The 42,802-nt window shown below is 70.3% G+C and carries 40 protein-coding genes and 1 riboswitch; of the genes, 19 read left to right on the top strand and 21 right to left on the bottom strand.

What is annotated here, in order from left to right; translation table 11 throughout:
- Positions 1-1,145 (bottom strand): hypothetical protein (locus tag VGH85_03405; protein ID HEY2172839.1); only part of this gene is annotated, 1,145 nt, incomplete at its 3' end.
- Positions 1,146-1,233: 88 nt separating this feature from the next.
- Entirely contained in the window at positions 1,234-2,052 is an 819-nt protein-coding gene (locus VGH85_03400; protein ID HEY2172838.1) for a tetrahydrofolate dehydrogenase/cyclohydrolase catalytic domain-containing protein, read from the bottom strand.
- A 37-nt stretch (positions 2,053-2,089) separates the two neighbouring features.
- Positions 2,090-2,169, bottom strand: a riboswitch (ZMP/ZTP riboswitch).
- Positions 2,170-2,269: 100 nt separating this feature from the next.
- Between VGH85_03400 and VGH85_03395 the strand changes: the two genes are divergently transcribed.
- The 3 genes from VGH85_03395 (at position 2,270) to otsB (ending at position 6,777) form a co-directional block, all read left to right on the top strand.
- Entirely contained in the window at positions 2,270-4,837 is a 2,568-nt protein-coding gene (locus VGH85_03395; protein ID HEY2172837.1) for a M14 family zinc carboxypeptidase, read from the top strand.
- A 23-nt stretch (positions 4,838-4,860) separates the two neighbouring features.
- On the top strand, positions 4,861-5,877 hold the full coding sequence (locus VGH85_03390; GenBank protein ID HEY2172836.1) for an arabinan endo-1,5-alpha-L-arabinosidase: 1,017 nt from the start codon (positions 4,861-4,863) through the stop codon (positions 5,875-5,877).
- 90 nt (positions 5,878-5,967) lie between these two features.
- On the top strand, positions 5,968-6,777 hold the full coding sequence (otsB, locus tag VGH85_03385; protein ID HEY2172835.1) for a trehalose-phosphatase: 810 nt from the start codon (positions 5,968-5,970) through the stop codon (positions 6,775-6,777).
- A gap of 4 nt (positions 6,778-6,781) precedes the next feature.
- Here otsB and VGH85_03380 read toward each other — a convergent pair whose 3' ends face one another.
- A complete protein-coding gene (locus VGH85_03380; protein HEY2172834.1) occupies positions 6,782-8,233 on the bottom strand; it encodes a trehalose-6-phosphate synthase in 1,452 nt (483 codons plus the stop codon).
- 245 nt (positions 8,234-8,478) lie between these two features.
- Between VGH85_03380 and VGH85_03375 the strand changes: the two genes are divergently transcribed.
- From VGH85_03375 to npdG, 3 genes are all read left to right on the top strand, one after another.
- Complete coding sequence (locus VGH85_03375; GenBank protein HEY2172833.1) at positions 8,479-8,637, top strand: hypothetical protein; 159 nt, start codon at positions 8,479-8,481, stop codon at positions 8,635-8,637.
- Between the two features lie 89 nt (positions 8,638-8,726).
- On the top strand, positions 8,727-9,383 hold the full coding sequence (locus VGH85_03370) for a histone H1-like repetitive region-containing protein (protein ID HEY2172832.1): 657 nt from the start codon (positions 8,727-8,729) through the stop codon (positions 9,381-9,383).
- A gap of 42 nt (positions 9,384-9,425) precedes the next feature.
- A complete protein-coding gene (gene npdG / locus VGH85_03365) occupies positions 9,426-10,118 on the top strand; it encodes an NADPH-dependent F420 reductase (protein HEY2172831.1) in 693 nt (230 codons plus the stop codon).
- A gap of 383 nt (positions 10,119-10,501) precedes the next feature.
- Here the strand turns inward: npdG and panB are convergent, their stop codons facing one another.
- Both panB and VGH85_03355 read right to left on the bottom strand, forming a co-directional pair.
- On the bottom strand, positions 10,502-11,353 hold the full coding sequence (panB, locus tag VGH85_03360) for a 3-methyl-2-oxobutanoate hydroxymethyltransferase (GenBank protein ID HEY2172830.1): 852 nt from the start codon (positions 11,351-11,353) through the stop codon (positions 10,502-10,504).
- Between the two features lie 56 nt (positions 11,354-11,409).
- Positions 11,410-13,137: an NAD+ synthase gene (locus tag VGH85_03355; protein HEY2172829.1), complete on the bottom strand. Its 1,728-nt coding sequence runs from the start codon at positions 13,135-13,137 to the stop codon at positions 11,410-11,412.
- 217 nt (positions 13,138-13,354) lie between these two features.
- Between VGH85_03355 and VGH85_03350 the strand changes: the two genes are divergently transcribed.
- The 5 genes from VGH85_03350 to VGH85_03330 all read left to right on the top strand — a co-directional run bounded on the left by VGH85_03350 (position 13,355) and on the right by VGH85_03330 (position 21,152).
- Complete coding sequence (locus tag VGH85_03350) at positions 13,355-14,581, top strand: Ig-like domain-containing protein (protein ID HEY2172828.1); 1,227 nt, start codon at positions 13,355-13,357, stop codon at positions 14,579-14,581.
- Positions 14,582-14,662: 81 nt separating this feature from the next.
- Positions 14,663-16,021: a glutamine synthetase family protein gene (locus VGH85_03345; protein HEY2172827.1), complete on the top strand. Its 1,359-nt coding sequence runs from the start codon at positions 14,663-14,665 to the stop codon at positions 16,019-16,021.
- 8 nt (positions 16,022-16,029) lie between these two features.
- On the top strand, positions 16,030-16,749 hold the full coding sequence (locus tag VGH85_03340) for a type 1 glutamine amidotransferase (GenBank protein ID HEY2172826.1): 720 nt from the start codon (positions 16,030-16,032) through the stop codon (positions 16,747-16,749).
- 4 nt (positions 16,750-16,753) lie between these two features.
- Entirely contained in the window at positions 16,754-19,750 is a 2,997-nt protein-coding gene (locus tag VGH85_03335; GenBank protein HEY2172825.1) for a bifunctional [glutamine synthetase] adenylyltransferase/[glutamine synthetase]-adenylyl-L-tyrosine phosphorylase, read from the top strand.
- 58 nt (positions 19,751-19,808) lie between these two features.
- Positions 19,809-21,152, top strand: a complete 1,344-nt coding sequence (locus VGH85_03330; GenBank protein ID HEY2172824.1) for a glycoside hydrolase family 3 N-terminal domain-containing protein — start codon at positions 19,809-19,811, stop codon at positions 21,150-21,152.
- A gap of 21 nt (positions 21,153-21,173) precedes the next feature.
- Here the strand turns inward: VGH85_03330 and VGH85_03325 are convergent, their stop codons facing one another.
- The 7 genes from VGH85_03325 to VGH85_03295 all read right to left on the bottom strand — a co-directional run bounded on the left by VGH85_03325 (position 21,174) and on the right by VGH85_03295 (position 26,886).
- Positions 21,174-21,422, bottom strand: coding sequence for a PspC domain-containing protein (locus VGH85_03325; GenBank protein ID HEY2172823.1), 249 nt, complete (start codon positions 21,420-21,422; stop codon positions 21,174-21,176).
- Between the two features lie 68 nt (positions 21,423-21,490).
- A complete protein-coding gene (locus tag VGH85_03320) occupies positions 21,491-22,756 on the bottom strand; it encodes a GGDEF domain-containing protein (GenBank protein HEY2172822.1) in 1,266 nt (421 codons plus the stop codon).
- A 409-nt stretch (positions 22,757-23,165) separates the two neighbouring features.
- A complete protein-coding gene (locus VGH85_03315; GenBank protein HEY2172821.1) occupies positions 23,166-23,495 on the bottom strand; it encodes an STAS domain-containing protein in 330 nt (109 codons plus the stop codon).
- Positions 23,492-25,111, bottom strand: a complete 1,620-nt coding sequence (locus VGH85_03310; GenBank protein ID HEY2172820.1) for a SpoIIE family protein phosphatase — start codon at positions 25,109-25,111, stop codon at positions 23,492-23,494. Before VGH85_03310 ends, VGH85_03315 begins: the two co-directional genes overlap by 4 nt.
- 79 nt (positions 25,112-25,190) lie before the next feature.
- Positions 25,191-25,406, bottom strand: coding sequence for a hypothetical protein (locus tag VGH85_03305; GenBank protein ID HEY2172819.1), 216 nt, complete (start codon positions 25,404-25,406; stop codon positions 25,191-25,193).
- Complete coding sequence (locus tag VGH85_03300) at positions 25,403-25,531, bottom strand: hypothetical protein (protein ID HEY2172818.1); 129 nt, start codon at positions 25,529-25,531, stop codon at positions 25,403-25,405. Before VGH85_03300 ends, VGH85_03305 begins: the two co-directional genes overlap by 4 nt.
- A 101-nt stretch (positions 25,532-25,632) precedes the next feature.
- A complete protein-coding gene (locus VGH85_03295) occupies positions 25,633-26,886 on the bottom strand; it encodes an anion permease (GenBank protein ID HEY2172817.1) in 1,254 nt (417 codons plus the stop codon).
- Between the two features lie 228 nt (positions 26,887-27,114).
- Here VGH85_03295 and VGH85_03290 point away from each other — a divergent pair, with 228 nt between their 5' ends.
- Entirely contained in the window at positions 27,115-28,062 is a 948-nt protein-coding gene (locus tag VGH85_03290) for a TauD/TfdA family dioxygenase (protein ID HEY2172816.1), read from the top strand.
- Here the strand turns inward: VGH85_03290 and VGH85_03285 are convergent.
- The gene (locus VGH85_03285) at positions 28,041-28,640 is read right to left on the bottom strand and encodes a hypothetical protein (protein HEY2172815.1); all 600 of its coding nucleotides are present in this window, start codon (positions 28,638-28,640) and stop codon (positions 28,041-28,043) included. The genes VGH85_03290 and VGH85_03285 overlap by 22 nt on opposite strands.
- Positions 28,641-28,883: 243 nt before the next feature.
- Between VGH85_03285 and VGH85_03280 the strand changes: the two genes are divergently transcribed.
- Entirely contained in the window at positions 28,884-29,786 is a 903-nt protein-coding gene (locus VGH85_03280) for a polysaccharide deacetylase (GenBank protein ID HEY2172814.1), read from the top strand.
- Positions 29,783-30,949: a M20 family metallopeptidase gene (locus VGH85_03275; protein ID HEY2172813.1), complete on the top strand. Its 1,167-nt coding sequence runs from the start codon at positions 29,783-29,785 to the stop codon at positions 30,947-30,949. Before VGH85_03280 ends, VGH85_03275 begins: the two co-directional genes overlap by 4 nt.
- Before the next feature lies 1 nt (position 30,950).
- On the opposite strand, the gene VGH85_03270 is transcribed toward VGH85_03275, so the two are convergent.
- Complete coding sequence (locus VGH85_03270; GenBank protein HEY2172812.1) at positions 30,951-31,760, bottom strand: trypsin-like peptidase domain-containing protein; 810 nt, start codon at positions 31,758-31,760, stop codon at positions 30,951-30,953.
- A 392-nt stretch (positions 31,761-32,152) separates the two neighbouring features.
- On the opposite strand from VGH85_03270, the gene VGH85_03265 reads away from it, so the two are divergent.
- Positions 32,153-32,434 carry a dihydrofolate reductase family protein gene (locus tag VGH85_03265; protein ID HEY2172811.1) on the top strand — a complete coding sequence of 94 codons (282 nt, stop codon included), beginning with the start codon at positions 32,153-32,155 and terminating at the stop codon, positions 32,432-32,434.
- Between the two features lie 13 nt (positions 32,435-32,447).
- Here the strand turns inward: VGH85_03265 and glnA are convergent, their stop codons facing one another.
- Entirely contained in the window at positions 32,448-33,872 is a 1,425-nt protein-coding gene (gene glnA, locus VGH85_03260) for a type I glutamate--ammonia ligase (GenBank protein ID HEY2172810.1), read from the bottom strand.
- Positions 33,873-33,999: 127 nt separating this feature from the next.
- Between glnA and VGH85_03255 the strand changes: the two genes are divergently transcribed.
- Positions 34,000-34,410, top strand: a complete 411-nt coding sequence (locus tag VGH85_03255) for an RDD family protein (protein ID HEY2172809.1) — start codon at positions 34,000-34,002, stop codon at positions 34,408-34,410.
- Between the two features lie 4 nt (positions 34,411-34,414).
- Here the strand turns inward: VGH85_03255 and VGH85_03250 are convergent, their stop codons facing one another.
- The 3 genes from VGH85_03250 to VGH85_03240 form a co-directional block, all read right to left on the bottom strand.
- Positions 34,415-35,182 (bottom strand): DUF4191 domain-containing protein, encoded by a 768-nt coding sequence (locus VGH85_03250; GenBank protein HEY2172808.1) that lies wholly within the window; start codon positions 35,180-35,182, stop codon positions 34,415-34,417.
- Between the two features lie 89 nt (positions 35,183-35,271).
- Positions 35,272-35,889 (bottom strand): hypothetical protein, encoded by a 618-nt coding sequence (locus tag VGH85_03245; GenBank protein HEY2172807.1) that lies wholly within the window; start codon positions 35,887-35,889, stop codon positions 35,272-35,274.
- A gap of 73 nt (positions 35,890-35,962) precedes the next feature.
- Positions 35,963-36,454, bottom strand: coding sequence for a MarR family transcriptional regulator (locus tag VGH85_03240; GenBank protein ID HEY2172806.1), 492 nt, complete (start codon positions 36,452-36,454; stop codon positions 35,963-35,965).
- A 63-nt stretch (positions 36,455-36,517) separates the two neighbouring features.
- On the opposite strand from VGH85_03240, the gene VGH85_03235 reads away from it, so the two are divergent.
- Both VGH85_03235 and VGH85_03230 read left to right on the top strand, forming a co-directional pair.
- Positions 36,518-37,408 carry an ABC transporter ATP-binding protein gene (locus VGH85_03235; protein HEY2172805.1) on the top strand — a complete coding sequence of 297 codons (891 nt, stop codon included), beginning with the start codon at positions 36,518-36,520 and terminating at the stop codon, positions 37,406-37,408.
- Positions 37,405-38,997 carry an ABC transporter permease gene (locus tag VGH85_03230; protein HEY2172804.1) on the top strand — a complete coding sequence of 531 codons (1,593 nt, stop codon included), beginning with the start codon at positions 37,405-37,407 and terminating at the stop codon, positions 38,995-38,997. The genes VGH85_03235 and VGH85_03230 overlap by 4 nt, the downstream gene beginning before the upstream one ends.
- Positions 38,998-39,015: 18 nt before the next feature.
- On the opposite strand, the gene lipA is transcribed toward VGH85_03230, so the two are convergent.
- Both lipA and VGH85_03220 read right to left on the bottom strand, forming a co-directional pair.
- Entirely contained in the window at positions 39,016-39,930 is a 915-nt protein-coding gene (gene lipA / locus VGH85_03225; protein HEY2172803.1) for a lipoyl synthase, read from the bottom strand.
- Positions 39,931-39,981: 51 nt separating this feature from the next.
- The gene (locus VGH85_03220) at positions 39,982-41,352 is read right to left on the bottom strand and encodes a TrpB-like pyridoxal phosphate-dependent enzyme (protein HEY2172802.1); all 1,371 of its coding nucleotides are present in this window, start codon (positions 41,350-41,352) and stop codon (positions 39,982-39,984) included.
- Positions 41,353-41,553: 201 nt separating this feature from the next.
- On the opposite strand from VGH85_03220, the gene VGH85_03215 reads away from it, so the two are divergent.
- Entirely contained in the window at positions 41,554-42,453 is a 900-nt protein-coding gene (locus VGH85_03215; GenBank protein ID HEY2172801.1) for a DUF559 domain-containing protein, read from the top strand.
- On the opposite strand, the gene VGH85_03210 is transcribed toward VGH85_03215, so the two are convergent.
- Positions 42,454-42,802: hypothetical protein (locus VGH85_03210; GenBank protein HEY2172800.1), on the bottom strand; the 349-nt coding region annotated here is incomplete at its 5' end.

The raw sequence follows: 42,802 nt of genomic DNA, 5'->3' as shown, positions 1-42,802 counted from the left end.
GGCGTGCCGAGCCCGGTCGGACCGTCCCAGCCCTTCGCCGACGTGCACCACACGGCGGGGGAGCAGGTGCCGTTGCGGCCGCTCGTCACGTCGTTGAGGCCGCCGGGGTGTGCCCAGGTGTAGGACGCCGGGAAGGACGGCAGGTGGCTCGACATCGCATAGACACTGGCGATGATCGGTGACGAGGCACTGGTGCCGCCGAAGACCAGCCATCCGCTGACGCCCTGGAAGGCGAAGGAGTCGTAGACCGCGACGCCGGTGTTCGGGTCGGCGACGGCCGACACGTCGGCACTCGCCTTGCCGCTGCACTTCGTCGCGGCGGTCTGCCAGGTCGGCTTCGCGTTGAGCGTCGAGCAGCCCGAGCCGGCGCCGTTCCACGCCGTCTCGTGCCAACCGCGTGCGGACGAGTCGCGGCGCAGCGACGTGCCGCCGACCGCGATGACGGAGTCGAAGGAGGCCGGACTCTGTACGCCGAAGCCGGCGTCGCCGGTCGACGCGGTGATGGCGATATTCGGGTGCCGATACGCCGCGACCTGGCGGCTGTCGCTGCCGCCGTAGCTGTTGCTGACCGCCTTCACCCCGGCGAGGCCCGCCGCGGTGTTCTCGGCCTTGCCCAGGTCGCTGAACGACGCGCTGGTGCCCTCCACCAGCCGGATCTTGCAGGCGGGGCAGGCCGCGCTGACCATGTCGAGGTCGAGCGAGATCTCCTGCGCCCAGCCGCCGTCCGCGGGCGGGCGGGTCGTCCCGCCGCTCTGGTTGAGCTTCTTGAAGCAGCCGTTGGCGGTGGTGCACGCCGGCAGGCCGAACTGCTTGCGGTAGACGCCGAGGTCGGCCTCCGCCTTCGGGTCGTCGAACGCGTCGACGATCGCCACCGTGCCCGACTTGGCGGCGCCGAGCCCATAGGCGGAGCGGATCGCCGGCGGGCCGTAACCGGCCGGTGTGGCATGGGAGACCGCGTCTCCGTGGGCGGTCACCGAGTCATGACGGATCGCGAGGCAGCCGGCGGAGCCGGGTGCCGGGCGGTCACAGACGTGGGTGTTGCGTACGGTGCCGGCCTGCGTGGACGGGCTGGCGCCCGCGACGGCCGAGACCGACAGCGCCAGCGCGAGTGCGGCGGGCAGGGCTAACAGGACTTGACGACGCACAGGGTCCTCCCCCAAAAGATCGGCCGCATCCCGCCGAACGACCGGGCTACGTGCGCCAGATGGTCCACCAGCGCGCGCTCGATGTCCACTATCCGGTTGCGGCATCCACCGTCTGGGCGAGGAGTACGGCGATGGTCATCGGTCCCACGCCGCCTGGGACCGGGGTGATCAGCGAGGCCCGGTCGGCCGCGGTCTCGAACTCGACGTCGCCGACGTTGCCGGGGTTGTAGCCGGCATCGATCACCACGGCGCCCGGCTTGATCCAGGCACCCTTGACGAGCTCGGGCCGCCCCACGGCGGCGACGACGACATCACCCTCCGCCACCAGCCCGGGCAGGTCGACCGTGCGCGAGTGGCAGTAGGTGACCGTCGCATTGCGGCCGAGCAGGAGCATCCCGAGCGGCTTGCCGAGGATCGGGCTCCGGCCCACGACGACCGCATGCTTGCCGGAGAGCGGGACGTCGTAGGCGTCGAGCAGCCGCATGATCCCGCCGGGCGTGGCCGAGGCGAATCCCGGCTCGCCGAACGCCATCTTCGCGAACGACGTCCGGGTGACGCCGTCGACGTCCTTCGCCGGGGCGATGGCCTCGAACGCGGCGCGTTCGTCGATCTGGGCGGGCACCGGGTGCTGCAGGAGGATCCCGTCGACGCCGTCGTCGGCGGAGAGCGCGTCGATCGCCGCGACGAGTTCGTCGGTCGTCGTCGTCTCGTCCAACTCGATCGGCCGGGACTCGAGGCCGACGCTCTGGCTCCGCCTGGCCTTCATCCGCACGTAGGTGCGCGACGCCGGGTCGTCACCGACCAGAACCGCCGCCAGACACGGTCGGCGGCCGTGCTCGCTGAGGTATTTCGCGGCCCGCTCGGCGGTGTCGGCCAGCAGCGCGTCGGCGGTCGCCTTGCCGTCCATGATGGTCGCGGTCACGGCATCTCCTCACTCGAGTGGTGAGGAGCACCCAGGCGTACGACGCTCCCGAACCCAGCACTCCCCGGTGGTGACCCACCTACGCCAGTCGTGTGCGGCTCAGGTTATCGCAGCCGGCGTCGATCTCTTGACGGGCTCACGCCGGGGGAGTACCTACCAATGATCACTTTTCGGAAGTTTCGAGTGCCGCGGAGGTTGCCTCATGTGGGGACGTCGGATCGGTGCCGCTCTGGTCGCCGGAGCACTACTCGCCGCCGGCAGCGCGACCGCGGCCGCGGGTACTCCCGCGGCTCCGGCCGCAGCCGCGGGCGCGTGCAGCCCGACGACGACGACGCCGACCTTCCGCGGGACCACCCCAACCGCGCAGCACGTCCTCGGCTTCACGCTCGGCAGCCGCGAGGCGACCGACGAACAACTCAACCGCTACCTCGGTGCGGTCGACCGCTCGAGCGACCAGGTCACCAGCGGCACCTTCGCCCGCACCGTGACGGGACGGCCGCTGAAGTACGCCCTGGTGAGTGCCGCCGGCAACCTCAGCCCGGCCAAGCTCGCGCAGATCCGTGGCGACGCGGCGAAGCTCCGCCGGCCGGATCTCCCGGCCGGGCAGGCGTCGGCGATCGAACGCCGGATGCCGACGATCCTGTGGCTCTCGGCCAACGTGCACGGCAATGAGGCGGCCGGCGGGGACGCCAGCCTGCGGATCCTCTACGAGCTCGCCGACCGGACCGACTGCGTGGCCCGGGCCATCCTGTCCCACGCACTCGTCGGGATCATCCCGACGCAGAACCCCGACGGCCGGGCGGACGACGTACGCACCAACGCCTACAACTTCGACATGAACCGCGACTGGTTCGCCCGCACGCAGCCGGAGACGTCCGGCAAGCTCGACCTGCTGGCGCAGTACCCGCCGCAGCTCTACATGGACGAGCACGGCATGGGCGGCTCCAGCTACTTCTTCCCGCCCAACTCCGACCCGATCTACCACGAGACCAGCGACCAGTCGGTCGACTGGATCAACAACCTCTACGGCGCGGACAACGGCGCGGCGTTCACGGCCAAGCAGCTGTCCTTCGAGACCTACCAGTCCGGCTACGACCTCTTCTACCAGGGTTACGGCGACAGCGTCCCGACCAGCGATTTCGGTGCCGCCGGCATGACCTACGAGGTCGGTCAGGACGCGTCGTACCCGGACCAGACCTACAAGCACTACCTGTCGGCGATCACCTCGCTGTACGCCGGCGCGACCCACCGGCAGTCGATCCTGACCGGCTGGCACCAGAGCTTCGTGACCGCGGCGAGAGAGGGCCGGCAGTGCACCCTGCAGCCCAACAGGGTCTACAACCCCGGTCACACCGTGCAGTTCCAGGTCCCCGACATCCGGGTTTGTGGCTACTTCCTGCGCGGCAGCGGCGCCAAGGCCCGCGATCTGGCGGCGGTGGTCCGCCGGCTGCAGCAGGCCGACGTCTCGGTCTACCGTCTGAGCAAGCCGCTCTACGTCCCGGACTACACGGCGTACGGCCGCCAGCCCACGCCGACCACGATGCCGGCCGGCACCTACTGGATCCCCATGGCGCAGGCGCAGAAGCACTGGATCCAGGCGATGCTCAACGAGGACACCTACGTGCCGTTCCCGTACTTCTACGACGTCAGCGGCTGGAGCATGCCGCTGCTGAACAACCTCGACGGCGGATACACCGGCACGAGCCTGCACCCGGCCGCCACGACGCTGCCGCTGCAGCGGGTGCCGGCGATGAAGCTGCCCTCGGCGCTGCCCCGGATCGGGATCCTGAGCTACACCTCGAGCCCGTTCCGCCCGTCCGAGAGCACCGGCTGGCTGCGCTGGCGGCTGGCGAAGGACTGGCACGTCGCCGCGTCCGTCCTGACGCCGGACCAGGTCAACGCCTCCACCCTGAACAACATCGACGTGCTGCTCACCCCCGACCTCGACGCGGCGACGGTGGCGAAGATTCTCGGCGACACCGGCAAGACCGCGCTCACCCAGTGGGTGAACGGCGGCGGCCGCTACGTCGGGTGGCAGGGCGGCACCGACCTCGCCACCCGGCTCGGGCTGTCCACGGTCACCCTCACCAACCCGACGTCGCAGGTGCCGGGGACCCTGTTCCGGGTCGACACCGCCGCGCACAACCCGCTCACGGCCGGCGTCGGTCCGACCGACTGGGTGATGTACGCCGGCGACCCCGTCATGCGCGCGAATGACCCGGCCGACGTCGTCGCGTCATATCCGTCCGCGACCTCGCCGGACTGGTTCACCTCGGGCTATCAGAAGGGCGCCGAGGAACTCGGCACCACCGCCGCCGAGGTCGACCAGCGGGCCGGGACCGGTCACGTCACGGTGTTCTCCGTCGAGCCCAACTTCCGGGCCTTCACCGACGGCAGCGCCCGCCTGCTCTACGACGCCATCGTCGACTCGCGGAATGCGACGACCGTGCGGCCGGCGACCCCGGCGCCCCGGATCGGCTCGGCGGCGCGGTTGCCGGCCGAGCAGCGGGCGCGGCTCGCCGCGACCAAGATCGTGCAACCGCTCGGCGCCGATCTCATCGTGACCGCCCGCACCGCTGATGCCGCCACCACCGCACGAGTGCTGCGGGCGCACGGGGTCACCTACCGGACGTCGCGCGCATCGATGTCGGTGTCGTACTTCGTCGACTTCGGTCGGCGCGCCGCGAGCGACCCGGCGCCCTGGGTACGCACCCTGCCGGACGAGCTCACCCGCGACGGCGCGACGCCGCTGTTCGTCTCCGCGCAGTGACGACCGGATACGGAGGACCCGACATGGCCCGGACGAGAGGTGTGTGGCGGCGGCTGCGGGCCGCGGCGGTCCTGCTGGGGTGCGCGGCCGTCACCCTGCTGACCGCGGTGCCCTCGGGCGCCGCAGGAGGCGCCGCGGCGAGTTATCCCAACCCGGAGCCGGTGCTCGGCGGGGCGTCGGCCCACGACCCGTCGATGATCCGGGTCGCCGACGGCAGCTACTACGTCTTCTCCACCCACAACGGCATCGAGATCCGCCACTCGCCGGACCGGGTGCACTACACGTTCGTCGGCGAGGTGCTGCCCGGCGGAGCGACCTGGGCATCGGCGTACCAGCCGGACGGCGCGAAGGACCTGTGGGCGCCGGACGTGTCCTACCACCACGGGACCTACTGGCTCTATTACGCGGTCTCGTCGTTCGGGTCCAACCACTCGGCCATCGGGCTGGCGACCAGCCGGACCGCGCGGCCGGGGAGCTGGCGGGACCAGGGTCTGGTCTACGCGTCGTCGGCGACTGACGATTTCAATGCGATCGACCCGGGGTTGACGGTCGACGCGTCCGGTCAATGGTGGCTGTCGTTCGGATCATTCTGGAGCGGCATCAAGATGATCGCGCTGGATCCCCGCACCGGGAAGCCGACCAGCCCGGACACACCCCGCTACAACCTCGCGCAGCGGCCCGCGCCGGACGCGATCGAGGGCGCCTACATCTACCGGCACGGTGGCTTCTACTACCTCTTCGCGTCGTACGACTTCTGCTGCCAGGGGCTCAGCAGCACCTACAACATCCGGGTCGGCAGGTCCCGCGCCATCACCGGCCCGTACGTCGACCAATCCGGCACCCCGCTGCTCGACGACGGCGGCACGACAATCCTCGCCACGCACGGTTACGTGATCGGGCCGGGCGGGCAGACCGTGCTGCGGGACCGGGGGCAGGACCTGCTCGTCTACCACTACTACAACGGCCGGGACGCGGGCACCCCGCGGCTCGCCATCAACCGGCTCGCCTGGCCGAACGGATGGCCGGTCGTCCGGCCGTGACCGTGATCTCGCGCCTCACGTCTGCGGCGGGACGGGGGACCAGGTCAGTAGGCTGACCCGATCCACGCCCGACGTCGATGAGGACAGCGCATGTCACTGCCGGAGCCGCGCACCGACGGGGGACGAGCCGGGTTGGCGGCGTTGCGCGCCGCGCCGGCTGAGGCCCTCGTCGCCCTCGACTTCGACGGCACCCTCGCCCCGATCGTGTCCGACCCGGCATCCAGTCGACTGGCCGACGGTGCCGCCGACGCGCTGCGGGTCCTCGCCGGACGGGTCGGTCTGCTGGCGATCGTGACCGGCCGGGCCGCTCGTGTCGCCGTTGAGTTGGGCGGTTTGGAGTCGGTGCCCGGCATCGTCGTCCTGGGGCAGTACGGCGCCGAGCAATGGCAGGACGGAGCGCTGGCCGCACCCGATCCCGCGCCCGGCCTGGCGCCGATGCGCGCCGCGCTGCCCGGCGTGCTCGACGGCACCGATCCGCAGGTATGGATCGAGGACAAGACGCTCGGGCTGGTCGTGCACACCCGCCGTAGTCCCGATCCCGACGGCGAGCTCGAGGCGCTCGCCCCCCGGGTGATCGCGCTCGCCGAGGAGCACGGGCTCGAGGCGAGCGCGGGCCGGGCCGTCGTCGAGGTGCGCTCGTCCGGCGTCGACAAGGGTGGTGCGATCCGGCGGCTCGTCGCCGAGCACCGGCCGTCGGCGGTCCTCTTCGGCGGCGACGACCTCGGCGATCTTCCGGCGTACGACGCGGTCGAGGCCCTGCGCGGCGAGGGGACCCCCGGGCTGACGGTGTGCAGCGCGTCCGCCGAGGTGCCCGAGGTGGCCGCCCGCGCCGACGTGGTCGTCGAGGGCCCGGCCGGCATGGTCGGCTTCCTCACCGACCTCGCCGACGCGATCAACTGACTGGTCAGCTGGCGGCGCGGACCGCGTCGAGCTGTTCGGCGAACCAGTCGGCCGGGGGCAGCGCGGTGGCCGCCTGCACCAGCCGCTGCGCCTTCTCCCGCCGCTCCTCCTGGGGCATCAGCAACGCCTGGTGGAGGGCGTCGGCGGTGCCGGTCACGTCGAACGGGTTGACCAGCAGGGCGTCGTTCCCGAGCAGGTCGACGGCTCCGGCCTCGCGGGACAGGACGAGCGCCGCGTCGTGCTCGGACAGGATGCAGCCCTCCTGCGCGACCAGGTTCATGCCGTCGCGGACCGGGTTGATGAGCAGGACGTCGCTCGCGCGGAGCGCGGCGAGCGAGCCCGGGTAGTCGTGCCCCACCTCGAGCACCAGTGGGGTCCAGTCGTCGGTGGTGAACTCGTCCTCGATCTCGCGGCCGAGGCGCTGCACCACCGCCGTGTACTCCCGGTACTCAGGCAGGTCGTGCCGCGACGGGTAGGTATAGGCGACGTGTACGACGCGACCGTGCCATTCGGGCCGGGTCCGCAGCAGTTCGCGATAGGCCTGCAGGCCGCGCACGATGTTCTTTGACAGCTCGGTGCGGTCGACCCGGCCGATGACCTTGCGGTCGCCGATGATGTCGCGCAGGTCGTCGAGGCTGCGCTCGACGTCGCGCCGGTGCGCCCGCTCCCGCAGTTCGTCACCGTCGGTGCCCAGTGCGTGCACCCCGACCCGGGTCACCCGGCCGTCGTGGGTGACCGTGCCGGCGGACTCGTCCACATCGGCGCCGAGCACCGCCTGACAGCACCGGAGGAACGCCTTCGCCCACCGGTCGCAGTGGAATCCGAGGTGGTCCGCGCCGAGAAGCCCGGTGAGCACCGATGCCGCGACATCGTCCGGAAGCATCGTGTAATAGTCCGGCGGAGCCCACGGGGTATGGGTGAAATGGCCGATCTGCAGGTCCGGACGCCGCTCCCGCAGCATCTGCGGGGTCAAAAAGAGGTGGTAGTCCTGCACCATGACGGTCGCGCCCTCGGCGGCATCCTCGGCCAGTGCGCCGGCGAACATCGCGTTGTACCGCTCGTAGGACGCCCACTGGCGTCGCCATGCGTAGTCGAAGACCGGCTTGAACGGTGCGTCGTAAAGCAGATGGTTGATGAACCACAGGGTCGAGTTGGCGATCCCGTTGTAGGCCCGCCCGAAGGTCGCGACGTCGATCGGCAGCATCCGGACGTCGAGATCGCCGACGTCGATACCGGCGTCGGCGAGCCGTCCGCCCGGCGCCCGGCGGGCCACCATTCGCTCCCGTTCACTCATCGCACTGCACACCCACAGGCCGTCGCCGGCCGACAGTGCGGACTGCATTGCACTGACCAAACCGCCTCCGCCGCGCTCGGCGCGCACGTCTCCGTGCTCGTCTGCGACAAGAGATATCGGCCCGCGATTGGACGCGGCGAGTAGCGTTCGGGTGCCTGACATACCTAAGAGGCTATCGGGTGCGTGAAGGCGGGATTGCCTGCCCCTACTGGATAATTGCGCTTCGTCATCAACACAGGTCCGCTATTCGACGACTACTGCGACTCGTCGTCGACGCACATCGCCGCTCTGGCACTATTTAGTTCTTGCTGGCATTTACGCGACACGGAGCAACATTCGTGGCACTCTGACTGTCAACATTCGGGGTAACGGGGAGGTTTGGAGTGGAACGGGGTTGGTGGTGGTGCTTGAAGCACAACGTCGTCGAGGAAGACGACGGGTGCTCCAATGCCGATCGACTCGGGCCATTCAGTTCTCCGGATGAGGCCGCGCGTGCGCTGGAAATTGTGCGCGAACGCAATGAGAAGTGGGATGCCGAGGATGAAGCATGGAACAGCGGCGGCTAAGTTCTCGGTACTTGCGCGGCGTGGCGGGTTGACGGTATAGGGCTCGCACTCTTCAGTGATCTACAACCGCTGTTGTCAAGGAGGCAGACATGCCGACAAGGGCCACGACCAGTAGGGCCGCGAAGTCCGTGCGTAGGACCTCCGCGGCGAAGAAGAGCCCGACCACCCGTCGGGCCACCACGGCGAGGAAGTCATCCGCAGCCAAGAAGACCACCGCGCGCAAGTCGCCGGCGGCGAAGCGGACGACCACCCGCAAGGCCACCGGCGCCCGCAAGACCACCGGTGCCCGCAAGACCACCGCTCGTAAGACAGCTGCCCGCAAGGCACCTGCCCGCAAGACGACCGGTGCGCGCAAGACCACGGCCCGTAAGACCACGGCCCGCAAGACCACCGGTGCCCGCAAGGCTGCCAAGCGCACGCCGGCGGCGCGTAAGAGCGCGGCGAAGAAGACCACCGCCCGCAAGGCTCCTGCGCGCAAGTCGACCGCCCGCAAGACGACGGCGCGCAAGACCACCGCGCGCAAGAGTCCTGCTCGCAAGACCACCGGCGCCCGCAAGACGACGGCGCGCAAGACGACCGGGGCCCGTAAGGCGACGGCCCGCAAGGTGGGCGGTGCCCGCAAGGCAACCGCCCGCAAGGTGAGTGGCGCCCGCAAGACGACGGCCCGCAAGGTGAGCGGTGCCCGCAAGACCATCACCCGCAGGTCGCCCGCCCGCAAGACGAGCGGTCGTCGTACCACCCGCTGAACCGCAATCTTCGCAGCTGATGCCTCCTGCGAAGATGACGCCATGGACGACAACCACGGCGTAGCCGATCTCGCGATCGGTGTGCTCGGAGGCACCGGACCGCAGGGCCGAGGGTTGGCCCTGCGGTTCGCTTTGTGCGGGCTGCAGGTGCTGATCGGCTCGCGGGACGAGAGCCGGGCGGCCACGGCCGCGGACGAGGTGAACCGGTCCCTTCCGTCCGGTGCGGCACGCCCCGCCCGCGGCGAGGACAACGCCGGCGTCGCGGCACACGCCGATCTCGTCGTGGTGGCCGTGCCGTGGGACGGTCACGCGGCGACGATCGAGGCGCTGCGCCCGTCTCTCGCCGGCAAGATCGTGGTCGACTGCGTCAACCCGATCGGCTTCGACGAGCGCGGGCCGTATCCGCTCGACGTACCCGAGGGGAGTGCCGCGCAGCAGGCGGCCGCGCTCCTGCCGGACAGTCGCGTCGTCGCCGCGTTCCACCACGTGAGCGCCGTCCTGCTGGCGGACCCCGACGTACCCAGGGTGGAGTGCGACGTCCTGGTCCTCGGCGAGGACCGTGCGGCGACCGACACGGTCCGGGCGCTGGCCGATCTCGTCCCCGGTCTGCATGGTGTCTATGCCGGTCGGCTCAGGAACGCCGGCCAGGTCGAGGCGTTCACCGCCAACCTCATCGCGATCAACCGGCGTTACAAGGCCCACGCCGGGATCCGGATCACCGACATCGACCGGTAAGAGCGACGCCCCTCCACCGGAGCCCACCCCCGTCTCTCATCCCCTGTGCCCTTGCGTCGCTGAGCGGAGCAAGGGCACAGCGATCCGGTTGAGCGGAACTGTGCCTTTGCGTCGCTGAGCGGAGCGAGGGCACCGCGATCCGGTTGAGCGGAACTGTGCCTTTGCGTCGCTGAGCGGAGCAAGGGCACAGCGATCCGGTCGAGCGGAACTGTGCCTTTGCGTCGCTGAGCGGAGCGAGGGCACAGCGATCCGGTGGAGCCGGCCGCACGGCACCCGGGTACTGGGTGCGGTGATCATCGGACGCTCTACTCGCCGATTCGGTCGGCAAATGCGAGTACAGCGTCCGATGATGCCGCGGGCGTCGAGGGGCGCCTGGCGCAGGGTTAGTGGAAGCTCTGGTCGCTGTTCGGGAAGCTGCCGTCCCGAACCTCTTCGGCGTACGCCGTGGCGGCGTCCCGTAGCGAGGTGCGCAGGTCGGCGAACTGCTTGACGAACCGCGGCACCTTTCCGCCGCGCAGGCCCGCCATGTCCTGCCAGACCAGCACCTGGGCGTCGCAGTCGGGCCCCGCACCGATGCCGATGGTCGGGACCGACAGCTCGCCGGTGATCCGCTTGGCGACCAGCGCCGGCACCATCTCCAGCACCACCGCGAACGCACCCGCTCGCTCCAGCGCCTGCGCATCGGCGACCAACTCGTCGCCGGATTCGCCGCGACCCTGGACGCGGTAGCCGCCCAGCTCGTGTTCGCTTTGCGGCGTGAAGCCGATGTGGGCCATCACGGGGATGCCGGCCCCGACGAGGGCCTCGACCTGCGGAACCACACGTTGTCCGCCTTCGAGTTTCACCGCCTGCGCACCGCCGTCCTTCATGAAGCGGACCGCGGTCTCCAGCGCCTGCGTCGCCCCGGCCTGGTAGGAACCGAACGGCAGGTCGGCGACGACGAGTGCGCGGCGCGTCGACCGTACGACGGCCCGGACGAGCGGCATCAGCTCGTCGACGGTCACCGGCAGGGTGGACGGATAGGCATAGACGTTGTTCGCCGCCGAGTCGCCGACCAGCAGCACGGGGATGCCGGCCTCGTCGAAGATCTCCGCCGAGTACTGGTCGTAGGCGGTGAGCATTCCCCACCGCTCGCCGCGGTTCTTCGCATCGATCAGGTGCGGTATCCGCACCCGCCGGGTGGGTGGTCCGCCGTAGAGCGTGGGCTCCGCGCCGGCCGGGGTGTCATGTCCCATGTCGCGCCGTCCTTCCTCGAGGCCGTTTCCGGTCCCCGGGTCCTGCCCCGATGGTGTCACTCCGGGGGCGGTGCCGTCTCCTTCCACCGGCTGGTGATCGGGAGACGTCGGTCACGCCCGAACGCTTTGACCGAAATCTTCGGTCCTGGCGGGTATTGCCGGCGCTTGTACTCGGCCCGGTCGACCAGCCCGATCACCCGCTCGACGATCTGCGGGTCGTGCCCGTCGGCCACCAGGTCGGCGCTGCTGCGGTCCTCGTCGACGTAGCCGACCAGGATCGCGTCGAGCACCCCGTAGTCGGGCAGCGAGTCGGTGTCGAGCTGTCCGGGCCGCAATTCCGCGCTCGGCGGCTTGGTGATCGAGTTCTCCGGAATCGGCGGCGTCTCACCGTTTTTGTCGGCCTCGGCGTTGCGCCAGCGGGACAGCGCCCACACCACGGTCTTGGGGACGTCCTTGATCGGCGCGAAACCCCCGGCGGAGTCGCCGTAGAGGGTCGAATAGCCGGTGGCCAATTCGCTCTTATTGCCGGTGGTCAGCACTATCGACGGCGGGTGCTCGTTGGACAGCCCCATCACGATCACCCCGCGGATCCTGGCCTGCAGGTTCTCCGCGGCCAGCCCGTGCAATTCGATGTGCTTCTCGACGGCGTCGACCGGTTCGGCGATCGGCACCACCTGGTAGTGCACCCCCTGGCGCCGGACGAGCTCCTCGGCGTCACCGAGGGAGTGCTCGGTGGACCAGCGCGACGGCATCGCCACCGCATGCACCCGGTCGGCGCCGAGCGCGTCGACCGCGATCGTGGTGGTGAGTGCCGAGTCGATGCCGCCGGAGAGCGCGATGTAGACGCGCTCGAAGCCGTTCTTGTCGACGTAGTCCCGGGTGCCGGCGACCAGCGCGGCGTAGATCTCCGCCTCCTCGCTGAGCGGCTCGGCGACCGTCGGGGGTAGCGGGTCGTACGCCGGCACCGCCGCGTCGGACACCAGGTGGCGTTCGACGGTCATCCCCAGCGTCGGGCCGGTGACGGTGCCGCGCCGGCCCGGGAGATCGAGGTCGACGACGAAGAGCGTCTCGACGAACTGTGGGGCCCGCGCGATCACCCGGCCCGCCGCGTCGACGACCATCGAGTCGCCGTCGTAGACGAGCTCGTCCTGCCCACCGACCATGTTGACGTAGGCCAGCGCCGTGCCGGCCTCCCGGGCCCGGCGGGCGGCCAGGTCGAGCCGCTCGTCGTCCTTGTTGCGCTCGTACGGCGAGCCGTTGATCGACAGGACCAGGCCGACCTCGGCGCGGGCGGCGACAGCGAACGGTCCGCCGTCCTGCCACAGGTCCTCGCAGATCGTCAGCGCGACGTCGATGCCGCACAGCCGGACGACGGTGAAGGTGTCACCACGACGGAAGTACCGGGCTTCGTCGAAGACGCCGTAGTTGGGCAGATGGTGCTTGAAGTAGCGGGCGACGACCCGCCCGCCGTGCAGCATGGCGGCGGCGTTGCGCGGGCCGCCGTCGGCGTCGAGGTAACCGACCACCACGGCCAGGTCGCCGAGCCCTTCGTCGGCCAGGGTGTGGGCCAGCTGCTCGAGCGCGTCGGTGCTGCCCGCGCGGAATGAGTCGCGCAGTACCAGATCCTCCGGGGGATAGCCGGTGAGCGCCATTTCGGGGAAAACCACCAGGTGGGCTCCGCGGGCGGCGGCCGCCCTGGACCACGAGAGGACCGCGGCGGAATTGGCGGTGAGATCACCGACGGTGACATCTATCTGGGCGAGCGCGAGGCGCAACTGCGGCATGTTTCCATTCTCGCGCGGCCGCCGAATGCTGCTCCAGCCAGACCTCAAATGCGCTGAAATGCCTTCCAAGCGACGGCCGTTGCCAGACTGTTACAACATTCCTAGTACCCATCACGCACGATATTCGGGTCGAATGCGTCTACCTGGTGTCAGACTGTGATCGCAGTTCCTTGTCCGCTGGGGCGGATGGTACGGAGGGCAGCTCATGTGGGGTGGGATGCGCAGCTCTGGTGCGCTCAACAAGGCGGCTGTCGTCGGCGGCATGGCCGTTCTGGCACTGGTGGCCGGATGTACGTCGACGACCGGCAGTAGTCACACGGCGTCGGGAGCAGGTGGCGCCGCGGCCCACAAGGCGAAGGCCGCCCCGCCGGCACCGCCGCCCCCCGTCGCCCTCGCTGTCAATCCGGTGACCGGCACTCGGGACGTCGACGTCGCCAAGCCGGTCACGGTGCGGGCCAGCCACGGCACGCTCGCCTCGGTGGTCATGACCAATGCCACGGGCAAGCAGATCGCCGGGACCTTGTCGGCCGACCACCGCAGCTGGGTCTCCGCGGTGAGCCTGGGCTACGCGAAGTCCTACGCGCTGACGGCGGTCGGCGCCAACGCCGCAGGCAAGGAACTGACCACGAAGAGCTCGTTCAAGACCGTGACCCCGGCCACCCTCACCGATCCGACCGTCTTCCCGGCGGCCTCGACCGGTTCGGTCGGCATCGGGCAGCCGATCGACGTGCGCTTCGACGAGAACATCGCCGACAAGGCCGGCGTCCAGCGGCACCTCAAGGTGACCAGTGACCCCGCGCAGGTCGGGGCGTGGCACTGGATGACCGACCAGGACGTGCAATGGCGGCCGAAGGTCTACTGGAAGGTCGGCACGAAGGTCCACGTCGACGTCAACCTCTACGGCGTCAACGTCGGCAACAACATCTATGGCCAGGAGAGTCGGCACGTCTCCTTCAAGATCCACGACAACTGGACCGCCATCGGCGATGTCAGCAAATACACGCTGACGATCTACCACAACGGCAAGAAGGTCCGGACCCTGCCGACCAGCTTCGGGCGCCCGGAACTGCCCACCCACAACGGGCCGCACGTGGTCGAGTTCAAGTACCCCGTCTACTACATGAACTCGGCGAGCTGGGGCCTGCCGGCCAACGCTCCGGGCGGCTACGCGAACTTCCCGGCGTACTGGGCGGTGCGGATCTCCGACGACGGCGAGTTCGTCCACGTCAACGACGGCACCGACGACGTCCAGGGCTACGCCAACGTCACCCACGGCTGCGTCAACCTGTCGATGGCCAACGGGAAGTGGTTCTACGACCACTTCGGCTCCGGGGACATCGTGAACATCGTGGGCGGCTCGCCGCAGCTCCCGGTCGACGACGGTTACGGCGCCTGGAACGACAGCTGGAAGGCCTGGGCCGCCGGCAGCGCCCTCCACCAGTAACCCGCCCGCGGGGTCGGGTACCCGGCGGAAACCTCGACCGGCACACTGAGGTCGGAGGTACGCCGAGCGAGGGGGAGACCTGTGGACAGGCAGCGGGAGTTTGTGCTGCGGACGCTAGAGGAGCGGGATATCCGCTTCGTCCGCCTGTGGTTCACCGACGTGCTCGGCTTCCTCAAGTCGGTCGCGGTCGCGCCGGCCGAGCTGGAGGGGGCGTTCGCCGAGGGAATCGGGTTCGACGGGTCGGCGATCGAGGGGTTCGCCCGGGTCTACGAGAGCGACATGATCGCCAAGCCCGACCCGGCCACCTTCCAGATCATGCCGTGGCAGCACGACGACACCGGCGACGCGGCCCGGATGTTCTGTGACATCACGATGCCGGACGGGACGCCGTCGTGGGCCGATCCCCGCCACGTCTTGCGCCGGGCCCTGGCCAAGGCCAGCGACATGGGGTTCACCTTCTACACCCACCCCGAGATCGAGTTCTTCCTGCTCAAGAGCCGCCCCGAACACGGCGCACCGCCCGAGCCGGTCGACGTCGGCGGCTACTTCGACCTGACCACGCACGACGTCGCCCACGACTTCCGCCGGGTCGCGGTCTCGGCGTTGGAGGCGATGGGCATCTCGGTGGAGTTCAGCCATCACGAGTGCGCTCCCGGCCAGCAGGAGATCGACCTGCGTTACGCCGACGCGCTGTCCACGTCGGACAACATCATGACCTTCCGGCATGTGGTCAAGGAGGTGGCGCTCTCCCAGAACGTGCACGCCACCTTCATGCCCAAGCCCTTCACCAACCAGCCGGGTTCGGGGATGCACACCCACCTCTCGCTGTTCGAGGGCGACCGCAACGCCTTCCACGACCCGTCCGACGAGCTGAACCTCTCCAAGACGGCCCGCTCGTTCATCGCCGGCCTCCTCCGGCACTCCCGCGAGATCGCGGCCGTCACCAACCAGTGGGTCAACTCCTACAAGCGACTGTTCGGGGAGCCGCTGCCGCACCAGCTGGCCGAGGCGCCGGCGTACGTCTGCTGGGGTCACCTCAACCGATCGGCGCTCGTGCGGGTGCCGATGTACAAGCCCGGGAAGGCCAACTCGACCCGGATCGAGGTGCGGTCGCTGGACTCGGCGTGCAACCCCTACCTGGCCTACGCGCTGCTGTTGAGCGCCGGCCTGGCCGGGATCGAGGGCCAGTACGAGCTGCCGGCCGGCGCCGAGGACGACGTCTGGGCGCTCACCGACGTCGAGCGGGCAGCGATGGGCTACGACGACCTGCCGCACAACCTCTCGGATGCGCTGCGGACCATGGAGACCTCCGAGCTGGTCGCCGAGACGCTCGGCGAGCACGTCTTCGACTACTTCCTGCGCAACAAGCGCGCGGAGTGGGAGGACTACCGCGTGCAGGTGACGCCGTACGAGATCGAGCGCTACCTGCGGGTCCTGTAGTGGCGCCGGTGGCGCTGGTCGTCGAGAACGCCGCCGACGACCCGGCCGGACCGCTCGGCGACTGGCTCACCGACGCCGGCCTGACGGTCGAGGTCGTCCGGCCCTACGCCGGCGACCCGCTTCCCGTCGGCCTGGACGCCATCGACGCCCTGGTCGTGCTCGGCGGCGCGATGTCGGCGTACGACGAGGACTCGGTCGCCTGGCTGGCCCCGCTCAAGGGCCTGCTGCGGGAAGCGGTCGGGACCGGACTGCCGGTGCTCGCGATATGTCTCGGCGCGCAGCTGCTGGCCGACGCGACCGGCGGCCGGGTCGGGCCGGCCGGCGACCAGACGGAGGTCGGCCCGGGGCTGGTGGCGAAGCGCGACGGCGCCGTCGCCGACCCGCTGTTCGGGCCGCTGCCCTTCACCCCGGACGTGCTGCAGTGGCATCACGACGCGGTGACCGAGCTGCCGCCGGGAGCGGAGCTGCTCGCGGCGTCCCCGCGCTGCGTCAATCAGGCGTTCCGCATCGGTGAGCGGGCCTGGGGCGTGCAGTTCCACATCGAGACCACCCCCGATGTGGTCCGCGGTTGGGCGACGGCGGAGGCCGGCTACCTGGCCGACAACGGGATCGACCTGGAGAAGCTCCTCGCCCAGGTGGAGACGACGCACCCCGACCTGCAGGAGGTGTGGGCGCCGGTGGTGGGCCGGTTCGCCGACCTCACGCGCCGCGACGCCGAGGTCCGGTAGGCCGGTGAGCGAGCTCGGCCGGCGGATTTCCGACCCGCTGGCACGCCTCGGTTTCGCCGACGTCCGACGGACCGGCGGGCTGCTCGCCGACCCGGCGCTCGGTCTGTGGGACCTCGACGCCCTCGAGCTGCTGGGTCCGGGCGCGGACGAGGTGGTCGCGGCGCTGGCGGCCGCCGCCGATCCGGACCTGGCGCTGCTGGCCCTGAACCGGCTGGCCGAGGCGGCTCCCGACCGAACGGCGCTGCTCGACGCGCTGCGGTCCAGCGCCGGGCTGCGCGCGCGGCTGCTGGGTCTGCTCGGCGCCAGTTCGGCGCTCGGCGATCACCTGGTCGCGCATCCCGAAGACTGGACGCTGCTCACCGACGAGGCGCAGCCGGCGAGCAGGCCGTCCGAGCACGACCTCACCGCCAGACTGTTGACCGCGATCGGTGTGCGCGACGCGGCGGGCGTGGGTCGGCTGCGGGTCGCCTACCGCCGGCTCCTGCTCGTCCTGGCGGCCCGCGACGTCGCCGGGACGGCCGATGTCGACGAGGTGGCCGGTGAACTCGCCGACCTTGCCGCGGCGACATTGCAGGCCGCGCTCGCCCTGGCCGCCGCCGCGCTGCCCGCCGGCGCCGCCGAATGCCGGCTCGCCGTCATCGGTCTGGGCAAGTGCGGCGGGCGCGAGCTCAACTACGTCAGCGACGTCGACGTCGTCTTCGTCGCCGAACCCGTCGGTTCCGGCGACGACGATGCGGCACTGCGTACGGCGACCCTGCTCGCCAGCTCGATGATGCGGATCTGTGCCGAGGTCGCGTGGCCGGTCGATGCCGCCCTGCGCCCCGAGGGAAAGAACGGCCCGCTGGTGCGCACGCTGGCCAGCCACGAGAGCTACTACGAGCGTTGGGCCCGCACCTGGGAGTTCCAGGCGTTGGTGAAGGCGCGGCCGGTCGCCGGCGACCTCGACCTCGGCCGCGCCTACATCGCCGCGATCGCCCCGATGGTGTGGAGCGCCGCCCAGGCCGAGGACTTCGTCGGCGACGTCCAGGCGATGCGGCGGCGGGTCGAGGACACCCTCCCGGGTCATCTCGCCGACCGCGAGCTGAAGCTGGGCCCGGGAGGGCTGCGGGACGTCGAGTTCGCCGTACAGCTGCTCCAACTGGTGCACGGCCGGGCCGACGAGACGCTGCGCGACGGCAGCACGCTGGTCGCGCTCGAGGCGCTCGCCGCCGGCGGATACGTCGGCCGGGAGGATGCCGCCACACTCGCCGCCGCCTACCGGTTCCTGCGCGTCGCCGAGCACCGGCTCCAGCTCCACCGGTTGCGTCGTACCCACCTGCTGCCCGACGACCCGGCCGGCGTACGCCGCCTGGCCCGGGCGATGGGTCTGGCGCCGGATGCGCGCGGTGACGTGGGGGCCGTCTTCGAGGCCGAGCACACCCGACATGCCCGCGAGGTCCGCCGGCTGCACGAGAAGCTGTTCTACCGGCCGTTGCTCACCACTGTCGCGCGGATGCCGACCGACCAGCTGCGGCTCACCCCGGAGGCCGCCCGCGCGCGTCTCGTCGCGCTGGGGTTCGACGATCCGGAGGGTGCGCTCAACCACCTCGCGGCGCTGACGGCGGGGGTGTCCCGGCGCGCGGCGATCCAGCGCACGCTGCTGCCGGCGCTGCTCGGTCTCCTCGCCGACGCACCCGATCCCGACGCCGGGTTGTTGTCCTACCGGCAGGTGTCCGAGGCGCTGTCGGCCACGCCCTGGTATCTGCGGCTGTTGCGCGACGAAGGCCCGGTCGCCGACCGGCTGGCCACGGTGCTCGGGTCGAGCCGTTACGCCGCCGGCCTGCTCGCTCGCGCGCCCGAGGCGCTGCGGCTGCTCGGCGACGCCGCCGAACTCGCTCCGCGCGACGGTGCGGCGCTGCGCAGCGCGTTCGTCGGGGTGGCCCGCCGCCAGCCCGGTCCCGATTCCGCGGTCCTCGCGGTGCGCGGCATGCGCCGTCGGGAACTGCTCCGGACCTCCTGCGCCGACCTGCTGGACCTGATCGACGTCGTCGAGGTCGGTGACGCGCTCAGCGCGATCGCGGCGGCAACCCTCGATGCGGCGCTCACCGCGGCGCTGCGGGCATACGCCGCCGAGCACGGCCCGCCGCAGACGCGCATCGCGATCATCGCGATGGGTCGTCTCGGCGGCCGCGAACTCGGTTACGGCTCGGACGCCGACGTCATGTTCGTGCACGAGCCGGTCGATGGGACGGACGAGCAGACGGCGGGCGCCGCCGCCACCGCGATCGTCGAGCATGCGGTGCGCCTGCTCCGGCGTCCGGCTCCGGACCCGCCGCTGGAGGTGGACGCGGGATTACGCCCGGAGGGCCGCAACGGCCCGCTGGTCCGCAGCTTCGCGTCGTACGCCGCCTACTACGCGCGGTGGAGCGCGGTCTGGGAGGCGCAGGCGCTGCTGCGCGCCGCCCCGGTGGCCGGCGACCCGGTGCTCGGTCAGCGGTTCGTCGACCTGATCGATCCGGTGCGCTACCCGGCCGGTGGGCTCAAGGCGCCGGAGGTCACCGAGATCCGGCGGATCAAGGCGCGGGTGGACGCGGAGCGGCTGCCGCGCGGCGCGGATCCCGCGACGCACACGAAGCTCGGCCCGGGCGGCCTCGCCGACGTCGAATGGACCGTGCAGCTGTGGCAGCTCCGCCATGCCGCGGAGCATCCGGAACTACGGACCACCCGCACTCTCGACGCGCTGCGGGCGATCGCCACGGCGGGGTTGCTCGACGCCGACGACGTCGCCGCGTTGGAGGCGTCCTGGCTGCTCGCGACCCGCGCGCGCAACGCGATGATGCTGGTGCGCGGCCGGGCCGACGACCAGTTGCCGCGCCGTGGTCGCGTCCTCACCGGGGTCACCCGCGTGCTCGGTTACCCGCCGGGTCGCGACCCGGGCCAGTTCCTGGAGGACTACCGGCGGGCCGCCCGCCGGGCCCGCCGGGTCGTCGAGCGGGTCTTCTACGCCGACCCCATCCGCTGACGTTCCGGCATAAATCGCCCCTGGCCTGGGCAGGGTGGGCCCGTGCGACCATGAATTGATGCATTCCTCACGCCAGGCGCGACGTCTGCTTGCGCTCTCGGCGGCGGGGGCGCTCCTCGTGGCGGCGGGATGCGGCGGCTCGACCGCGCACCACTCCGCCGCCGGCCCGGCGACGACGTCCCCGGACCCGGCACCGACCACGGCGTCGGCGACACCGACGCACACCACGCCGTCGCCGACCCGGCATCGGCCGTCGCCGACCGCGACGACGGCGAGCCCGACTCCGAAGCCGACGCCGACGCCGAGCCCGACGAGGTCGCGGCGGCCGCCGCCGAAGCCGGCTGCGCCGGCGCTGCCGGCATCAGCGCGGTGCGTGCGGTCGAGGATCACCGGAATGAGCCTGGACCGTCGCGTCGGCCAACTGTTGATGGTCGGCGTCCCCGCCACCGACCCGGCGTCCGGGACGTCGCTGGTGCAGTCCGGGGTCGGGAACATCTTTCTGCAGGGACACAGCTCGGCGAGCGTCGAGGAGCTCCGGGCCGAAACAGCGCAGCTGCAGGCCACCGCGCGGGCGACGACCGGCATCGGGGTCCAGGTCGCGGTCGACCAGGAGGGCGGGCTCGTGCAGTCACTGCGCGGCCCGGGCTTCGCATCGATCCCGTCGGCGGTGGATCAGGGTCAGTTGTCGATCTCCACACTGCGCGAGCAGACGGCGACCTGGGCCGGTGAGCTGACCCGCGCCGGGATCACCCTCGACCTCGCCCCGGTCTCCGACACCGTCCCGCCGGGGACCGCGGCGGAGAATCCGCCGATCGGGGCCTTCGGTCGCGAATACGGCAGCGATTCGGCCACCGTCGCCTCCCGGGTGGGCACCGTCGTCGCAGCGATGCGATCGCAGGGGCTGTCGGCGACGGTGAAGCACTTTCCCGGGCTCGGCCGGGTGCGGGCCAACACCGACACTTCCATCGCCGCCGTCGACTCCGTGACGTCGGCGAGCGACCCCTACCTGCGGCCGTTCCAGGCCGGCATCCAGGCCGGGGCCGCGGTGATGGTGTCGTCGGCGACCTACCCGCGACTGGACCCCGACCACGTCGCGGCGTTCTCCAGCGCCGTCATCGACGGTCTCCTGCGCAACCAGTGGGGTTACGACGGGATGGTCGTCTCCGACGATCTCGGCGCCGCCGTGGCGGTCAGTGCGGTGCCGGCCGGCCAGCGGGCGGTCGACTTCGTCGCCGCCGGCGGTGACCTGGTGCTGACCGTGCAGCCGACGGACGTCGCGCCGATGCTCGCCGACCTGCGGGCCCGGGCCGCCGACGACGCGCAGTTCCGGGCCCGCGTCGACGACGCGGTGCGGCACGTGCTGCTCAGCAAGTACCGCTCGGGCCTGCTTCGGTGCGGCTGAGCCCGGCCGGCGGCCGGCGGCTCAGTGGTGCAGGAGTCGACCGAGCACGGACTGGTCGCTACCCGTTTCGGGGATGATGAGCCACGCGGCGAGGTAGGCGGCCAGGCCGGCGCCGCCGAGCAGGGTGAACGCGACGAGCGCGAACCGGACGAGGGTGACGTCGATGTTGAGGTAGTCGGCGGTGCCCACGCAGACGCCCGCGATCATGCGGCCCGTGCGCGGACGGGTGACGGTGCGGCGGGGTGCGATGGCTCCGGTGTTCTCTGTCATGCATCCAGGCTGCCGCGCCGCAGGCATCCTGCGCATCGGGGAAAGCCCTGATCGGACCCTGATCTGTCTCAGATCGGGCCGGCGTCGTCCATGACCCGGTTGCGGCCGGCGGCCTTGGCCTCGTACAGGGCGGCGTCGGCGGCGGCGAGAAGCTCGGTCGGGTCGGTGATCCGGCCGCGGTCGCCCGCGACCCCGATGGAGACCGTGATGTGGACGACGTCGTCCCCGACGCTGAACGGGTGTTCGGCGACCGCGCGGCGTAGCCGTTCGGCGGCCGCCGTGGCGACCCGGCCACCGGTGTCGGGGAGCGTCGCCACGAACTCCTCGCCCCCGAACCGGCCGAGGATGTCGTAGGGGCGCAACTGGTCCTCGAGCAGCCGGGCGAGCTCGGCGAGGACGTCGTCTCCGGCGAGGTGGCTGTGGGTGTCGTTGACCGCCTTGAAGTGGTCGACGTCGATCAGCAGGATGCTCAGCGCCTGCTGCCCGCGAGCGGCCCGGGCGATCTCGCGGACGGTCTCGCGATGCCAGGTGCCGGCGTTGAGCAGCCCGGTCTTGGTGTCGGTGCGGGCGGCCGTGCGCAACTGGGCATGGGAGAGCGAGCGTTGCAGCATCATCATCGGCGGCAGCGCGGCGAGGATCAGCAGCGGTGACTGGGCGACCAGCGCCGTCACCACCACGCCCCCGCAGACCTCGACGCCCGCGAGTTGGACGACGTCGGCGTCGAGCAGCAGCGCGAGCCAGCGGGTCTCCGGCGTGGTGAGCCGGACCGCGGTCGCCACCAGCACCGCGGTGACCGTTGCGCAGCATGCCCCGGCCACTGCGGCCGAGGCGAGCAGGACCGCCGGTCGCGCCGCCCACGCCGACCCGGTCACCGCTGATCCGGCCAGGGCGTGGAACACCCGGCCGGCGGTGAGCAGGGCGAGCTGGACCCCGGCCGTGGTGAAGACCCGCCGGTAGACCGGGGAGGGCCGCACCCGCAGCTGGGTCCAACAGCGGTCCAGCACCGGGGCGGCGACCGCGTAGACCGGCGGGAAGAGCAGCCCGATCGGGAGCGTCCAGACCGCCATCAGGTCCTGGGCGATGTCGGTGGTCTCGCCGATCCGGCGGACGACCTCGACGCAGATGAGCGCGGCCGCGACCAGCGCCAGGCAGCTCACCAGCTCCGACCGGGTGCCAAGTCCGCCGTCGACGACCGCCCAGACCGCGGCCAGGCCGGCAGCGACGTCGACCGCCAGGACGAAGGCCAGCGCGGCAGGTGGGAGCGACCACAGCGGCCAGGACCGGACCGTCGCAGCCTTACCTCGCAGCGGCCCCTGCGCCGCCTCTCTCACCACGTGCCAACGCTCCGCTCGGGACCTTCGACGCTGCCGGATCAGCTGTCGCTGTGTAGTTGACGCGACGCTGCCCGTTACCGGTGGTGTTGTCAACTCGAGAACAGGCGGCATTCTATGCATCGTCCACACCACGACGCGGAGGCGATCCACATGCGGCACACCAACTGGACCCGGCACACCAACTGGACCCGGACCCGGCACACCAACTGGACCTGATCCGCACGCGGGTCCACGACCGCAGACCGAGTGGACAAAACCCACTACTAGTGGGTTTTGGACAGCTCGTACGGCGTGTCGTGGACCACAACCCACTAGTAGTGGGTTTTGTCCGCGGGGCGGGCGCGGAGGTCGGCGGCGATCACCGGGGCCTCAGACGGCTGTGGTCGACCAGGCGATGAGAGCCTGGCCGTCACGGTGATTGGAGCGGGGCGACCGACTCGAGCCCCGACAGGGCGACCACCTGTCGCACCGGCGAATCCAACGCGGCGATGAACACCAGCGGGATGTGCAGCACCCGCAACCGGGTCGCCAACGTGAACAGGATGCGCACACCGGTGCTGTCGATGTAGTCGACGTGGCTGAGGTCGACGGCCACCGTGGTCGTCTCGTCGGTGATCGCGTCCAGGAGCTTGTTCTCGGTCGCCTCGACGTTGGCCAGGTCGATCTCGCCGGACAGCGTGATGTGCACCGCACCCTCGTGGATCCGGGCCTGGACGTCCGCGCCGGGGGACTCGGTCATGGCGACGGCTCCGTCGTCGACCGCGCCATCAACCTGGACCGCAGGGTGATGTCCGTCCCCTGCGGGCCGTGGTCGATCGTGACCTCGTCGGTCAGGGCCTTCATCAGGAGCGTTCCGCGGCCGCCGTTCTTGCCGCGGCTCGGTCGGTAGTGACCGGTGTCGCTGACGGTGGCGACGACGTCCGGCGGCTGCAACTCGATCCGCACCCGCACCGTCCCGCCGCGCGGCCCGTAGGCGTGTTCGACGGTGTTCGCGCAGGCCTCACCTATGGCGACGAGCAGATCCGTGGCGCCGTCGCCGTGGATCCCCACCGCGTCGAGCCAGCGGCGGGTCGCCGAGCGGATATGGGCAAGTGCCCGCGGCGAGGCCGGCATCTGCAGGTCGAGGCCTCCGATCTCCTCGGTGGGCAGGCGGCGTACGACGAGCACGGCGATGTCGTCGGCGGGCGCACTCGTTCCGACCAGTCGGGCCATCACCGACGCACACGCCGCCTCGGCCGGCCCGGCCACCAGACCGCTCCGCAGGCGCTCCAGTCCCTCGTCGATGGGCGCACTCCGACGTTCCACCAGGCCGTCGGTATAGAAGCAGAGCAACGCTCCGGGTGGTATGTCGACGGTGCTCGTCCTCCGGCGCGGTTCGATCGTCACGCCCAGTGGCGGCCCGATCGGGACGTCGAGCAGGACCGCCGGCTCGCCGGGCAGCGCCAGCATCGGCGGGGGATGACCGGCCGAGCAGACGTGCATCCGGTCGAACGACGGCTCGATCATCGCGTAGAGCACCGTCGCCATCGTCTCCGGCACGAACTGCCGGCCACCGCGATCGACCTTCGCCAGCGTTTCTGCCGGATCGCCGCTGTCGATGGCGTAGGACCGCAGGGCGGTACGGAACCGCATCATGGCCACGGCCGCATCCAGCCCGTGGCCCACGACGTCACCGATCGCCACACACAGCCATCCGGACGGCAGTATGAAGACGTCGTACCAGTCGCCGCCGACGCCCTGCTCGGCCGGAATGTAACGGGCGGCGAACTCGACGCCCGGTGTCACCGGCAGGCTGCTCTGCAGCAGGCTGCGTTGCAATGTCGTCGCCGCCGCTCGGTCGACCTCGGAGAGTCTCGCCCGGACGGCGATACCCACCCAGTCGGAGACGGACTCCAACATGGCGACATCGGCAGGGGTGAACTGTCGCGGAGTCAGCGTTCCGACGTGCAGAACCCCGATCAGCGTCCCCTTCACCAGCAACGGGACGCCGAGCAGAGCCTGGATCCCGATCTCCTGCAGGATCGGGTTGACCACGGTGCCCTCGTCGACCTCGTCGAGAATGACGGGCTTCTTCTGCGCCGCGATACGTCCGGCGAATCCCGCCCCGACCGGTATGCGGACGCCCTGGCGGACCTCCTCCTCGAGGCCGCTGGCGGCCGTGGCGACGAGCTGCCGCCCGCTCGAATCGAGCAGCAGTACCGCCGCCGTGTCGGTTTTCAGCACCTGGCGGACCCGATCGAGCAGGTCGACCAGCAGGTCCTCGATGTCGAATCTGGCGATTCCGAGGTCGGCGAATGCACCCAGGTGGCTATGGGTCGAACCGACGTCGCTGCCGGTATCCGCGCCCGCTGGCATAGTCAGAGGCTAGCCGTGATCCGGCCCGGTTCAGCCCGATACGGCGGCTCCGGGCGGGGAATCGAGGACTGTGACGCCGTCAGGCGCCGGGCCAAGACCTTCGCGGGTCTTTGGTACGCCGCATGAGGTCGGCGGTGGCGTCGAGCATCTCCTGCGCCATTGTCGCGTGCTCGTCACAGAGCATCAGATCCGGCACATCCTCGGTCAGCATCGCCGTCGTCGTCTGCGCCGGGCATCGTTGTCCCGCCGGCGTCGATGCCTGGCATTGGTAGGGGTAGCCACCCTCAGTGATCATGACGTCTCGTTATCCCCGTCCGCCGGGTCCGCGGACGGAAAGATGCGGCTCTCGACCAGGTGCATGCCGAGCAGGAAGGTGAGCAGGACCAGCGGCGTGCAGATGCTGAGCCAGAACATCGTCACACGTCCAGTCTGCGGCGGTGACAGGGGCATCGCGGTGGTGTTCTCCGAGCGTTCCGACAGACTTCACCCGCGTCGTCGGGGAGGGCAGTCGTCGAGCCTGGCTAGAGAGGCGCATCTGCCCGGTCCCGGTGCCGCTCGCTGCCCGCCTGGGTGGCCGCGCGGTCGCCGGCAGGCTGCTCTTCGCCGTGTGCGATGACCGTGCCGGCTCCCGTGCGGAACGGGATCTCGTGCTCGAGCTGGTCGACGTCGGCGGCGACGTCGGATGCCTTGGGCGCACGCCGGATGGCATTGGTCAGGAGTACGGCGAGAACGGCGACGACACAGCCCATGACGACGCCGGCGGCGACATGGTTGCCCATGGTCGTCACCGTGAAGATCAGTGCGGCCACGACGCCGGCGAAGGGGAGCGTGATCACCCACGCGATGATCAATCGACCGAAAATTCCCCAGTTCACCGTGGTTTTCCGGTTCGTCGTACCCACCCCGGTGATCGCTCCGGCCACCGTATGGGTGGTGGACACCGGCGCGCCGAGCGCGGTCGAACCGAACAGCGCGACAGCGGCGGACACCTCCGCGGCGAAGCCGCTGACCGGTCGTAGTTGCGTGATCTTCAGGCCCATTGTCCGGACGATCCGCCAGCCGCCGGAGAGCGTGCCGAGCGCGATGGCGGACTCGGCGACGAGGGCGACCCAGATCGGAATGTGCAGCGTCGAACCGGCCGATTTCGCCAGGTGTCCGGTGGCGACCAGGAGACCGGCGATGACGCCCATCGTCTTCTGCGCGTCGTTCGCGCCGTGCCCGAGCGAGACCGCGGCGGAGCTGGCCAGCTGCAGTGTCCGGAAGCCGCGCTCCGTCCGGCCGACGTCGCGGCGCCCGAAGGCCGCCCGCAGCACGAGCATCACCAGGCCGCCGAGCAGCATCCCTACCACCGGGCTGAGCACGATGAAGATGGCCGTCTTCTCCAGGCTCGACGCCTTGATCGCGTCCATACCGCCGGAGGCGAGACCCGCTCCGACGAGACCGCCGACCAGAGCGTGCGAGGACGACGTGGGCAGCCCACGCCACCAGGACAGGTAGTTCCAGATGATCGCGCCGAGCAGGGCGGAGAAGACCACGGCGAGTCCGAAGTACTGCGACTTCACCGTCGACGCGACCGTGTTGGCCACCGCCGTACCGAAGACCATGAACGCGACGAAGTTGAACGCCGCCGCCCACAGCACCGCGAGCCGGGGCCGGAGCACCCGCGTGGCCACGATGGTCGAGATGGAGTTTGCCGAGTCGTGGAACCCGTTCGTGTAGTCGAACAGCAGCGCCAGGATCACCAACCCGACGACGCTGACAGTCGTCACGCTCACTGCAGGCCTCCTTCCGCCGACGAAACCGGCACTGAGGGCCGGCACGGACGGAGCCAAGCCAATGTCGGTGAACAGCAGGCGAACTGAAGGTGGCGGCCGAGCGAGCGCGGCGCGGAGACTCGGAAGCTAATCTCCGACTAGACCGGTCGGCTTACTTGACATTGCGGTCTTCCGGGATGAAAGGTTGTCTGGGTATGACGTCAGGTACGCGCCTATGGGAGGAACCGCATGACCCAGCTGAGGGAAGACCCCTCCGAGCTCGGCACCGAGACGGGCTACGAGCGGATCGACGTGCAGAAGGTGGGCGGATCCATCGGCGCGGTCGTGAGCGGCCTGGCCATCGGCCCCGGCCTCGACCCGGCGTCGGTCGCCGAGTTCCGGTCCGCGTTGCTCCGGCACAAGGTCGTGTTCCTGCGCGACCAGCTGCATGCCACCGACGCAGACCAGCGTTCGTTCGCCGAACAACTCGGCACCGTCACCAAGCCGCACCCGACGGTCAGCGGCGACGGTGACGCGGTGCTGCCCATCGACTCCGACTACAGCAAGGCCAACAGCTGGCACACCGACGTGACCTTCGTCGACCGGGCTCCGGCCATCAGCATCCTGCGGGCGATCAGCCTCCCGCCCTACGGCGGCTCCACGGTGTGGGCCAACACGGTTGCGGCGTACCAGCGGCTGCATCCAGCCCTGAGCGCCCTCGTCGGATCGCTGCGCGCGGTGCACTCGAATGTCTACGACTACGCGGCCGAGCGGCCCCAGGTCGGCGGGATCGACGTCAAGGAGCAGGAATACCGCGACGCGTTCCGGCACCAGGAGTTCATCACCGAACACCCCGTCGTGCGGATCCACCCGGAGACCGGTGAGCCGTCGTTGCTGCTCGGCCACTTCGTGCGGTCATTCGTCGGGCTGAGCAGCACCGACTTCCAGGATCTCTTCGGCCTGCTGCAGCGCCACATCACCCGGCTGGAGAACACCGTCCGGTGGAACTGGCGGCCGGGCGACATCGCGATCTGGGACAACCGGGCCACCCAGCACTACGCCGTCGCCGATTACGACGACCTGCCGCGGCTGCTGCACCGCATCACCATCGCCGGCGACATTCCGGTCGGCATCAACGGTGACACCAGCGTCGTCATCAAGGGCGACTCGAGCAACTACGCGCGGTCGGCCGCCTGAGCACGGACCCAGGAGGCCACGTCGCGGGCGACGTCGTCCGGCCCGCCCTTCTCGGTGCTGAAGACGATGTCGCCCGCTGCCCGTAGGTGGCCGGCGAATTCGATGTGCTCGTCGACATTGCGCTCCCGCCACGCCGGTCGCGCCTCCAACCGCGCCCGGCGAACGTCATCGGCGCAGTCGAGTACGGCGATGTGGATCTGGCCGATCCACTTGCGAGCCGGGAGCGGATCGACCTGGGCGCGGGAGAACGGTCCGAGCAGGACGGTGGGACGCCCCGCCTGCGCGACGGCATGTGCCACCGCGAGCCACGTGTCGCGGAAGTTGACCCAGTCCATCGTCTCGCCACCACACAGGCGACCGACCGGGTCGATCAACCAGTCGACGTCGAAGACGCCGTACTCGGGCAGGGCATCCACCAGGTACGGGAAGATCGTGGTCTTCCCGGAACCTGAGGCGCCGGTCACCAAGAAGACAGGAGCGGTGCGGGCCCGTTCGGTCGACCCGCACTGGGGGCATCGCGCCAGCGGCGGCTCGGACATCATGATCACGGGCTCCACGCAGACCTGGCAGTAGTGCATCGGGACAGGGTGCCACCGTGCGGCCCCGGATGCGCCCCGGATGCGCCCCGCCCACTTGCCCCCCGCTCCATCACCCCGTGATCAAGAGGGGATTCCGACACGAAACGCCGTACGAATCCCCTCTTGATCATGGGGAGATGGGCGGGAGGGACGGTCCTGCGACGGTGGCGCGCGGGTGTTGACGGGGCGGTGGGCGTGGCCGGAGGCTTACCCGGGCCCCCGGATGGACGGAGACGAGCAGGGATGACGACCGAGCCGTGGCAGTGGGACGAACCGATCTGGCGGGCGCACGTCGACCGCGTGCGGGCGGGCCGCCGGCTGGCGCCGGCCTGGCCCGGTGGTGCGCGGGTGGCCGTTGCGTTGTCATTCGACTCCGACCACGAGACGATTCCCTTGCGGGAAGGGGAAACCCGGCCCGGCAAGCTTTCCCAGGGCGAATACGGCTCGCGGGTCGCAGCACCCCGGATCCTCGCGGCGCTCGGCCGGTACGGCGTACCGGCCACCTTCTTCATGCCGGCGGTCTCCGCCCTGCTGCACCCGGCCGAGGCCCGGGACTACATCTCGGCCGGGCATGAGGTCGCGGCGCACGGCTGGATCCACGAACGGAACATCTTGCTCTCGCCGTCGGACGAGGCGGACCTCTTCGTGCGCTCGTTGGACGCCCTCGAGCAGGTGACGGGGGTCCGCCCGGTCGGCGTGCGTACGCCGTCCTGGGACTTCTCCGACGCGACCCTGGACATCATCGTCAAAGCGGGCCTGCGCTACGACTCGTCGTTGATGGCCGACGACGACTGCTACGAACTGGTGTCGAACGGCACGCCGACCGGGGTCGTCGAGGTGCCGGTCGAGTGGATCCGCGACGACGCCCCGTACTTCACGATGGATAGGCACACCTCGTCGCGGCCCTACACCGCACCGCGCGACGTGCTCCGACTCTGGCAGGACGAGTTCGACGCCGCGCGGGCGGCCGGCGGACTGTTCCAGCTGACGATGCACCCGCACGTCATCGGGCACCGCTCGCGCATGGTCATACTGTCCGAACTGATGACCTACATAACCGGTTTCGGCGACGCGTGGTTCGCCACCCATGCCCAGCTCGCCACCCAGGTCCGGACCCAACTCGCGGCCGAGCAGTTGCCCGCGTGAGCGGGGATGCTTCGGCGACCAGCGGCAAGGTGACGGACTGGATCGCCGAGCACACCGCCGACATGCTCGACGATCTTCGCGAGTACGTCGGCATCGAGACCCCGAGCGACGACGTCGACGCGCTGCGCCGCGGACGGGAGTGGGTCACCGCGTGGGTGACCGACCGACTCGGACCGGCGTCGTCGGCGACGACCCACGGTGGGGGAGAGCACGGCGACACGGTGGTCCTGGACTTCGACGCGGACGGTGTCGGCGGGGTGACCGTGGCGATGCTCGCGCACTACGACACCGTGTGGCCCGTCGGGACACTGGCGGCCATCCCGTTCTCGGTCAGCGACGACACGATCCGCGGGCCGGGGGTCTTCGACATGAAGGCGGGGCTCGTCCAGGCGGTGTGGGCCGTCCAGGCGCTTTCCGCGCTGGGTCTGCCCCGTCCGGCGCTGCGCCTGGTGCTCAACGGCGACGAGGAGATCGGCAGCCTGTCCTCCCGGCCGGTGATCGAGGACGCCTGCCGCGATGCGACCGAGGTCCTCGTCTTCGAGGCGAGCGCCGGTGGCGCAGTCAAGACGGCCCGCAAGGGTGTCGGGATCTTCGACGTCACGCTGACCGGCGTCGAGGCACACGCGGGCCTCGACCCCACAGCCGGTGCAAGTGCGATCACCGCACTGGCCGCGCTCGTCGACGACGTCCACGCCCTCACCGATCTCGAGGCCGGCACGACCGCCAACGTCGGCCTCGTGCACGGTGGCACCCGCCGTAATGTGACCGCGGGCCAGGCGATCGCGGGCGTCGACATCCGGGTCGCGGTCCAGACCGAGAGCGACCGGGTCGAGCACGCCCTGCACGGTTGGCGACCGGCAGATCCGCGGGTGCAGGTGCGGATCGACGGGGGATGGAACCGTCCGGTCATGGCCCGCAGCGCCGGTACAGCGGCGCTCTACGAGCGGGCCCGCTCCCTGGCCGCCGATCTCGGGTTCGACCTGCGGGAGGTGTCGGTGGGCGGGGCGAGTGACGGGAACTTCGCCGCGGCGCTCGGCCGACCGGTCCTGGACGGGCTGGGCGCGGTCGGCGACGGAGCCCACGCTCGCAGCGAGCACGCGACCGTGTCCGGCATGGTCTACCGCGCGACGCTCACGGCTGCGCTGCTTTCGTCGCGCGGTTGAGTCAGCAGCCGTCGCCGCCGGCCTGGGGCACGACGTCGGGCTGCAGTCCGATCGAGGCCCGCAGCCATAGCCGGTAGGTGTCGCGGTTGAACGCCGACGAGTACGAGGTGTACTCGAAGCAGCCGCCCTGGTGCAGGCCGCCGATCACACCCTTGACCAGCGTGATCCGGGTGCCGGGAACGGTGGCGAGCCACGGACTGCCGCTGCTGCCGCCGACGTACCCGTGGCAGTTGAAGGACGGGTATCCCGACGTGAGATAGGTCGGGACGGTGCAGCGGATCGGCTGGTCGTTGATGCCGGAATTGTAGGCAATGTCGGTGACCCGCTGACCGGGTCGCGGGGCGAACCAGAGTCGGTTGGCCCCGGTGACCTGCTGCACCCCGACGAGGTGGCGGCCGCGCTGCTGGTCGGCGACCTGCAGGATGGCGTAGTCGTGCTGCGGGTCCTGCGCGGAGATCCAGGACGGATCGACGTATGCGTGGGTGACGGTCCATACGCCGTAGGGCGTCTTGCCGGCGTCGTAACCCGGGGCGAACTGCCACCCGGCCGCGGTGCCGGAGACACAGTGCGCAGCGGTCAGAATGAGGTCACGGCGCGGACTGCTGATCACGCTCGCCGTGCAGCCGTGCCGGTGGGTGAGTCCGCTTTGGAACAACGGGCCCACCGTCGGGGTACCGCTGAACGTCTGTGCCGTCGGCGTACCGGGTGGTGCGGGCGGATCGGCTGCTGCCACGGGCGCCGTCAACAGCGTGGTCGCCAGCAGCGACGCCGTGGCGGCGAGCACCGCCACGATGAAGGGGCGCTTGCGCATCGCCGTTCTCCGATCCGAAGTCCTCGACCGCCTCAAGCCCCCGAGTGGGCCGTGGAGAGCCTATCCGGAGATCGGGCCGTGGCAAGGCCGGCGCCCAGCCGGTTACGCCGGTCGGGTTGTGGCCATCATCGGACGCTGTACTCGCGTCCCAGGCCTGATTGTGCGAGTAGGACGCACGATGTCGGCCGGCGACGGCTTCTCCGCCGGGGACGGGCCGGGTTGTGGCCATCATCGGACGCTGTACTCGCATCCGGAGCCGGATTTTGCGAGTAGCGCGTCCGATGTTCGGTGCGGGGGCGGGTCGAGGGTCGAGGCTATCGGTCGGCCGGGTGGTCGCCATCATCGTGCGCCGTACTCGCATCCGGTGTCTGATTGTGCGAGTAGGACGCACGATGTCGGCGCTAGAGCTCGCGGTCGACGGCGAACTGGTCGAGTTCGTGCGGGAGCTGAGGAACCAACCCGGAGCCGACATCGGCGTGCATGCAAGCATCTCGGTCGCCCAGGCACTGCTAGCCGCGGGCGCCGTCGACGAGCTCAGGTTGGTGATCGCACCGACGATCGCGGGCAGCGGGCGGAGGCTACTCGACGGCTTGCCGCCGATTCGGCTCGAGTCGATCTCAAGCACGGCGTCACCGACTGGCCATCTGCTCGTCGACTACGGCGTCATCCGATAGTGACCACGTACGACTAGATGTCGTAGTACATCGCGAACTCGTGCGGGTGCGGCCGGAGCCGGATCGGGTCGATCTCGTTGGTGCGCTTGTAGTCGATCCAGGTGCCGATCAGGTCCGGGGTGAAGACACCGCCCTCGAGGAGGTACTCGTGGTCGTCCTCGAGGTTGGTCAGGACCGCGTCGAGTGACGCGGGAACCTGCGCCACCGACAGCGCCTCTTCCGGCGGCAGCTCGTAGAGGTCCTTGTCGATCGGCTCCGGCGGCTCGACCTTGTTCTTGATCCCGTCGAGGCCGGCCATCAGCATCGCGGAGAAGGCGAGATAGGGGTTGCACGAGGGGTCGGGCACCCGGAACTCCACCCGCTTGGCCTTCGGGTTGGCGCCGGTGATCGGGATGCGGCAGCAGGCCGACCGGTTGCGCTGCGAGTAGACGAGGTTGATCGGGGCCTCGTAGCCGGGCACCAGGCGGTGATAGGAGTTCGTGGTCGGGTTGGTGAACGCCAACAGCGACGGTGCGTGGCTGAGCAGGCCGCCGATGTAGTGGCGCGCGGTGTCGGACAGGCCGCCGTAGCCGATCTCGTCGTAGAAGAGCGGGCTGCCGTCCTTCCACAGGCTCTGGTGGCAGTGCATCCCGGAGCCGTTGTCGCCGAAGAGCGGCTTGGGCATGAAGGTCGCGGTCTTGCCGTTGCGCCAGGCGACGTTCTTCACGATGTACTTGAAGAGCATCAGCGAGTCGGCACCGCGCAGCAGGGTGTCGAACTTGTAATTGATCTCGGCCTGTCCAGCGGTGCCGACCTCGTGGTGCGCCCGCTCGATCTCCAGGCCCACGCCCTGCAACGCCACAACCATCTCATCGCGCAGATCGGCGAAGTGGTCGTACGGCGGCACCGGGAAGTAGCCACCCTTGGGCCGCACCTTGTAGCCCCGGTTGCCGCCCTCCTCCTCGCGGCCGGTGTTCCACGAGCCGGCTTCGGAGTCGATGTGGTAGTAGCCCTCGTTGGTCGCCGTGTCGTAGCGGACCGAGTCGAAGACGTAGAACTCGGCCTCGGGCCCGAAGTAGGCGGTGTCGGCGATGCCCAGGCCGGCGAGGTAGTCCTCGGCCTTCTTCGCGACGTTGCGCGGGTCGCGGCTGTAGGCCTCGCGGGTCAGCGGGTCGTGGATGAAGAAGTTGATGTTGAGCGTCTTCTCGGCCCGGAACGGGTCTACGACCGCTGACTTCGCGTCGGGCAGCAGCAGCATGTCCGACTCGTGGATCTCCTGGAAGCCCCGGATCGACGAGCCGTCGAAGGCCAAGCCGTCGCTGAACGTGTCCTCCGACACGCTGCTGGCCGGGACCGTGAAGTGCTGCATGACGCCGGGCAGGTCGCAGAACCGTACGTCGACGAACGCGATCTCCTCGCGCTCGATGTAACGCAGCACCTCGTCGGGGTTGGTGAACATCCGTCCTCCGGTGGCAGTGATCGGTCCCTTGACCATAGGCGGGACGCGTTGCCCGGTCATGTCCCGGGTGTTTCCGACGCGTTACGCCGCCGCTCGCGCAAGCTTATCCGGCGGTTACGCTCGGGTCGTGACGCTGCCTGCCGGTTATCGGGGTCAGCGGCTCGGGCTGCCCCCGGAGGGGACCGGGTCGCTCGCGTCGACCGGGTCCCGGCTGGTGGGATTCGTGATCGACGCGGTCCTGTCCGCGTTGGTCGCCGGACTGTTCACGGCGCCGCACCTTCCGGGCAACGTCAGTTTGATCGTGTTTGCGGCCGAATACATCCTGTTCGGCGCTTTCTTCGCCCAGACGCCGGGCATGCGGGTCGTGGGAGTCCGGCTCGTGCGGGTCGACGGGGCCGACGGGCCGGCCCGGATCGGGCTGCCGCGGGCCGTCGTACGCACGGTGATGCTGATGCTGATCGTCCCGGCGATCATCACCGACGCCGACGGGCGCGGGGTGCACGACCGCCTCGCGGGGACCGCGGTGGTGCGGTCCTGAGCGGCTAGCGCCGCCGGATCGACCGTTCGTTGATGTTGCGCTGGGCGCGGGGCGGCACCGGACCCTTGGGCATGCCGGCCGCCTTGCCGCCGCCGAGCGCCTGCAGCCGCTTTTCGAGGGCACCGATCTGCTTGGTGTTGATGTTGCGCGGCAGCTTGACCAGGTAGGAGGACAGCCGCTTGAGCGGCACCTGCTCCGCCTCGTCGCCGACGATGATGTCGTAGATCGGGGTGTCGCCGGCGACCCGGGCGACCCGGCGCTTCTCCTGCGCGAGCAGGCTGCGCACCCGCAGCGGCGAGCCTTCGGCGATCAGGACGACGCCGGGCTTGCCGATCACCCGGTGGACGGTGTCGAGCTGCGCGTTGCCGGCCACCGACGGGCTGGTCCGCCAGTCGCCGCGCATGCTCTGCAGCACCCAGGCGGCCGCACCCGGCTGACCTTCGACCTGGGTGTACGCCGCCCGCTGAGCCCGCCGACCGAAGATCATCATCGCGGACAGGGCGCCGATCAGCACCGCCGGGACGATGTAGAGCAGGGTGTGATGGACCAGGAAGCCGGCGAGTTCGATCAGGCCGGCGACCACCACGAAGGTGACCAGCATGTAGGGGATCAGGCGCTTGTCCCGCTTGCGGGTGATCGAGAACGCCGTACGGATCTGGCGCAGGCGCTCCATCCGTCCGACCGATTCACCGCCGGCCTTGCCCGATTTGCCGCCCCGGTTGCCATCCCCACTCGTCGAGTCGGGCTTCGCGCCCTTCGGTTGCCTGGCCATGCCAGCAAGGATAGGGCGCTACGGCGATCGTCGTGTGACCGGTCGAGACCCCACTAGCCGAATGTGCGGGGTGCGCGGGTGAGTTCTCGTTATCCGGCGTGGCGGTCCCACTGCGGCCCGATGGACTGCCACTCGGTCTCCCAGCCCTGGATCCGGCGCCGATCCAGCAGCCACCGACTGCTGCGCCGGACGATCTCGAGCACACAGGTGACCGCGACCATCAGGCCGACGCCGGCCGATACGGCGATCGCGAAGATCGCGCCCGACGACGCGGGTGGCATGCTCGGCCGGCCCGCGGCGTCGAGCCAGACCCGCACCGCGTCGCCCGCGCGGTCTCCGGGCATCGCCTGAACCTTGCCGAGGTGGACCTTGCCGTCCGCACCGGTCCATCGGGCCTGCTCCCGCGGCCCCGCCGCGGGGTCGTCGGCCTGCCCGACCGTCGCCGGGACCCGGGCGTCCTGCAGCAGCTTCGCGGTCACCCAATGCCCGCCGACCCGCGTCTGCGAGGCGTCGGCGAGGCCGTGCACGTAGAGGGAGCTGGCCACCGACGCGGCGAGCGGCATGGCGGCGAGAAAGAGGATCAGCAGAAAGCTGGCGATGAGGCTCTCGACGCCGTCCGCACGCCGGTGCATGGGGTTGTGCCACCAGCACAGATATCGCGCCGGACGTAACAGCCGTGACACCGTGTGCCGACGCAGGATCGACATGCCCGCCCCCGAGGTCGTTCCGCTGATGCCAGTGTGGCGGATGAGGGGCCGGTTGCGGGGTCTTTGCGCCGGTTCAACCGGCGTTCTGCTCGTGCCACCGCTCGATGAGCCCAGGCAGCTCCGTGCGGAGGTAGTCGAAGAAGCCCATCGTCTCGCCCAGCCGCCGCCCGGCAGGTGTCTGCGGCCCGACCGCGGAGATGCCGTCACGCATGCTGTCGATCCACCGGGCGTAGCGCTGATCCTGCCGGGCGAAGACCTCGTACCAGACGTCGCTGTAGAGGCGGTAGACGTCGCGACGGCTGCCGGGTTGGCGCCCGCGCGCGACCAACCCGACCTGGACCAGGTAGTGCACCGCCCCGGAGATGGCGGCGGGACTGACCTCCAGCTGCTCGGCGAGCTCGGCCGAGGTGCGGGCCCCGTCGTCATCGATGAGTAGTGCGGCGAACACCCGGGCCGGCATCCGCGGCATCCCCGCCTCGGCCATGGCACTGGAGAAGCGTTCGATGAACCGGCCGACTCCGGCCTCGTCCCGGGCCGGGGCAGCGGATCGCGGGGTCTTCGTCACGTGGCTCACATTAGTACATCAAGTAACTTCACAATATTATGAATGTTGAGTACCGTCGATCTCATGGGTGACGCGATCGCCGTCTCTGGACTGGTCAAGTCGTTCGGGCACGTCCGGGCGCTGGACGGCCTGGACCTCTCGGTGGCGACGGGTGAGGTACACGGATTTCTCGGCCCCAACGGCGCCGGGAAGTCGACGACGATCCGGGTCCTGCTCGGACTGCAGCGCGCCGACGCGGGTGGGGTGACTCTGCTCGGCGGCGACCCCTGGCGGGACGCGGTCGACCTGCACCGGCGGCTCGCCTACGTTCCCGGCGACGTGACGCTGTGGCCGAACCTGTCCGGCGGGGAGACGATCGATTTGCTCGGCCGGCTGCGCGGCGGGCTGGATCCCGCGCGACGGGCCGACCTGCTCGAGCGGATGAATCTCGACCCGACGAAGCGGGTGCGCGCGTACTCGAAAGGCAACCGTCAGAAGGTCGCCCTGGTCGCCGCGCTCGCCTCCGACGTCGAACTGCTCATCCTCGACGAGCCGACGTCGGGCCTGGATCCGCTGATGGAGGAGGTCTTCCGCGAGTGCATCGTGGATGAGCGGCGACGCGGGCGCACCGTCCTGCTGTCGAGTCACATCCTCGCCGAGGTCGAGGTGCTCTGCGATCGGGTCAGCATCATCCGGGCCGGACGCACGGTCGAGAGTGGCAGCCTCGCCGACATGCGGCATCTGACGCGTACGTCGGTCACCGTCGAGGTGGATGGCGACCCGAACGTCGTCTCCAAGATCGATGGGGTGCACGGGCTGCAGATCGACGGCCATCGCGCGCAGTTCGAGGTCGACACGGCCGACATCGGCGGCGCGCTGTCGGAGCTGGTCCCCCTCGGGGTCCGGATGTTGACCGCCCAGCCGCCGACGCTCGAGGAGCTGTTCCGGCGGCATTACGAGGCAGATTCGCGATGAGCGCGTTCACCGGTACGACGCAGCTGATGAAGATCGGGCTGCGGCGGGACCGCTTCATGATTCCGATCTGGGTCTACGCTCTGGCCGCGTCGGCGATCGGTACGGCGTTCAGCTACCGCGGCCTCTACAAGACGCTCGCGTCGCGGTTGGAGTTCGCCGCCGGCGTGCGGTCCAACGGATCGACCCTCGCGCTGTACGGCCACGTCTACTCGTCGGGCACGGTCGGCGGTCTCACCGCGTGGCGCTTCGTCGGCATCGGCGCGACGCTCGCGTCGATCCTGAGCGTGCTGCTCGTGGTGCGCCATACCCGCGCCGACGAGGAGTCCGGCCGCCTCGAGCTGGTGTCCTCCGGCGCCGTGGGTCGCGGGGCACCGCTCGCGGGCGGACTGCTGATCGCCGCCGTGGCGCAGCTGACTCTCGCGGTACTGACGATGATCGGGCTGACCGTGGTGGGCCAGCCGTGGTCGGGCTCGGTGGAGTTCGGACTCGCCTGGTTGGGCACCGCGTTGGTCTTTGCCGCCGTCGCGGCGGTGACCGCGCAGCTCAGCGAGAGCGCCCGCGCCGCGAACACGCTGGCGATGAGCGTGCTGGGTGCGGCGTACCTGCTGCGGGCGATCGGCGACGCCGGCCCGTCGTGGGTGAGCTGGCTGTCCCCGGTCGGCTGGGCCCAGCAGGTGCGGCCGTACGCCGACGACAGGTGGTGGGTGCTCGCGGTGCCGGTCGCGGCGAGCGCCGTACTGACTGCGGTCGCGTTCCGGCTCGCCGCCCGCCGCGACGTCGGCACCGGCCTGGTGCCGATCCGGCCGGGCCCGGCGGTGGGGGATCGGCGCTTGTCGAGTCCGCTCGCCCTCGCCTGGCGGCTGCAGCGCGCCACGGTCGTGTCGTGGACGGTGGGGTTCGCCATCTACGGCGCCGCCATCGGCGGGATCGCCGACGGCGTGGGCGCTTTGGTGAACTCCAGCTCCGGCACCCGGGACATCATCGTCCGGATGGGCGGCCGGCATGGCCTGATCGACGCGTTCCTCGCGACCGTGATGGGGATACTCGGGATCGCTGCGGCCGCGTTCGTGGTGCAGTCGCTGCTGCGGTTGCGGTCGGAGGAGAGCGCGCAGCGGGCCGAGATCGTGTTGGCCGGCGCGGTCTCGCGGAGCCGGTGGGTGGCGAGCCACGTCGTCGTCGCGGTGTCCGGATCCGCGCTGATGCTGGCCGCGGGCGGTCTCGCCGCCGGAATCACCCACGGCGTGCGCGCGCACGACCTCGCCGGTCAGCTGCCGCGGGTGCTGGCCGGAGCCGTGATCCAGCTGCCTGCGGTGTGGGTGCTCGCCGGCGCCGTGCTGCTGCTGTACGGCGTCCTGCCGCGCGTGGTCGCGGCGGCGGCCTGGGCGCTGCTCGGCGTCTTCCTGCTCCTCGGCCAGCTCGGCCCGGTGCTCCGCCTGCCCGGCTGGGCGCTGGACGCGTCGCCGTTCACCCACCTGCCGAAGCTTCCCGGCAGCACGGTCGTCGTCCTGCCGTTGGCGACGTTGGTGATCGTGGCGGTGGTTCTCACCGCGGTGGGGATGACCGGCGCGGCCCGTCGCGACATCGCCTGACGGCGACCCGCCGTACGGTCAGCCGGCGGTCGTCGTCACCCGGCGGTTGTCGAGGGCCTGCTGGTAGAGCCGGCCGGCGCGGTACGACGACCGCACCAGCGGCCCGCTCATCACGCCGACGAACCCGATCTCGTCGGCTTCCTCGCGCAGCTCGGTGAACTCCTCGGGCTTCACCCACCGCTCGACCGGGTGGTGCCGCGACGAGGGACGGAGGTACTGGGTGATGGTGAGCAGCTCGCAGCCGGCGTCGTAGAGGTCCTGCATCGTCTGCGACACCTCGGCGCGCTCCTCGCCCATGCCGAGGATCAGGTTGGACTTGGTGATGAGGCCGGCGTCGCGGGCGGCGCGGATCACGTCCAGCGACCGCTGGTAGCGGAAGCCGGGGCGGATCCGGCGGAAGATGCGCGGCACGGTCTCGACGTTGTGCGCGAACACCTCGGGCGCCGCGTCGAAGACCTGCGCGAGCAGGTCGGGCTTGGCGGAGAAGTCGGGGGTGAGCAGCTCGACGCCGGTGCCCGGGTTGAGCCCGTGGATGGCGCGCACCGTCTCGGCGTAGAGCCAGGCGCCCTCGTCGGGCAGGTCGTCGCGGGTGACGCCGGTGATGGTGGCGTAGCGCAGCCCCATCGCCTGCACGCTCTCGGCGACCCGGCGCGGCTCGTCCCGGTCGAGCGGATCCGGCTTGCCGGTGTCGATCTGGCAGAAGTCGCAGCGCCGGGTGCACTGGTCGCCGCCGATCAGGAACGTGGCCTCGCGGTCTTCCCAGCATTCGTAGATGTTGGGGCAGCCGGCCTCTTCACAGACCGTGTGCAGGCCTTCACGGCGTACCAGGCTCTTGAGCTCGGTGTACTCCGGGCCCATGCGCGCCTTGACCTTGATCCACGGCGGCTTGCGCTCGATCGGCGTCTCGGAGTTGCGCACCTCGAGACGCAGCATGCGTCGGCCTTCGGGCTCCACAGCTGTCACGCTGCCCAGCGTACGCGGCGGCTATGGGGCGGCTGCCACCTGCGGGAGCTGCGCCAGGGCGGCGTCGAGGTCGGACTGGGACAGCTGGTGGTCGACCATCTCGCCGGCCAGGAAGCTGCCGTACGCCGGGAGGTCGAGGTGACCGTGGCCACACAGCGCCGTGAGGATGACCTTCTCCTCGCCGGTCTCCTTGCAGCGCAGCGCCTCCTCGATGCAGGCGGCCAGGGCGTGGGTCGGCTCGGGGGCCGGGATGATGCCCTCGGTGCGGGCGAACTGGACGCCGGCGGTGAAGCACTCGATCTGCGTCTTCGCGGTGGCCTCGAGCAGCCCCAGCTCGACGATGTGGGAGATCAGCGGGGACATGCCGTGGTAGCGCAGGCCGCCGGCGTGGATCGGATCGGGGACGAAGTCGTGGCCGAGGGTGTGCATCTTCATCAGCGGGGTCATGCCGGCGACATCGCCGAAGTCGTAGGCGTAGGTGCCCTTGGTGAGGCTCGGGCAGGCGGCCGGCTCGACCGCGCGGATGACCGGGTCGATGCGTCCGGCGAGCTTCTCCCGCAGGAACGGGAACGACAGCCCGGCGAAGTTGGACCCACCACCGGTGCAGCCGACGATGACGTCGGGGGTGACGCCGACCTTCGCGAACTGCAGCAGCGCCTCCTCACCGATGATGGTCTGGTGCAGCAGCACGTGGTTGAGGACGCTGCCGAGGGCGTAGTTGGTGTCCGGGTTCTGCGCCGCCACCTCGACGGCCTCGCTGATCGCGATGCCCAGGCTGCCGGGGGAGTCGGGCTGCTCGGCGAGGATCGCGCGCCCGGCGTTGGTGAGATCGGACGGGCTCGGGTGGATCGTGCCGCCGAACGTTTCGATCATGATCTTGCGGTAGGGCTTCTGGTCGTAGGAAGCCCGCACCTGCCAGATCTCGGCCTCGAGGCCGAACTGCGCGCAGGCGAAAGCGAGCGCGGTGCCCCACTGCCCGGCGCCGGTCTCGGTGGTGAGCCGTCGTACGCCGGCCTTGGCGTTGTAGTAGGCCTGCGGTACGGCGGTGTTGGGCTTGTGTGAGCCGGCCGGGCTGACGCCTTCGTACTTGTAGTAGATCTTCGCCGGCGTACCGAGGGCGCGCTCGAGGCGGTGGGCGCGGTAGAGCGGCGACGGCCGCCAGAGCCGGTAGACGTCGAGCACCTCGTCGGGGATATCGACGTACCGCTCGGTCGTGACCTCCTGGGCGATGAGGTCCATCGGGAACAGCGGCGCGAGGTCGTCCGGGCCGACCGGCTGACCGGTGCCGGGATGCAGCACCGGCGGTAGCGGGCTGGGCAGGTCGGCGAGCAGGTTGTACCAGCGGCGCGGCATCTCCGACTCGTCGAGCAGGATCTTCGTGGGTTCGGTCATGGCGATCTCCTGGAACCGGCGGCCTCTTCCCAGGACCCTAGCCGTCCGCGCCGCCTGCGTCGGCCCGCGTTGGTCCGCGCCGTCGCCCGACTCCGGTGATCAAGAGGGGATTTCCGGTGCGAAACGCCGTACGAATCCCCTCTTGATCATGAGTGTGGACGACGTCGGTGCGCACGCGGTGATCTTCGGCATCCTTCTGCGGTGGGCTGGGAGGCGGTGCTGCGGCAGGGGGAGAAGGTCGCGCGCTATGCCGACCTGGTCGATGCCGGCCTCAGCATGAGCACGTTGCGGTCGCGGGTGCGTTCCGGTCGCTGGCAGCGGGTGTTGCCCGGTGTCCTCGTCGCGCACTCGGGACCCATGTCGGCGCGGCAGCGGTGGCGGGCGGGACTTGCGTACGCCGGGCCGGGTGCCGTGTTGAGCTACCGCAGCGCGGCGCACCTGCACGGACTACGGATCGTCGAACGAGACGTAGAGGTGACGGTGCCGCATGGTTGTCGTCGTCCACCGAGCGGATTCGTCGTCGTGCACCAGGCGTTGGTCCCGGTTGTCTGCGTCGTGCGGGTAGGGCTGCCGTGCACCGATGCCGCGCGAACGTTGGTCGACGTCGCCTGCCGACTGCCCCTTCGTGGTGACGTGCGCGCCATGGTGTCCGACGCGGTGCAACGCCGTCTCGTCGACGTGGACGACCTGCGCGCGCAGGTCGATTCCGCCCCACCCAACGGATCGCGCTGGCTCCGGCTCACTCTCGACGAGGTCGTGGCCGGCGCCAGGTCGGCGGGTGAAGCCGAGTTTCTCCAGCTGATACGCCGCGCTCGGCTACCCGAGCCGGAGTGGAACGCCACAGTACACACTGCTTCCGGCAGCTACGTCGTCGATGCGTTGTGGCGGAAGCAACGGGTCGGTGGCGAGGTGGACGGCATGGCGTGGCACCTCGACGCGGCGTCCTGGGAACAGGATCTGCGGCGGCAGAACCACATTCACGCGGCCGGTTTCACGCTGCTCCGGTTTCCGGTACGACGGCTGCGGGACGATCCGCTCGGTGTGATCGACGACCTCCGCGCTGCCCTCTGTGTGCCGCAGCCGCCGCCCCATCTCCCATGATCAAGAGGGGATTCGTACGGCGTTTCGTGTCGAAATCCCCTCTTGATCATGGGAGGGGAGGAGGGCGGGTTCGGGGGCGAGCAGGCCGCGGAGTCGGGGCACGACTGCCTCCTGCGCCGCGGCGACGGAGACGTCACGGCCGAGTTCGGCGGACAGGGATGTCACGCCGGCGTCGGTGATGCCGCACGGCACGATCCGGCCGTACTCGGTGAGGTCGGGGTCGCAGTTGAGTGCGAAGCCGTGCATCGTCACGCACTTGCTGACCCGTACGCCGATCGCGGCGACCTTGCGATCCGGGCCGCGGTCGTCGGCGGTGACCCACACGCCGGTGCGGCCGTCGACCCGGGTG

It is taken from the genome of Mycobacteriales bacterium, from assembly GCA_036497565.1.
GTDB lineage: Bacteria > Actinomycetota > Actinomycetes > Mycobacteriales > QHCD01 > DASXJE01.
Note: the sequence above shows the minus strand (reverse complement) of the source record. Positions and strands in the feature narration are given on the sequence as shown.

What these genes read in the sequence shown, in the direction of transcription:
- VGH85_03390 (HEY2172836.1), top strand. Translation starts at nt 4,861, where the DNA reads ATGGCCCGGACGAGAGGTGTGTGGCGGCGGCTGCGGGCCGCGGCGGTC.
- VGH85_03220 (HEY2172802.1), bottom strand. Translation starts at nt 41,352, where the DNA reads ATGACCGAACCCACGAAGATCCTGCTCGACGAGTCGGAGATGCCGCGC.
- lipA (HEY2172803.1), bottom strand. Translation starts at nt 39,930, where the DNA reads ATGCTGCGTCTCGAGGTGCGCAACTCCGAGACGCCGATCGAGCGCAAG.
- otsB (HEY2172835.1), top strand. Translation starts at nt 5,968, where the DNA reads ATGTCACTGCCGGAGCCGCGCACCGACGGGGGACGAGCCGGGTTGGCG.
- VGH85_03285 (HEY2172815.1), bottom strand. Translation starts at nt 28,640, where the DNA reads ATGCACTACTGCCAGGTCTGCGTGGAGCCCGTGATCATGATGTCCGAG.
- VGH85_03330 (HEY2172824.1), top strand. Translation starts at nt 19,809, where the DNA reads ATGCATTCCTCACGCCAGGCGCGACGTCTGCTTGCGCTCTCGGCGGCG.
- VGH85_03380 (HEY2172834.1), bottom strand. Translation starts at nt 8,233, where the DNA reads ATGTCAGGCACCCGAACGCTACTCGCCGCGTCCAATCGCGGGCCGATA.
- glnA (HEY2172810.1), bottom strand. Translation starts at nt 33,872, where the DNA reads ATGTTCACCAACCCCGACGAGGTGCTGCGTTACATCGAGCGCGAGGAG.
- VGH85_03235 (HEY2172805.1), top strand. Translation starts at nt 36,518, where the DNA reads ATGGGTGACGCGATCGCCGTCTCTGGACTGGTCAAGTCGTTCGGGCAC.
- VGH85_03400 (HEY2172838.1), bottom strand. Translation starts at nt 2,052, where the DNA reads ATGGACGGCAAGGCGACCGCCGACGCGCTGCTGGCCGACACCGCCGAG.
- VGH85_03395 (HEY2172837.1), top strand. Translation starts at nt 2,270, where the DNA reads ATGTGGGGACGTCGGATCGGTGCCGCTCTGGTCGCCGGAGCACTACTC.
- VGH85_03270 (HEY2172812.1), bottom strand. Translation starts at nt 31,760, where the DNA reads ATGCGCAAGCGCCCCTTCATCGTGGCGGTGCTCGCCGCCACGGCGTCG.
- VGH85_03350 (HEY2172828.1), top strand. Translation starts at nt 13,355, where the DNA reads ATGCGCAGCTCTGGTGCGCTCAACAAGGCGGCTGTCGTCGGCGGCATG.
- VGH85_03230 (HEY2172804.1), top strand. Translation starts at nt 37,405, where the DNA reads ATGAGCGCGTTCACCGGTACGACGCAGCTGATGAAGATCGGGCTGCGG.
- VGH85_03315 (HEY2172821.1), bottom strand. Translation starts at nt 23,495, where the DNA reads ATGACCGAGTCCCCCGGCGCGGACGTCCAGGCCCGGATCCACGAGGGT.
- VGH85_03325 (HEY2172823.1), bottom strand. Translation starts at nt 21,422, where the DNA reads ATGACAGAGAACACCGGAGCCATCGCACCCCGCCGCACCGTCACCCGT.
- VGH85_03370 (HEY2172832.1), top strand. Translation starts at nt 8,727, where the DNA reads ATGCCGACAAGGGCCACGACCAGTAGGGCCGCGAAGTCCGTGCGTAGG.
- VGH85_03245 (HEY2172807.1), bottom strand. Translation starts at nt 35,889, where the DNA reads ATGTCGATCCTGCGTCGGCACACGGTGTCACGGCTGTTACGTCCGGCG.
- npdG (HEY2172831.1), top strand. Translation starts at nt 9,426, where the DNA reads ATGGACGACAACCACGGCGTAGCCGATCTCGCGATCGGTGTGCTCGGA.
- VGH85_03265 (HEY2172811.1), top strand. Translation starts at nt 32,153, where the DNA reads ATGTCGGCGCTAGAGCTCGCGGTCGACGGCGAACTGGTCGAGTTCGTG.
- VGH85_03250 (HEY2172808.1), bottom strand. Translation starts at nt 35,182, where the DNA reads ATGGCCAGGCAACCGAAGGGCGCGAAGCCCGACTCGACGAGTGGGGAT.
- panB (HEY2172830.1), bottom strand. Translation starts at nt 11,353, where the DNA reads ATGGGACATGACACCCCGGCCGGCGCGGAGCCCACGCTCTACGGCGGA.
- VGH85_03310 (HEY2172820.1), bottom strand. Translation starts at nt 25,111, where the DNA reads ATGCCAGCGGGCGCGGATACCGGCAGCGACGTCGGTTCGACCCATAGC.
- VGH85_03290 (HEY2172816.1), top strand. Translation starts at nt 27,115, where the DNA reads ATGACCCAGCTGAGGGAAGACCCCTCCGAGCTCGGCACCGAGACGGGC.
- VGH85_03280 (HEY2172814.1), top strand. Translation starts at nt 28,884, where the DNA reads ATGACGACCGAGCCGTGGCAGTGGGACGAACCGATCTGGCGGGCGCAC.
- VGH85_03355 (HEY2172829.1), bottom strand. Translation starts at nt 13,137, where the DNA reads ATGCCGCAGTTGCGCCTCGCGCTCGCCCAGATAGATGTCACCGTCGGT.
- VGH85_03305 (HEY2172819.1), bottom strand. Translation starts at nt 25,406, where the DNA reads ATGATCACTGAGGGTGGCTACCCCTACCAATGCCAGGCATCGACGCCG.